The sequence below is a fragment of the Streptomyces sp. NPDC102278 genome (assembly GCF_044766345.1).
Classification (GTDB): Bacteria; Actinomycetota; Actinomycetes; order Streptomycetales; family Streptomycetaceae; genus Streptomyces.
In genome coordinates, this window is record NZ_JBIWLV010000007.1 from 227,381 (window position 1) to 283,685 (window position 56,305).

Below are 56,305 nucleotides of genomic sequence, written 5' to 3' on the forward strand. Positions count from 1 at the left end.
CGCGTGCGGATCGGAGTCGATCAGCAGCCGGCGCGCACCCAGGGCGACGGCCCGGCGCAGCACGTCCCGGTACAACAGGCGCCCGACGCCCCGACCGATGACCGCCGGATCCACGAAGAGCAGACCGAGCCGCGACGTGGGGCCGGCGGCATCCCCCTCCAGCGAGGCGAGCCCCCGCACCGTCCCGTCCGCGTCCTCGGCGACGACGATCCGCCGGGTCCCGACCTCGTCCGCCCGGACCCGCAGCTCCTCGGCGCAGCCGGCCAGGAACCCCTCGTCGTACCCCCAGTACGCCTTGGACCGCAGCACCAGCGCGGACAGCTCCCCGGCCTCGTCGGCCCGCGCCGCCCTGAGCTTTGCCACTTCCTGACCTCCCCATGGTCCGCCGCCGGGGCGTGCGATAGATTCGGCCACCCACACGGCGGGACACGCCCTCCCCTTCCTACCCACCCGGAGACAGGCTTCTCAATGAGCGACATCATCAATGGACTTGGTCGCACCAGTGCGTTCGGCGCCCTCGGCCTGGTCCTGCTGATCCTCGGCATCGTCCTGGTGGACGTGCTGACGCCCGGGAAGCTCCCCAAGCAGATCTGGGAGGAGCGCAACCGCAACGCCGCGCTCCTGCTCAGCTCCGCGCTCCTCGGCATCGGCGGGATCGTCTTCACCTCGATCTGGACGACGTACGACGACTTCGGCAAGGGCCTGCTGTCCACCGCCGCGTTCGGCGTGCTCGGACTGGTCCTGATGGCCGTGGCCTTCCTGGTGCTGGACCTGGTGACCCCGGGCAAGCTCGGCGCCATCGTCGTCGACCCGGAGCCGCACCCGGCCGTCTGGGTCACGGCCTCCTGCAACCTCGCCGTGGCGGCGATCGTCGCCGCCTCGATCGCCTGACGCGCACGCCCGCACGCTCGGCCCGGCCCGGCCCACGGCCGGGCCGTCCGTCCATCCGACGGCCGGAAGCACCTGCCGGCCCTCCCGCACCGTCACGGGGATGCCGCCCGCGGCCTTCGACAGTCGCGCCTCGATCCGGCAGAGCCTCCCGCTCGCCTCGCCGAGCGCCCGCCGGCTGTACGGGCTCAGGTGCAGACCGACCCGGCCCGGACCGGCGCCGGCGTCCGCCCGGTGCGCCGCCTCCACCAACAGGCGAACCCGCGCCAGGTCCGTGACGCACAACGCGACCCGGCCCGGGGGTGATCGGTGACACGCGTCGCGTAGACGTCCGCGAAGGCCCCCCGCCCCTGATCGCCGACCGCCCGCGCGAGGCGCAGACCCTCGGGGGTGTTGGCCGGGGTGCCCTCGACCGACGTCGGCGGGGCCTGCGGCTCGCGCCGCTCCGACGCGGGACAGCCCCTCGCGCCGACACCGGATCGTCCGGGAACATGACCGGTTCCCTCCGCCCGGCCCGACATGATCCGGAACCACCTAGGCCAGCCCCAGCGCGAACACCGCGAAGCCCGCCGCCAGCAGGCCCGCCGCGGTCCGCCGCACCGCGGTCGCCCCGGTCCACGGTTCCTCGAACCGCCGGGCGTACCGGGCGATCCCCACCAACAGCGCGGCGAAGACCGGCAACCACGACGCCCGGGCCAGGAGCCACCCCACACTGTCCGGGGCGGTCGTCAGTCCGCCCGCCCCGCCGAGGAGGGAACCGGGCACGGCCGCCGCCAGCATCGCCGTCTGGTGCCAGCACAGGACCGTCATCGCGCACAGGTTCACGACGACGACCGGCGCCCACAGCGCCGGCCGGGCGAGGACCCGCGCCAGCCGGTCCCGCAGCAGGATCGCCGCCCCCGACTGGGCCGCCGCCAGGGCGAGCACGAGCAGCGACGGCGGGTGCGAGTTGGTCCGTGCCTCACCCGGCACGCCCACCATCGACGCCGGGTAGTGGAACACCGTCAGCAGCGCCGCGAACACCGCGGACCCGCCGACGAGCAGCAGCCACGCCCCGCGCCGGTCGACGCGCCGCTCGCCCCAGGACACCCCCAACTGGTACGCGAACAGCCAGCCCGGCAGGATGTTCACCAGGGCCACCCAGGACGGCACCGAGTCCGCGAGCGGCCCGTAGCGCAGGAAGTCCACCACCGCCACCGACCCGAACAACGGGGCCGCCGCCCAGCCTCCGAGCCGGCGCGCCGCCCGCACGCAGTACGGGGTCAGCGCGGTGACCACCACGTACACGCCCACGAACCACAGCGGCTGGACCACCAACGTCGCCCCGGTCCGCAGCGTCGTCTCCGGCACCCCGGCCGCGTACGCCACCGGCGCGGCCAACGCCCACACCGCGGTGACCCCGAGCACCGGCCGCCCCAGCCTGACGATCCGCCCCCTCAGCCACGCCACGGTCGAGCCTTCGCGACGCCGGAACGACAGCACCGACGCGTACCCGCCCACCAGGAAGAAGACGCCGAGCATCTGCAGCACCCAACTGGCCGGGGCCAGGCCGCCGAACGTCGCCAGCGGACTCGCGTTGTGCAGCGCGCCCTCGCCGTCGAGGGTCAGACCGCCCAGCATCCAGTGCCCGATCGGCACGGCGAGCAGGGCCAGGGCGCGCAGCCCGTCGATCGCCCGATCCCGGTGGGCGGGGGTGCGCGCCTCGATCCGGTGCGCCGTCGCCCGCAGCGAGGTCGTCACGCTCATCGGGCCACCCCGTCCGCGATCGACGCGAAGGCCGCCAACGAGCGGGTGCCCGGGGCGAAGTACCCGGTGTGACCCCGTACGTCGCCGGCGGGGATCCGGCGGGCGCCGAACGCCGGGGACGTCGGGTCGGCGCCGTGTCCGATGCCGGCGACCTCCACGTTCGGTACGTCCGCGATCCAGTCGGAGGGGCCGCGCGCCGCCCAGACCCGCGCCGTCGTGCCCAGCCCGGCGGCCGTCCCCGCCCGCATCCCCGGGGAACCGAACACGACGACGTCGCTCGCGTCCGTGTGCCGGGCCGCGAGCCCGCACACCACCGAGCCGTAGCTGTGGCAGAACAGCACCGGGTCCGGCGCGCCCACCGCGTCCAACCCGGCGGTGAACCGGGCGAGCCGGACCGCCCCGACCTCCGCCAGCCGCCCGTCGGCCGCGTCCAGCCCCACCCCCACCGGGGTGGTGTACCCGGTCCACGCCACGACGGCCGTGTCCCCGGCCGCCGCCGCGCGCAGCGCCCGCGCCATCCCGGCGGGGCCGGTGTGCGGCGTGCGCCGCGCGTCGTACGCGGTCGCGTCGTTGTCGGAGCCCGGCACGATCACCGACACGTGCGCCGCGTGCTCCAGATCCCCGAACACCTCCGCGACCTGACCCCGGCCGCGCGGGTCGAAGGCCAGGATGCGGCGGCCGGGTCCCGCCAGGGAGGCGAACCGGGCGTCGCCCGTCGCGAGGACCGCCAGCCGGTTGGCCTCGTACCTCAGAGGGAGCGGAGCACCCTCCAGATTGCCCACCACCAGGGGGTGGCGGACCAAGAGCCGCCGCCGCCCGGCCTCGTCCAGCCCGGCGAAGAACGCCGCGACCTCCCGGGGCGGGGCGCCCGCCGGGTCGGGCAACCGCCGGCCGGACACGCTGTCGGCCCGCCAGGCGTCGGCGCCCGGCGGCGGGCCGGTGACCGCCCGCTGGCTGTCCGCCGAAGCCCATCCCGCGGTCCCCGCGACCACGGCCACCGCGACGGCGGCGGTGACCAGTGTCCTTCCGAAGCGGCGCATGCCCCTTCTCCTCTCCTCGTGACGAGGAGGAAGGTAGGAAGGAGGTACCGGCCGGCACGTCCGACCGTGGAGCCAACTCCGATGTCATACCCCGGTAGGGGGTGGAGGAGAGGCGTCGCCCGCGATCAGGCGCCGGCGCCGGGACGCACCAGCCCAGCCTCGTAGGCGAAGATCACGGCCTGGGCCCGGTCCCGGAGGTCCAGTTTGGACAGCACCTTGCCGATGTGCGTCTTCACCGTCTGCTCCGCCAGCACCAGATGCCCGGCGATCTCCTGGTTCGACAGCCCGCGCGCGATGAGCTCCAACACCTCGGTCTCACGCGGGGTCAGCCCGGTCAGCCGCAGCGCCGGATCCTTGCGCGGCGCCGGCCGCCGCCGGACGAAGTCGGCGATCAATCGCCGCGTCACCGACGGGGCCAGCAGCGCCTCGCCCGAGGCGACCACCCGGACCGCCGCGATCAGGTCGGCCGGCGGGGCGTCCTTCAGCAGGAACCCGGACGCGCCGGCGCGCAGCGCCTCGTAGACGTAGTCGTCGATGTCGAAGGTGGTCAGCATCAGCACCTTCGGGCGGTGCACCACGCCCCGCGGCGGATCGAGGAGCTCGCGGGCGGCCGTCAGCCCGTCCATCTCCGGCATCCGCACGTCCATCAGCACCACGTCGGGGTGCACCGTCCGCGAGACGCGCACACCCTCCCGGCCGTCGGGAGCCTCGCCCACCACATCGATGTCGGCCTGCGCGGAGAGCAGCGCGGCGAACCCCGCCCGCACCATGGCCTGGTCGTCGACGATGATCACGCGGATGGTCAACTCGGTTCCTCGGCTGTCTCGTTCAGGGGCAGGCGGGCGGCGACCCGAAAGCCACCGTCCGGGAGCGGGCCGGTGTCCAGCGTGCCGCCCGTCAACCGTACGCGCTCCCGCATCCCCACCAGGCCGTGCCCCGTCCCCGAGGTCTCCAGGGCCGGCCCGGCCCCGGGGGCGGGGCCGTTGACCACCAGGACGAGCAGCTCGTCCGTGTGGAGGGTCACCGAGACGTGGGCCCGCGCGCCCGGAGCGTGCCGCACCACATTGGCCAGGGCCTCCTGCACGATCCGGTACGCCGACAGGTCCACCGCCGGGGGCGCGGCCTCGGCGGCGCCCGCGGCCAGGGACAACCGCACCGGCTGCCCGGCCCGCACGGTCGCCTCCACCAACTGCTGGAGCCTGTCGATGCCGGGCTGCGGGGCCCGCTCCCCGCCCGGTCCGTCGCCGTTCCCGCGCAGCACCGTCAGCAGCCGGCGCATCTCGCCCAGCGACTCGCGGGCGCTCGCCGCGATCGCCTCGAACTCCTCACGCACCGGGTCCGCCATGCCGGGCAGCCGGTACGGCGCGGAGTCGGCCTGCACCGTGATCACCGACATGTGGTGGGCCACCACGTCGTGCAACTCCCTCGCGATGCGGGCCCGTTCCTCCAGCAGGGTGCGGCGGGCCCGTTCGGCCTCGCTGATGCCCTGCTGTTCGACGATGCGCTGTTGCGCGTCCCCGAGGCCGCGCAGCGCACCCGTCAGCGCCAGGACGGCGCCGGCGAGGATGAACAGGAGCGCGGTGGTGGTGGTCACCCCGTCGGGCCGGAGCAGCTCGAGGGCCCCTCCGACCGCGCCGGTCACCAGCCACACCGCGACCAGGTTCCGGACGGACTCGCGCAGTCCCAGGCAGACCATCGACACCAGATAGCCGACGATGACCATCGGCGGCCACGGCCAACCCTGCCCGGCCAGCCCGTCGGCGTGGGTCAGCACCACCGCACCCACGACGTCGGCGCTCAACACGATGCCCCAGGCGGGCAGCGGCCGGGTCACGGCGAGCAGCAGCGGCACGGTCTGTGCCACGCCGAGGGCGCCGGCCCAGCCGCCGCCGGCCCCGTAGACGTTGATCAACACGGCGATCGTCACCGGCATCAGCGACAGCACGAAGACGGCCACGACGACGTGGGGCAGTATCCGCTGCCAGGCCTTGGGCGCCCGCGCGAACAGCGGCTCGCCGGCGCGGGCGGGCGTCCGCAGCACCACCGCGAATCGGGGCGGCACCGCACGGCCGGACGGGGCGGGGACCGGTTCGGGGACCGTCGCCCCGGGCGTCGTCTCGCTCATGATCGCCCCACCCTACGGGCCCGGGGCCGCTCCGGCCGCGCAGCCCGGTTCCACGAGCGGCTCCTCCAGGGCGGCGAGGGCCGGACGCCAACGCCTGACCCGCGCTTCAGGGTCAAGCCCGCCGGCCGCGAGGGCGCCCCCTCAGCCCTGCCAGGTCGTGCGGCGCACCACCGTGTCCGAGCGGGAGACGGGCGTCGCGCCGGCGTGCGCGGACAGCGCGCGGCGCATGTCGGCCAGGGCGGGCTGTTCGGAGGTCAGCGGGTGTTGGAACTCGTACTGGAGGTCGGTGTGCAGGATCACCCACACCACCCGCCGCTGTCTGTCCCCGGACTTGCGCATGTCCTCCCAGTTCGTCACGTGGACGGTCACCGTTCCCACCACGATCTCGCGGATCTCCGGCCAGGACGCCCGGAACCGGCCGAAGCGAACCCCGTCGCCGTCCGCGCGGAAGGCCGGAACGAACGCGGCGCGCACGCTGAACAGCAGTCCCACGGCCCCGAACAGCAGGCACAGGACCGCCCAGCCCCAGAAGAAGACGGTGGCGAACAGGGACTCCTGCTCCCAGGGCGTCCAGGCCCAGAACGTCCCCACCCCCAACGCCCCGGCGAGGAGCGAGGCGAGGATCATGCTCCCCGGGCCGTCCTCATGGATCTCGTACGGTCGTCCCCCCGCGGGCACGGTCATGACCCACCCCCCTGTCGTGTGTAGCGCCATGATGCCCACGCCCCACCCCGGGCACACCGGTCGGTTCCGGCCCCTCGGGCGCCGCGGCCGCGCCGGGAAAACCGCTGCGGGTGCTGCTCGCCTTCGGCGGCGGGGATCCGGCGGTCCCCGGACGAAACTCGCGCGGGCCGTGACCGCCCCGCCGGCCACTCCGTTGGCGCCGGCCCGCACCGCCGGAATCGTCTTGAACCTGCTGACGGTGCGGGTGCCGGGGGTGGTGACGGAAGGGGCCGCGTTCGTCGGCGACAGCGCCTCCCCGGTCGCCCTGTTCGCCCTGGCCCTGCACCTCGGGGGAGCGGGGCCGACCCTCCGCGGCACCACCCGCGAGGAACTGCTGCAGACCGTCGCCTCGTGACCGCACGACACGCGGACGCCGTGCGCACACGTGCGCGCCGCTGCCCGGCTGATCCGGCGTCCCGCGCTCGTTCCCCCGGGCGGGTGCCGCTCGTTCACCCCGCATGGAGCCCCTGCCCCCCATCGCGGCGCCGGGCGTCGCCGAACGCGCCGACGCCGCGGCCGATGCCGCCTGCCACCTCTACGACGCCGTCGCGCCCTGGGGCGCCGGCCAACCGGGAGGATGGAGCCGGGCCGCCGCCGAGGACGCCGCCGAAGCCATCGAGACCACCGCGCACGCCCTGGCCTTCAGCCGGCCGGGCGCCGAGGTCGTCCTGGCACCGGTGCACACGGCCCTCGCCGAACTGCGCCGCCGGCTGGAACTGTCGCCCGCCGACGCGTTGACCGCCGAGGGGGTGCCGGCCACGCCGCGTACGGTCGGCAACCCGCGCCGGACCCGCTGGGTCCGGGTGCCTCACCCGACCCGGGAGCCGGCGACGGCGGTGTTGAACAAGGCCCTGACCTCCTTGCCGAAGTAGGAGCTGTACGAGACGTCGGGCGTGTCCCCGCCCGTCTTCCAGCCGCCGATCACCCCGATCACGTCCCCGGTCCTGCTCTTCGCGTCGTAACGCGCCAGGAACGGGCCGCCGCTGGTCCCACCGGGATAGCCGGTGCAGGCGATGCGCAGGAAGGAGCCGGGGATGCGCGCGTCACCGCTCGTGAACTTCGTGGTCCGGTTGACGCACACCCGGGGGCGGGCGGCCGACGACGGGTGGCCGATCAGGGTGACCCGGGGGTGCGCGAAGGGGCCGCCGGTGAGCAGCCGGTTCCCGCCGACCACGTCCTGGACGCGGCGCCCCTTGGGGCCGGGTCCGACCTGTGCGAAGGCCACGTCGAGGGTGGCCGCCCGGTTGGCGCCCTGGCTGCGGTAGCGCGGGTGGATCCACACCTTCGAGCGGCCCCTGGTGTCGCGCAGCACGGGGAACATGCCGTACGGCCGGGGGTTTCCGGCCGTGTAGCGCGGTACGAAGGCCACCTTGCGGGTGTCGGAGCCGAGCAGGCAGTGCGCCGCGCTGAGCACCAGGTTGCGGCCGGGCGAGGCGACCACGCTGGCCGTGCAGAAGTACGCGCCGGCGCCCTTCATGACGAACATCCTGCCGACGACCGGGATGCCGTCGAAGTTCGCGCCGGTGCCGGGGCCCGCCAGAGCGGCGCCGATGGTGTCCCCGGCCCGGTCGGACTCGGCGGACGGCGAGGGGACGGGGGCGGCCGGGCCCGCCGGCGCGGTCACCGGGGTGACGGTGGCGGAGTCGGCGTCGGTGGCCGGGGCCGGGGCGGGGGCCGGGCTCGGGGCGCCGGACGGTACGGCCGGGGCGGCCACGTCGGACGGTACGACCGCGTCGGCCGGAGCGCCGGCGCCGGACGGCGCGAGTGGCGCCGGCGTCGCGGAGGCCATCCGGTCGGCGGTCCAGAAGGACTGCGCCTCCCGGACCGACCACCGGCCGACGGCCCGCGCGGTGCCGGCCTCGGCGACCGGCAGCGGGCCGCCGAGCAGCGCCAACGCGGTCGCGGCCGCCGCCATGGTCAAGGTGCGTCGCATGCGGGGCTCCCTAGATCGCTTGGGGGAAGCGGAACAACCGGTTCGGGTCATGGGCGCGGCGGACCTCCTGGAGGCGGGCGAGGTTCGTCCCGTAGTAGGCCGTGCGCCAGTTCGCGAGTTTCGGGTCGACGTAGTTCTGGTACGCGCGGCCGCTCGCCCAGGGGCGCAGGTCCTGCCAGAGCCCGTCGAGCCAGCCCTGGTGCCGGGCCACCTCGTCGGGCGACGCGGACTCGGGCCAGTAGGCGAGGTACTGGGAGAGGAACGCGCTGTCGCGGTGCACGAAGGCGGTGTCGGAGGGCCCCGGCCGGTTCATGGCGCCCCCGCACTCCCCGAGGAACTGGACGACCCCCCGTCCGCCGGCCGGCGTCGCCCGCGCGTGGCCGCGCACGGCGGCCAACACCGCCCGGACGGCCGCCTCCGGCAGCCCGGCGCCGGTCCAGAAGTCCGAGCGGGCCGCGTACGAGGCCCGGCCGATCACCCCGCGCGGGTCGTGCCCGGGCAGGGCGCCCGGCAGCCGGCACCGGGCGGCGGCCCGCTCCTCACAGCCGGCCATGGCCCGCAGGGTGTCCCCGTACCCCCGTACGACGAGGTGACGCTCCCGGGGCTCGCGACCGACCAGGTCGGACAGCCGGGTCAACTGCCGTTCCAGTTCCCCCCGCCCGTCGAAGCACAGCACCTTGACGGACGGAACGGACTCCGCACCGGACTCGATCACGAACTCCACGTGGCTCCAGAACGGGTCCGCCAGCCCGCCCGTCCAGCGCTGCCAGCCGCTCAGCACCGCCGCGGACTCGGCGCCCGACCAGTGCAGTTCGGCGAAGGCCGCGTCCCCGACCGGGTGGGTGCGGAACCGGAGCTCCGTCACGACACCGAAGTTCCCGCCCCCGCCGCCGCGCAGCGCCCAGAAGAGATCGGGATCGTGTCCCGCGTCGACCTCGCGGACGATCCCGTCGGCGGTGACGACCCGGGCGCCGGTCAGCGCGTCCGAGGTGGTCCCGTGCACCCGTGAGGCGAGGCCCATGCCCCCGCCGAGCGCGAGTCCGGCGATCCCGACCGAGGGACACAGGCCGGTAGGGATGCCCCGACCGCGTGCGGCGAGCGTGTCGTTGACCTCGCCGAGGCGGGCGCCGGCCCCGATCCGCACCCCGTCCCCCTCGACCGAAACCTCGGCCATCCGTCCGACGTCGACCACGAGCCCGCCGTCGCCGCCGGACCAGCCCGCGTAGCCGTGGCCACCGCCGCGCGGCACCACCGGCACGGCCGAGCGGCGGGCGAAGTCCAGGCAGGCGGCCACGTCCGCGGCGTGCGCGGGGTACGCCACCGCGGCCGGCGCGAGGGTGTCGTACCGGGGCTGGAAGAGCCGGCGCGCCTCGGGATAGTCCCGGTCGCCCGGCATGACGATCCGCCCGTCCAGGGACCGGGCGAGCGCGGCGAAGTCGGGGCCGCGTACGGGACGTCGGGACGGACGGCGGACGGGGTCCGAGGGACCCCGCGCGGTCGCCCCGAGCGTGGCCAGGACTGCGGCGGCCGCGCTTGCGAGGACCAGACGGCGGTGCGGGCTCATCCCCCCTTCCTGCCATCGGCCGGCCGGTTCGGGGCGAAGGCGGGACCACAAACGCCGAGTTGCCCCCCGAACGGCCCAGGAACCCGATCCTCCGCGTTCCCCCCGCCCGGCCGGACGCCTCGGTTCACGCGGACGCGGGCGCGTCCGGACCGGGTTTGCGGGCCAGCAGGAAACCCTGGGGGGAACGTTCCCCGTCGTCCGGTGCGCGGACCAACCGGGCCACCTCGGTCAGGCCGGCCCCGGTCAGCAGCGCGGCCACGCGCTCCGGCGGGGTGCCGTACACGTCGAGGTCGACGGGGTGCCCGTACGCCCGCTCCAGCCGGGCCCGGTACTCCCCGGCCTTGAACGCGATCAGCAGGTGGCCGCCCGGCGCGAGCACCCGCGCGCACTCGGCGAACGTCGGCGGCAGCTCCTGCGGCGGGGTGTGCACGGTGGAGTACCAGAGCAGCACCCCGCCCAGGACCCCGTCGGCCACGTCCAGCGCCGCCATGGAACCCACCTCGAACCGCAGCCCCGGATGGGTGCGACGGGCCACCGCCACCATCGCCGGGGAGAGGTCGACACCGAAGGCCCGTACGCCGAGACCGGTCAGGTGCGCCGTGACCCGGCCCGGACCACAACCGAGGTCCGCGACGGCGCGGCCCGGGCCGCCGGCATCGCCCCGCACGCATTCGGCGAAGGCGGCCAGCATCGCGCGGTCCAGCGGCTTGCGGGCCAACTCCGACTCCAGGAGCCGGGCGTAGTCGACGGCGACGGCGTCATAGGACACCCGCACGGAATGCAGGTACGAGGAGGCGTTCATGCCCCTGGACAGTAGCCCGCGCGGGGGCCCGGCTCACCCCTCGGACAGCGGATGGGGAAGGTCCGCCCACTGGTCGCCCGGTGTGCCGGGACTGAGCCGCATCAGCGTGAGCGCCTTGACCGGCAACGGCCCGGACCGCAGGGCCTCGGTGTCGGCCGTGGCGGGGAGGTCCGCCAAACGCTCCAAGGCCTCGCCCAGGGCCGGGGCCGATCCCGCCGTGGCCGCGAGGGCCCCGGCCGCCAGCGAGCCGAACAGTTTGCGCCGCAGCACCGTCACGTCGGCGGTGATCAATCGTCCCGACACGGGCGGCACCGCGAGCCCGTGCCGGGCCAACCGGGCCGGACTGATCCGGATGTCGGCCAGGTCCCGGTAGACCAGCCGCAGTGGGGACCCGGTGGGGGAGAGGACGACCAGCAGATTCTGGCCGTGGGCCTCCAGGGCCACCCCGAGGTCCAGGACCTCCAGGCACACCGACAGGGCCAGCCGCGCGAAGTCGGCCCGCCAGGCCGGCGAGGCGGCGAGCGGGGTGCCCGCGAGGGCCGCCACCGGTACGACCCGCTCGCCGGGGCCCGCGTACGCCTCCGGGGGCTCGCGGAAGACGGCCGCCAGGTCCGGGCTGTGCGCGGTCGCGGCGGCCAGGGTGCGCGTGACGTGCAGGCGTCCGCCGAGCCGGTCGGACAGGGAGTGCGCGAAGGCGGACACGGCGGCGGCCGTCTCGATCGAATAGCCGGAGATGTCCCGCACCGAGGAGGTGAGCCGGGTGCTCAGGGAGGTCTTCACGTGGGGCCCGCCCCCGACCGGGGCGAGCGTGCGCAGGGACATCAGCGGATGAGCCGTCTGCGCGGGACCGCCGCCGCGCGCGCCGCCCTGCTTCAGGACGTGCTCCGCCTGCCACGGGTGCACCGGGATCAGGAGCCGGCCCCCGTCCCGCAGCTCGGCCGGCCAGTCCCCGGTGACCAGGCACTCCTCGGCCGGAACGGAGACCGCCCCGAGCGTCACGAGCGGCCGGTGCTCGGGCGCGTACGCCAACTGCTCCGCCACCGAGAAGCCGGGTCGGGAGCGACAGTTGGGGTGGTAGGGGTGGCCGTCGACCACCCGCTGTTCCCACTCCCAGCCCGTCCGCGGGGCCCCGTCGCGCGCGGGCTCGGGTTGCCCCGCCCGGGACAGCGCCAGCGAGGCCGTGCTGTCGTCCAGTTCGGCGGCGAACGCCGCCCCGTGCGCCACGCCGAGCGCGGCCACCAGACGCGCGGCCCGCCGGTACACCCGGCCGTCGAGGCGGACCTCGGTGACGTAGGACCGGGTGGCGTAGGGATCGGCGGGAGGCCCCTCCAGCCGTCCGCCCGCGGCGGTGAAGAGCACCAGCGAATCGGGCCCGGACTCCCGCCGCACCACCCAGGGCAGCGGCTCGAAGGCCAGCGCCCGCCAGAGCCGGGTCAGCACGGCCGCCCGCGCGCCTTCCAGCTCGGCGGCGTACGCGGCCACGAGGTCGGGCCGTACGTCGGCCAGCTCGGCGGCGACGGTCTCCTCGGCCGGGGGGACGGGGGCGTGCGTGCTGCGGTCCAGGGTCCTGGTCCTCTCTCATAATTGGTTCACCTGATGATCGGTGATGATCACCGAATGGATCGAATGGAACCAGTGGACCTCAACGCCGCAGCCGACGCCCTCGCAGCCGCCCCGCTGCTGAACTGCCTGCTGCGGGAAGCCGCGGATCCCACAGGTGAGACGGGTGTCCACCGGCTGCGCGGCAGCGGGAGGCTGTTGCGGGTGGCGGGCGGGCGCAGGCCGGAGCGGCCGGAACTGCTCATCGGGAACGGCCGGCATCCGCTCGGGCACGCGGAACTGGTCAAGCTCGTCTCGGACGAGCTGCGCCTGTACACGGGCGTGACCAACGACGAACTGCCGACGGAGGTCACCGACAGTCGGGACGCCGTCGCCGCGCTGCTGGCCGCCCGGGCCGGGGCCGAGCCCCCGCAGGACCCCTACGTCCGGTCCGAACAGGCGCTGGTGATGGGCCATCCGCACCACCCGGCCCCCAAATCGCGGGGCGGCGCGCCCGCCGCGAGCTGGCTGCCGTACGCGCCCGAGGCGCACGCCCGTTTCCCGCTGGTCCTGCTCGGCCTGCGGGAGGACCAAGCGGTCGAGGAGGGCGCGCCGGACGCCTCCGAGGCGATTGACTCGCTCGCGGAACTCCTCGACGGCCCGCGCCCGCCCGCCGGGTACCGGCTGCTGCCGGCGCACCCGTGGCAGCTGGACCTGGTCGGCGGCCTGCCCGAGGTGCGCGAGGCCTTCGCCGACGGGCGGCTGCTGCGGCTCGGTCCGACCCGGCGACCGGTCTGGCCGACCGCCTCGATCCGGACCGTGTACGCGCCCGACCCGAGCGCCGACCTGTTCGTCAAGTTCAGCCTCGACGTCCGCATCACCAACGACGTCCGCCGGCTGTGGCGCGGCGACCTGCTCAAGCTGAGGCGCGCCGACTCCGCCGTGGAGGCGGGGTTCGCGGAGCTGCGTCGCGCGGGCTCGCGCGCCGTCTGGCTGGCCGACCGGGGATACCGCACCGCGGGGTTCGCCTTCGAGGAACTGGCCGTCCTGGTCCGCGACGGACTGCGCGGACAGGGACTGCCGGGCGCCGATCCGCTGCTGGCCGCCGCGCTCGCGGAGGGCTTCCCGGGCAGCCCGTTGACGACCACGTCCGACCCGGCCGGATGGTGGCGGGCGTACCTGGGGCACGTCGTGCCCCCCGTGCTGGAGTTGTTCGCCCGGCGGGGGATCGTGCTGGAGGCCCATCTGCAGAACTGCCTGGTGGCGGTCGACGGACGGGGCACGCCGGTGCAGGCGTTCTTCCGCGACGCGGAGGGCGTGAAACTCCCGGGGGAGCTGTCGCGGGAGGCCGGTTGGCAGCGGCTCTTGTACTGCCTGGTGGTCAACCACCTGGCCGAGGTGGGCGGGGCGCTGGCCGAGGCGCACCCGTCCGTGGTCGGCCAGGTGTGGCCCGCCGTCCGGGAGGAGTTCCGCCGTTGCGGGGCGGCGACCGGGCTCGCGGAGATCGGGGAACTGCTGAGCGCCCGGTCGCTGCCGGCCAAGACGAACCTGCTGCTGAGGTGGACCCGGGCGGACGGCGCGGACGCGCGCTACCTGCCGCTGCCGAACCCGCTGAGGGGGTAGCGGGCGGGGCGTGGCATTCCGGCCAAGGTGGTGCCGGTCGTGCCCTCTTCTGGTGCTGAAAGGTATAGACCAATGCTACGTTGGTCGAGCAGACCGCGCAGTCCTTGACCACCCGTCAGAGGAGTAGCCATGCCCTCCCCTTCGCGGGGCGGCGCCCCGGCCGCCATGCCCAAGTATCAGCGGATCGCCGAAGCCCTACGGCAGGAACTCGACCGCACCGCGCACACCCCCGGTGCCAGACTGCCCTCCGAACGCAGCCTCGCCGCCCGCTACCAGGTCAACCGGCAGACCATTCGAGCCGCCCTCCAGCACCTGCGGGCGGACGGGCTGATCGTCACCGGCCGGCGCGGCACCCGGCCCGCCGCGGCGACCGCCCCCGCCCCGGCGGCGGACCCGGCCCCGGCCGCCGGTGTCGTGCCCGCCCGGTCCGGCGTCGTGCCCGCCCGGTGTTGGGTCACGTTCGTCAGCCTGGCACCGACCCACGCCGCGCTGCTCGGCATGAAGGGCGGTGAACACACCCTCGTGCACCACCGCCGCGAACGGGACCCGGCGGGGGAGACCCTCCAGCACGCGGTCACCTACCTCAGCCCGGTCGTGGTGGCCGCCACCCCCGAACTGTCCGCCCTGTGCCGGCGCACCGCCGTCCGCGACGAGGACCTCGGACCCCTGCACCGCTGGCTCGACCGCGCGACGGCGGCCGGTCGGGTCGCCGAGACCATCACGATGACCCGCACCAGCCACCCGTCGACCTCCGTCACCGTCAGCGGGCTGAGCGTCCGCCGCACCCTCCACGACGGCGCCGGCCGGCTGCTCGCCGTCACGGACCTGGCCTTCCCCACCTGGGACCGGCTGACCTTCCACCGGGACCGGGCCGCGGACGGATTCCGCGTCAGCTGACGGCGGCGCGCCACGCGCCCCGCCGGCCGGCCCCGCCGCCACGTCAGGTGCCGGTGTGGACGTCGCCGCTGGTCGTGGAGGTGATGACCTCACGCCGTCCGAGGTCGCCCGGCGGGATGCCCGGGTGGTGACCGGGCGGGCGGCTGCCCGGGGGAACCCCCAGGGCCAGTCGGGAGACGATCCGGTAGCGGTCGCCCCGGTAGACGGAGTGCACGTACTCCACGGGGCGACCGGTGGAGTCGGTGGTGAGCCGCTCGATGAGCAGGGCCGGCGAGAGCAACGGGACGTCCAACAGGCGGGCCTCGGCCTCGTTCACCACCGTCGGCTCGATCGACTGCCGTGCCTCGTGGACGAACACCCCGTGCCGGTCGCGCAGGTGCTCGTAGAGGTCCCCGGCCTCCAGTTCCGCCGGGGACAGGGCCGGCACCAGATCGGCCGGGATGTGCAGGTGCTCGATCGCCATGGGAGCGCCGTCCACCAGCCGCAGCCGGGCGATGTACAGCAGCTGCTCGCCGGGGGAGACCCGCAGCCGGCGGCCGGTGCGGGCGCCCGCCCGGACGGTGGCGTGCTCCAGGACCCTGCTCGACCAGTGGCCCGCCGCCCGGCCCACGGCGAACGCCGACTCGTCCGGGGTCAGCTCCTGGGTGATCTTGGCCGGGGCCACGAACATCCCGCGGCCGTGCTCCCGGACGAGCGCGCCCGTCGCCACGAGTTCGTCCACGGCCGCGCGCAGGGTGGGGCGCGACACCTCAAGGGCCGCGCACAGGGTGCGTTCCGAAGGGATCGCGTCCCCGGGGCGACGCGTGTCGATCAGCCCCAGCAGGTGCTCGCGGACCCGCTCCCGTTTGAGCACCGAGCGGGTGGCCGGCACCCGGGCCGCTGCCGAGGCAGAGGGTTTGCGCTCCATCACCCGGTCCCTTCCGCTGAGTCCATCTGGCCAACTGGTCATATGCATCTAAGCATTCGGTGGCCGGATCCGCGAGGGTCGGTCACCGGGTTCCCCGTGGCTCGGGGTTGACGAGCCGCAGGGGTCGTGTCACCTTCGAGCCACTCGGTTAACCAATTGGTCAGTTGGTCAACTCGACTGCGCTCAGGTCGAGTTCCAACACCGATCAGGTGAGGACTCCCACGCCGTGCCCGACCACCGCACCGACCTCGCGCTCGTCCCCCGCCCCGACTCCGTCGTCACGCTGCCCGGCCGCTTCGTCCTCGACCGGCACACCGGCCTGCGCGCCGGTCCCGGCGCCGAGGACGCCGCCGACCTGCTGCGCGAACTGCTCGCCCCCGCCACCGGACTCCCTCTCGCCCCGCGCCCCGACGGCCGCCTCACCCTGCGCCTCGACCCGGCCGCCGACGACGGGGACGAGGGCTACCGCCTCACCGTCACCACCGACGGCGTCCTGCTGGGCGCCGCCCGCCCCGAGGGGCTGCTGCGGGGGGTGCAGACCCTGCGACAACTGCTGCCTCCCGAAGCGCTGGGCGAGCCGGCCCGGCGGCGCACCGACTGGCCGCTGCCCTGCGTACGGATCACCGACCGGCCCCGCTTCGCCTGGCGCGGGGCCATGCTCGACGTCGCCCGCCACTTCCAGACCGTGTCGTACGTACGCCGCTTCGTGGACCTGCTGGCCCTGCACAAACTGAACGTCCTGCACCTCCACCTCACGGACGACCAGGGCTGGCGGCTGCCGGTCGCGGCCTACCCCCGACTCACCGCCGTCGGTGGACGGCGCGAGGAGAGCGCGGGGAACGGCACCCCGCACGAAGGCGCCTACGACCGCGACGAACTCACCGCCCTGGTCACCCACGCCGCCCGACGCGGGGTGACGATCGTCCCCGAGATCGAGATGCCCGGCCACGCCCGGGCCGCCCTCGCCGCCTACCCGCACCTGGGCAACCGGCCCGGCACCCCGCTCGCGCCGTGGACCCGCTGGGGCGTCTGCGAGAACGTGCTGGGCGTCCACGACGAGGTGCTCGACTTCTGCCGGACCGTCCTCGACGAGGTCGGCGAGATCTTCCCCGGGCCCTACGTCCACCTCGGCGGCGACGAGTGCCCGAGCGTCGAATGGCAACGGTCGGCCGCGGCCCGCGCCCGCGCCGCGACCGAGGGACTCCCCGGACCGGCCGCCCTGCACCGCTGGTTCATGCGCGCCGTCTCCACCCACCTCCTCTCCCTGGGCCGACGCCCCCTCGGCTGGACCGAGACCGGCACCGACCTCCCCACCCCCTTCACCGTCATGGCCTGGCTCGACCCGGAGCACGGCAGGGCCGCCGCGCTCCGCGGCCACGACGTGATCATGACCCCGTTCCGCTCCACCTACCTCGACCACCCTCAGAGCGCCGACCCCGCCGAACCCTGCGGCCAGGACGGGGTGGTCACCCTGCGCGACGTCTACGAGAACGACCCAACCCCCGCCCACTGGGAACCGGAGGCCGTCCGCCGAGTCCTGGGCACCCAGGCGCAACTGTGGACCGAGTACGCGCCCACCCCCGACCGGCTCGAATACCAGGCCTTCCCCCGCCTGTGCGCCCTGGCCGACACGGCCTGGTCCGGACACCGCGACTGGCACGACTTCCGGCGCCGGCTCGACCGGCACCAGACCCGCCTCGACGCCCACGGCGTACGCGGCCGATCCCCCCACCCCGAGAGGAACGCATCATGCGAACCACGAAGCGACGTACGGCCGTTGCCCTCGCCCTCGCACTGACCTCAGGCCTCGGCGCGGCGGCCCTGACCGCACTGCCCGCGAACGCCGCGGCCGGCTCGGTCAAGGTCGAGTACCGCACCAGCGCGAGCGGAGCCACCGCCGACCAGGTCGAGCCCTGGTTCAAGGTGATCAACAACGGCTCCGAGGCGGTCCCCCTCGACCAGGTGACCCTGCGCTACTACTTCAAGTCCGACGGGGCGAACACCCAGTACCGGTACGCCTGTTCATGGGCGGTCAAGGGGTGCGCGAACATCACCGGCACCTTCGGCACCCTGGCGACCCCCACCGCCGACGCCGACCGCTACCTGGAGATCACCTTCACCGCCGGCGCCGGATCCCTCGCCCCGGGCACCGACACCGGAGACATGCAGCTGCGCTTCCACCGCGCCGACTGGCAGACCCTCGACCAGGCCGACGACTACTCCTTCGGCGCCGGCCGCACCACCTACGGGGACTGGGCCAAGGTCACCGCCCGGCTCGGCGCCACCACGGTCTGGGGCACCGCGCCGGGAGGCAACACCCCGGACCCGCAACCGACCCCCACCCCCACGCCGAACCCGACCGACCCGGGGCCCGCCGGCGCCACCCTCTTCGACGACTTCGCCTACGCGTCCCACACCGACCCGGCGCTCTCCGCGCACGGCTGGAACGTGCGCTCCAACCCCGGCGGTCCCGGGGTCCCGGGCGCCGGCTGGGCGCCCGAGAACGTCACCTTCGGCATCGAGGGCGGCAACTCCCTGATGAACCTGGAGACCTCGACGGCCGGCACGGGCGAGAGCACCCGGCAGGCCGAGATCCTCACCAAGGCGACCAAGTTCAAGAACGGCACGTACGCGGCCCGGGTCAGGTTCGCCGACGTGCCCCGGTACGGGCCGGACGGCGATCACCTCGTCCAGACCTTCTTCACCATCAACGACCTCAAGGCCCCGATGGCCGACGACTACGCCGAGTACGACTTCGAGTACCTGCCCAACGGCGGCTGGGGCGAGCCCGCGAACATCCTCTACACCACGTCCTGGGAGACCTACCGCCCCGACCCGTGGGAGGCCGTGAACCAGCACACCGAGTCGCGCGCCGGTCACGCCGGCTGGCACGACCTGGTGCTGACCGTCGACGACCGGAAGATCGTGTACTACATCGACGGTCGGGAGTTCGGCACGCACGACGCCCGCTACCTGCCCGAGCGACCCATGTCGATCAACTTCAACCAGTGGCTGATCGACCTGAACGGGCAGACCGCAACCGCGCCGCGCGCGTACGACCAGAAGGTGGACTACGTCCTGCACGTCAAGGACCAGGTACTGAGCCCGGCCCAGGTGACGGCCCGGGTCAACACCTTCCGGGCGGCCGGCACCACCTACCGGGACACCGTCCCGAACGGCTGAGGGGCGGACGCGGCGGCGCCCCGGGGCGCCGCCGCGACCGCGTGTGACTCATCCCACCCCGGCCGCAGGTGGCGCGGCTTCGGCCGAAGAGCGCTCACTCGGCGCGCGAACGGTCCGCGGGAAGCCCTTCGGGGGCGGCGGCGGGGGCGGCGGTCGCGGCGGGGGCGCCGGTGAGGAGCGCGAGGAGACCGGCCACCTGTACGCCCGCCTCCGCGGGGTGCCGGAAGACGGCGCCCGCGGAGATCTCGTACCGATTGCGACGTCCGTCACGTACGCGCTGGAGATATCCGTCGGCCTCCAGGTCGGTGACGATCGTCTGCACGGTGCGCTCGGTGAGTCCGCAGGTGGCGGCCACGTCACGGAGGCGCACGGCGGGGTCCCGGGCGATGGTCACGAGCACGCGTGCGTGGTTCGTGAGGAAAGTCCAATTGTGTCGCTGAGACGCGGTCCCCATATGCTCATGATGCGTCACCTGATTCAGGTGATGCAATACGTGAAAGCGATTTCCTGTAATTCTTGACGTAAGAGCCGAAGAGGTCCAGCATCTACGGCAGTCAAGGTCACGCGCCGCAAGCCGACCAGCCCAAGGAGCGAACCCCCATGCCGGTCCCTGCCCCGTCCTCCCATGTCGCCGACACCGACACCGACACCGACATCGCCGCCGTCCCCCGGCCCCGCCGGAGCACCGCCGCAGGTCTGCCGCGGATCGACGACCCCCGGGAGATGGCCCCCGCGGACGCCCGCGAACTGTCGCGGGTCTTCTTCAAGCGCCTCCGCGAGCTCTCCGAGGGCACCCCGGAGTACCAGTACGTCCGCAACACGCTGATCGAGATGAACGCCTCACTCGTCCAGTACGCCGTCCGCCGCTTCCGCACCCGCGGCGAGGGCGGCGACATGGAGGACATCGTCCAGGTCGGCACCATCGGCCTGATCAAGGCCATCGACCGGTTCGACCCGAGCCGCGAGAACGAGTTCTCCACCCTCGCCATGCCGTACATCACCGGCGAGATCAAGCGGCACTTCCGTGACACGAGCTGGGCCGTCCACGTGCCGCGCCGGCTCCAGGAGCTGCGCATCGACATCGCGAAGGCCAAGGAGGAGCTGACCGTCCGCCTGGACCGCTCCCCGACCGTCGCCGACCTGGCCGAGCACCTCGACCTCAGCGCCGACGAGGTCGTCGAGGGCCTGGTGGCCGCCAACGGCCATACCTCCGGCTCGCTCGACGCCCCGCACACCGAGCACAGCGACGGCCCGACCGAGGGCCACACCCTCGCCGACGTCATGGGCGAGGACGAGCCGGCCATGGAACTCGTCGAGGACATCCAGACCCTGGCCCCGCTCCTCGAACAGCTCACGGACCGTGAGCGCCGGATGCTCCAGATGCGCTTCGGCGAGGAGCTGACCCAGGCCCAGATCGGCGCCGCGCTCGGCATCTCCCAGATGCAGGTCTCGCGCCTGCTGACGCGACTCCTGGCCCACCTGCGTGCCTCCATGCTCGCCGAGCCGGAGCACGCCGAGGGCTCGGCCGCGCACGCCGCCTGACCTTCGGCCCGGCGCACCACCCGACCCCCCGGCCCGGCCCGCGTCGCGCGGCCAGGGCCGCCTCACCCGGCCGCACCCCCCTCGCTCTCGGGGTGCCGCCGGGTGAAGCGGTGCCACCAGTGCGTACGCCGCGGATGCACGACCTCGCCCTCGGGGTGCCGCCGGGTGAAGCGGTGCCACCAGTGCGTACGCCGCGGATGCACGGCCCGTCCGAGCCGTCGCCCCAGCAGCAGGTAGCCGAGCAGGGCGCCCGTCGTGTTCAGGATCACGTCGTCCACGTCGAAGGCCCGCCCCGTGACCAGGGCCCCCTGGACGAGTTCGACGAGGGTCATCACGACCGTCGTGCACAGTACGACCCGCGCGAGCCCGCGGACCTGCGGCACCAGCACCGGCAGCAGAATCCCGAACGGCACCCCCAGCAACAGGTTCCCGCCGATCTGACGCGCGGCCTCCCGCGCCGTGCCGTTGTCCAGATAGGCACGGATCGACTGGCCCGGGTGGATGTTGCTGTACGTCAGGGCCTCCGACGCGGGGGAAGGCTCCAACGTCAGCCGGGCGAGCACCACGCTGAAGGCCACCGTCGCCCCCAGCGCGGCCACCATCGCGACCGCCCGCAACGCCGGGTGCGCTCCCGTCCCGGGTACCGGATTCCTGTGCCGTATCGGATTCATGGGCACCGTATGCCCAGCCGTTTCGGCCCGACCCCTGGTAACCCCGACCGTTCGTCGACCGCCTCGCGGAGCCGGGAGACGGCCGACGCGCGTGAGGTGGATCACCTTGGCGTTTGCGGTGGTCGGGGGAGGGCACCCGGGCTCCTGGAACGGAACCTTCCGCTTGCCGCGACGCGGCGCGCGCGAGGGCGGGCGGATCCCGCATCGCTCCACGGCCGCCGGCCCCATCGGCGCGCCGTACCCGTCACGACCCGCGAGGTGTATGTGTCCACGCTCCAAGCCGAGCACGTCTACAAGGTGTTCGGCAGACACCCCGATGGAGCCGCCGACGCCGTCCGCGCCCTCGAACGGGGCGCCGACCGCGACGAGCTGCGCGCCGACGGAACGACGGCCGCCGTGATCGACGCCTCCTTCAGCGTCGAACCCGGCCAGATCTTCGTCGTCATGGGGCTGTCCGGATCCGGCAAGTCCACCCTGCTGCGCATGCTGAACGGACTGCTGGAACCCACCTCGGGACGCATCCTCTTCGACGGCGAGGACCTCACCGCGCTCACCGCGCGCGAGCTGCGCCGCGTCCGCTCCACCAAGATCAGCATGGTGTTCCAGCACTTCGCGCTGTTCCCCCACCGCGACGTCCTGGCGAACGCCGCGTACGGACTGGAGGTCCAGGGCGTCCCCCGGGCCGAGCGCGAACGGCGCGCCGCGGAGGCGCTGGAGCTGTGCGGGCTCGGCGGTTGGGAGAACTCCTGGCCCGACGAGCTGTCCGGCGGCATGCAGCAGCGCGTGGGCCTCGCCCGCGCCCTGGCCACCGACGCCGACCTGCTGCTGATGGACGAGTCCTTCAGCGCCCTCGACCCGCTGATCCGCCGCGACATGCAGGACCAGCTGCTCGAACTCCAGCGGCGCCTGAAGAAGACCATCGTCTTCATCACCCACGACCTCAACGAGGCGATGCGCCTCGGCGACGGCATCGCCGTCATGCGCGACGGCCGGATCGTCCAGCTGGGCACCGCCGAGGACATCCTGATGCGACCGGCCGACGACTACGTGGCCTCCTTCATCCAGGACGTCGACCGCTCGCGCGTCCTGACGGCCGACGCCGTCATGGACGTGCCGCTCGCGGACGTCGACGTCTGCGCCTGCCCGACGGTCGACACCGACACCCCGCTCGCCGAACTGTGCGCCGTCAGCGCCCGGGTCCCGCACCCGGTCGCCGTCACCGACAAGGAGGGCGCCGTGGTCGGCTCCGTGCCGCAAGACCGTCTCATCGCCTTCATAGGCGACGAACAACGGCCCCCCATGCGGTGCGCGGAGGTGGCGGCCTGATGCCCCGCCTGCACCTCGGCGCCTGGGTCGACAGCGGTGTCGACTTCCTCCAGCGCCACCTGTCCTGGTTGTTCGACGCCATCAGCACGGTGGTCACCGGGCTCTACGACGGCATCGACACCGTCCTGAACGCCCCCGCGCCCCTGCTGTTCGCCGGCATCCTCGCCGTCGCCGCCTGGTGGCTGCGCGGCCTGCTCGCCGCGCTCCTGGCCTTCGTGGGCTTCGCGCTGGTCGACTCCGTCGGCCTGTGGTCCGAAGCCATGTCCACGCTCTCCCTCGTGCTGGTGGCCACCCTGGTCACCCTGGTCTTCGCGGTCCCGCTGGGCATCTGGGCCTCCCGCTCCGACCGGGTCAGCGCCGTCCTGCGGCCCGTCCTTGACTTCATGCAGACCATGCCGGCCATGGTCTACCTGATCCCCGGCATCATCTTCTTCGGCGTGGGCGTGGTCCCCGGCATCATCGCCACGATCATCTTCTCGCTGCCGCCCGGCGTCAGGATGACCGAACTCGGCATCCGACAGGTCGACGGCGAACTGGTCGAGGCCGCCGACGCCTTCGGGACCACCCCGCGCGACACCCTCGTACGGGTCCAGCTCCCGCTGGCCCTGCCCACCATCATGGCCGGCATCAACCAGGTCATCATGCTCGGCCTGTCCATGGTCGTCATCGCCGGCATGGTCGGCGGCGGCGGACTCGGCGGAGCCGTCTACCGCGCCATCGGCAACGTCGACATCGGCCTCGGCTTCGAGGCCGGCATCTCCATCGTCATCCTCGCCATGTACCTGGACCGGATGACCGGCGCCCTCGGCCGCCAGGTCTCCCCGCTCGGCCGGCGCGCCCTGGCCAAGACCCAGGCCGCCGCACGCGGCGCCGCCAAGCTGTGGAACCACCGGCCCCAGCCCGCGTACGCGGTCACCGGGGCCGTGGTCCTCGCCCTCGTCGCGGGTGGCCTCGGCGCCTTCGGCGGATCCGACCAGCCGAAGACCACGGCGAGCGGCGCCGAGAACGTCGGCAAGGGTCGCAAGATCAACCTCGGCTACATCCCGTGGGACGAGGGCATCGCCTCCACCTTCCTGTGGAAGGAACTGCTGGAGCGGCGCGGATTCGAGGTCGACACCCGCCAGCTGGAGGCCGGCGCGCTCTACACCGGCCTGGCCGGTGGGCAGATCGACTTCCAGACCGACTCCTGGCTGCCCGTCACCCACGCGAAGTACTGGGAGAAGTACGGGAACAAGCTGGAGGACCTCGGCTCCTGGTACGGCCCGACCTCGCTGGAGCTGGCCGTCCCCTCGTACATGAAGGACGTGCGCTCGCTCGCCGACCTCAAGGGCAAGTCCGGACAGTTCAAGGGCCGGATCATCGGCATCGAGCCGAGCGCCGGCGAGATGTCGATCCTCAAGGACAAGGTCCTCGGGGAGTACGGCCTCGACGGTGAGTACAAGGTCGTCGACGGCTCCACCCCGGGCATGCTCGCCGAGCTGAAGCGGGCCTACGAGAAGAAGGAGCCCGTCGCGGTCGTCCTGTGGTCCCCGCACTGGGCCTACTCCTCGTACGAGCTCACCAAGCTGGAGGACCCCAAGGGGGCCTGGGGCAAGGGCGACGGCATCCACACCCTGGCCCGCAAGGGCTTCGGCTCGGACGAGCCCGAGGTCGCCAAGTGGCTGCGCTCCTTCAAGCTCACCGAGGAGCAGCTGACCGGCCTGGAGGCCAAGATCCAGGGGGCCGGCAAGGGCAAGGAACAGCAGGCGGTCCGCACCTGGCTGGCCGATCACCCGGAGATCGACAAACTGGCCTGAGCACCGCGAGGCGCCGGCGCGCGCAGGAGACCGTACGTTCCTCCGCGCGCCGGCGCCTTCGCGTGTCCGGCCAGGGTTCGGTCGGGCCGACCCGGTGGTTCGGCTTTCAGCCGACCCGGCTCCGCGGTTCGTTCGACCCGACCCGTCGTTCAGCCGGCGCCGGCGCCGGCGCCGGTTCGGCCCGGACCGCCGCTCCGCGCGGCCGCAGCGGCCACCAGATGCTCCGCCCCAGCAGCGCCGCCAGCGCCGGGACCAGCGCGATCGACAGGATGAAAGCCGAGAGCAGGATCCCGAGCGCCGTCGCGAAACCGATCTGCCGGGTCGCCGACCCGGGGCCGACGGCCAGGCTGCCGAACGAGGCGGCCAGTACCAGGCCCGCCGTCGCGATCGCCGGAGCCGTGTGCCGCACCGCCCGGGCCACCGCCGCGCGGGCCGGACCGGGGCGCTCCATCTCCTCCCGGATCCGGTCGGCGATCAGGATGTTGTAGTCGGTCCCCAGCGCGACCACGAACAGGAACAGCACCAGCGGCAGCGTGAAGTCCACCCCGGTGCGGCCCAGACCGTGTTGGAAGACCAACGCCGAGGCGCCCAGGGTGGCGGCGAAGCCCAACCCCACGGAGAGCATCAGGACGGCCGGGGCGAGCAGGCTCCGCAGCAACACCAGCAGGATCAGCGCGATCAGCGCCGCCGCCACCGGGAAGACCACCCTCAGGTCCTCGTCCACGGCCTCGGAGATGTCCGCGAACACCGCCGCGGTCCCGCCGACGTGCGCCTCGGTACCGGCCGGTCGGTGCGCGGCCACCGTGTCCCGGATCGGCCCGGAGACCAGGTCGCGGACCTCCGGCCGACGCGGATCGGCGGTGGGGAACAGGTCCACCCGAGCCGCCTTCCGGTCCTCGCTCAGCACGATCGGGGCCACCTGGCCCACTCCGTCGACCGCGCGGAGGGCCTCGACGAGCCCACCGAGCCGCTCCGGGCTCAACACGCCCCCGTCGGAGGCGGTGACGTACACGCCGGTGGGGTCGGACACCCCGGCCGGCAGCGCGCCGGCGATCTCCGCGGCCGTTTCCGTCGCGGCCGTGCGCTCCCCGTCGCCGCCGCCCTGCCCGTAGTCCATCCGCATCCCCGCCAGCCCCGCGGTCAGCGCCCCCAACAGGGCCACCGAGGCGAACACCACCCTCAGGGGCCGCCCGGCCACCAGGTCACCCATCCGCGCGGCCGCACCCTCGCGGGGCCGGCCCTTCAGCCCCCGGGAGGGCCAGAACATCCTGCGGCCGGTGACGGCGAGGATCGCCGGCATCAGGGTCAGGCTGCCGACCAGCATCACCAGCACGGCCACGGCGATCGCCGGCCCCAGAACCCGGAACTGGCCGAACGTGGCCACCCCGAGCGTGGAGAACGCCGCCACGATGGTCAGCGCCGCCGAGGTGATCGCCGTGCCCACCCGGCCCGCGACCTCCCGCGCCGCGACCCGACCGGACTGCTCCGGCCGGTCGCGCAACTGCTCGCGGAAGCGGAACAGCAGGAAGAGGAAGTAGTCGATGCCGATGCCCACCAGGACCACGTTGATCAGTTGGGGTGTGGACGGGTCGAGGTCGATGCCGGCCAGCACGGCCGAGCCGACCACTGCGCCCGCCGCCGCGCCCCCGATCACGCTCACCGCGAGCAGCGGGAGCAGCGCGGCGAGGAAGCTGCGGAAGACCAGGACGTGCAGCAGCACGATCACCAGGAGCATCACGATGCCCACGACGGTCGTCCGGGTCTTGCCCGCGTCCGCGGAGTCCACGGTGTCGGCCAGTCCGCCGGTGAACCCGGTCCGCAGCCCCGCCTCCGCGAACTCGGCCCGTGCCTGCTCCCGGAAGGCGCGGTACAGGTCCTGCATCCCGGGATCCGTGGGGTTGCCGGTCAACTCCACGGACAGCAGTCGAAAGCCGCGATCGGGCGCCGTCATCGCCGCTCCGACCACGGGCCGTTGGGAGTGGTCCCGCGCGAACGGCAACGCGTCCTCGGACCGGGGCATCACGACCGGGCGCCGGGTCAGCTTCGCCGCCCCGGCGTCGATGTGCCGCTCGTCGTCGGCGGTCAGCGGTTCCCCGTCGGAGCGGGCCACCAACACGGTCGAGGGGTTGGCGTCGGGCCTGGCCCCGAAGTGCCGCTCGGCGACCCGCAACGCGGCGGCCGAGTCGTACCCGGCCGGCAGGAAGGCGCCCGACGAGGCCTGGGTGGCGCGGAAGACGAGCGCCTGCCCCAGCAGGGTCAGGGCGATGCCCAGCACCGCCCACAGCGCGATCACCTTCCATGGACTTCGGGTGGCGTAGCCGGTCAGGGCGCGGATCACTTGGTCCTCCGTAACGGGAGCCGACACCGGGGTTCCCCGGCTGCTTCCAGCCCATCACCGGACGGGGCCCGAAACGTCGGTGCGCGGGATGAGCCCGCACCCGGGACCGGGGTCCGCGGCCGGCGCCCGGACCAGGACCGGGGTCCCGGTCGGGGATCCACCTCCGGGCCCGGGCCCCCGCGGTTGGCCCGATGGGAGAATGGATCACGCACGTCACCCGGGGCGCACCGGTACGGACCGGCGCGATCGGCGACGAGGGGGGACCGGTCGGCATGCGCACGCGTCGAAGGGGCGGCCCGCGCGATCCAGACGGCCCGCGCGATCCGTACGATCCGCACGATCCAGACGGCCCGCGTGATCCGTACGATCCGCGCGATCCAGACGGCCCGCGTGAGGCGGCCGATCCGGGCGGCCCGCGGGTCCCGGCCCTCGTCGGGGGATTCACCTGGACCCGCAATGACGCCCTGGTGGCCATCGGGTCCGGCGCGGTGGACCTGACCGGCTACTCGATCGGGACCATGGACGCCGGACTGACCCTCAGCGTCCCCGCGTTCGGTCTGCTGGTGCTCGCCTCGCTGGCCCTGTCGGCCAGGCGCCGGCGCCCGGTGGCCGTGTTCGCGGCGGCGCTCGTCCTCGCCGCGGTCTTCAACCTGGTCAGCCCGCTCTCCCCGGGGTTCACGGCCAACCTCGCCGTCGCCCTGTACTCGGTCACCGTGGCGCGCGGCCCCGCCGTGGTCACGGCCGCCGCCCTGGCCGTCCTGCCGATCCCGCTGATCGGCCGGAACGGACGGTGGATCGAGTCGGGTTGGGGCGTGTTCGGCAACCTCGTCGCGGCGGGCATCGTCGTCGCCTCCGGTGTCGCGGTCCGCCGCCGGCAGCGCGAGCTCGCGGCGAACCGCAGGCTGCTCGCCGACCGCGCCGTGGCGGAGGAGCGCCGCCGCATCGCCCGTGAACTGCACGACATCGTGGCCCACCACATCACCACCATGCAGCTGATGGCCGGCGGGGCCCGGGCCAACCTCGCCCACGATCCGCAGGCCGCCCGCGAGGCCCTGGTCACCCTGGAGGGCTCGGGGCGGATGGCGCTGCGCGAGATGCGGCAATTGCTCGACGTGCTGCGGGCCGGGGAGGAACCCGAACGGACCCCGCCCGCCCCGCAACCCGGCGCCGGCGACCTGGGCCGGATCATCACCGAGTCCCGACTGGCCGGGATGGAAACCCGGTTCACCGTCCACGGCCGGGCCCGGCCCCTGCCGCCGACGGTCGGCCTGACGGTGTTCCGGATCGTGCAGGAGGCCCTGACCAACGCCCGCAAGCACGCGGGACCCGCGCGGGCCGACGTACGCCTGACGTACGGCCGGGACGAGATCGCGGTGGAGGTCAGCGACGACGGAGCGGGCCCGCCCCCGCCCCGCGGACTGCCTTCGAGGTCGGAGTCCGGCTCCGGGTACGGTCTGATGGGAATGCGTGAACGAGTCGCCCTGCAGGGCGGCACCCTGGAGGCCGCGCCGATCGCCGGCGGCGGCTTCCGGGTGGCGGCCCGCATGCCGGTGACACCGGGCGCGGCAGAGGGAGAGGGACCACACCGATGATCCGTGTGCTCATCGCCGACGACCAGCCGTTGGTGCGGCGGGGCCTGGCGCTGATCCTGGCCCCCGATCCGGACGTCGAGGTCGTGGGGGAGGCCGGGGACGGCGCCGAGGCCGTGGACCTCGCCGGGCGCCTGCGCCCCGACGTCGTCGTCATGGACATCCGGATGCCCGTCCTCGACGGGGTGCGGGCCACCGCGGAACTGACCCGGGTGTGTCCCGAATCCCGCGTACTGGCCCTCAGCACCTTCGACATGGACGAGTACGTGGTGGCCGCGCTGCGGGCCGGCGCGCACGGGTTCCTGCCCAAGGACGTCTCCCCCGAGGAGCTGATGGCGGCGGTCCGCACCGTGCACACCGGCGAGGCCGTCGTGGCGCCCCGACTGCTGACCCGCCTGATCTCCACCTACGTACGGGCTCCCGACCCCCGTTCGCGGTCCGCCGACACCACGGCGGCCCTGCCCGACGGGCTCACCCCGCGCGAGCTGGAGATCTGGCGACTGTTGGCCCGGGGCCTGGACAACGCCGGGATCGCCCGGGACCTGGACATCAGCGTCTCGACGGTCAAGAACCACATCACGGGCATCTTCGGCAAGTTGGGCGTACGCGATCGCGCGCAGGCGGTGATCGCGGCGTACGAACGAGGCCTGGTCGAGGCCGAACGGAGGATCACTTGATCACCAAGTGCCCGCAGAGGCCCGGAATCGACCTGGTGACCCTACCTCTGACCAGCCGGAACACTGGATGATCCGCCCGTGCGTACGAGGCGTCGCGCATGGCACAGTGCCAGCAGCACAACCGCCGGACCAGGGAGCCTCCATGCGTGACACGCACTCGATTCCGCCGACACTCGTGGCCGGGCCCGAGTGTCCGGAGCGACCGGGCCCGTTGCCCGTCTGCGCGGTCTGCGCGGTGACTCCGGAACGGATCTCCTGGCGCCAGCGCCCGGGTGAGCCCGTCGTACTGGTCTTTGATCCCTGCGGTCACCGCCACACGTCCCCGGCGCCGCCCCTGCTGGTCGTGACCCCGCCGATCCCGGTCAGGGCGTGAGGAAGGAGCCGATCCGCTCGGCGAACGCCTCCTCGCCCAGGATCTCGATCCCGGCCGCCTCCGCCTTGGCGACCTTGCCGCCCGCCTTCTCGCCCGCCACCAGCAGCGTGGTCTTCCCCGATATGCCGCTCGCGGACTTCCCGCCCGCCCGCTCGATCAGCTCCCGCACCTTGTCGCGGGTGTCGTACGCCGCGAGGGCGCCCGTCATCTTCCCCGTCACCACCACGCACTGACCCGCCAACGGCCCCTCCTCGGCCCCCGGCACGACCGCCGGGAGCGGTTCGGTGAGGTTGACGCCGGCGGCCGCCAGCTTGTCGATGACCGGACCCAGCGCCGCGACGCGGGCCACGATCGCGGCCGCCTTGGTCTCACCCACCAGTTCCACGGCCGTCATCGCACGCGCGTCAGCCGCCCGGATCGCGTCCATCGTCACGAAGTGTCGGGCGATACGCCGGGACATGCCCCGCCCGGTGCCGATCACCCCGAGGGCGCAGAACACCCGCGAGAGCGGTCTGCCCTTCGCCGCCTCGATCTGCTCCAGCAGCTTCACGGCCCGCCGTTCGCTGCCGGCCGCCTCCGCGAGCGCCGCGTGGTCGAGCGTGAACAGGTCCGCGACGTCGCGGACCCGACCGGAGTCCACCAGCGCCCGCACGTACGTCTGGCCCAAGCCGTCCATGTCCAACTGGTCGCGCCCCGCCGCGTACAGGACGGCGGCGATCCGCCCGCAGTCGGCGGGCTGCGCGCAGCGCCACCGCTCCTGCGAGCGGTCGATCTCCCCCTGGCAGCCGGGGCACACCTCGGGCAGCTCGATCTCCCGCTCCGCGCCGGTGCGCAGCTCCACCACCGGCGCCTCGATGCGCGGGATGATGTCGCCCGCCTTGTAGACGGTGACGGTGTCGCCCAGCCGCAGGCCGCGCCGCAGGATGTCGGCGGGGTTGTGCAGCGTCGCGTGCCGCACCACCGAGCCGTCGATCTCGACCGGCTCCAGGACGGCGGTCGGCGCCAGTACGCCGGTCCGTCCCACGGCCCAGGTGACCTCCAGCAGGCGGGTGCGCCGCTCGACGGCCGCCAGCTTGTAGGCGGTCGCCCAGTGCGGATGGCGTGATCCCGTCCCGGCCGCCGCCTGTTCGGCCGGCGAGTCCAGCTTTACCACCACCCCGTCGATGCCGAAGGGCAGGACGGCGCGGAGCGCGGAGATCCGCCCCACCTGCTCCTGGACCTCGGCGATCGTGTCCACCACCGTCATGCCCGCCTCGGTGGCCGCGGCCGTCCACACGCCCGTCCCGGCCACGTACGCCATCACCTCGGAGTGCCGGCCCCCGGGCAGTGCCCCGGCGCCGTCGAGGGCGACCGCGCCGAACGCCCAGAAGGTCATCTCCACCGTGTACGGGCGCCCCTTGGCCCGCAGCGTGCCGGCCGCGCCGTTGCGCGGATTGGAGAACGGCGCGGCGCCGTGCTCGGCGCGTATCTCGTTGGCCCGCTCGAACTGGGCGGTGGTCAGCAGGACCTCGCCGCGGACCTCGAAGGAGGCGTTCGTGGTCAGCTCGCGGGGCAATCCCACGATGGTCCCGATCGCGTGCGAGACGTCCTCGCCGCTGCTTCCGTTGCCCCGGGTGACCAGCCGCGTCAGCCGTCCCCGGTGGTAGCGCGCGGCGAGCGACGCGCCGTCCAGCTTCGGCTCGACCACGTATCCGCCCGTGACGGGTCCGCCCAGGCGTCGCGCCAGCGACGCCTCCCAGTCGACGAGGTCCTGCGGGCCGAAGGCGTTGGCCAGGGAGAGCATCGGTTCCGTGTGGGCCACCTCCCCGGCCGGCACGGCGCCGCCCGCCACCTTCCCGGTCGGGGAGGCGGGGTCCAGGTGCTCCGGGTACGCGGCCTCGTACGCCTGGATAAGCGAGACCAGGAGGTCGAAGGAGGCGTCGTCGAGCGGCGAATCGCCGGAACCGTAATAGGCGGCGGAGGCCTTGATGGCCGTGCCGATCGCGTCGGCGTACTCGTCGCGGCCGGCCAGGGCTGAAGGGGCGGTGATCGTCATGTCCCGATGGTGGACGAGGGGTCTGACAATGGCCGGTCCTCGCGGCCCGATCCCTGACGCGTGCTCAAAGCTGCTCGATATCAGCCGGCTTCAAGCAACTTCCTTCAAACGGGGGCCATCGGCCGCTATGTTGCCGAGAGCATGCCAAGCCGGTGTGTCCGAGACCCGGACCGCACGAGGAGCTGCCCATGACACTGACACGCTTCAGCAGGAATCCACGGCGACGGTGCGCGGCGGCACTGCTCGCCGCCGCCCTGGCCGTCGCCGGACTGGCCGCGGCCGGACCGATGGCCCGCCCCGCCGCGGCGGCGTCCGCGGTGGCCGCCGACACCGCGGGCGACGTCACCGGAATCAGCCGGTCCGGGAACACCTACACCGTCACCACGACCAGCGGCGCCAAGGCCCGCGTGGTCGTCGCCCGCGCCGACGTCTTCCGGCTCTGGCTCGCCCCCGACGGGACCTTCACCGACGACCCGGCCGGCTCGGACCTCGCGCCCACCACCGACTTCGGCCCCGTCGACTCCACCACCACGGACGCCGGCGCGTACCACCGGATCGCCACGGGAGCCCTCTCCATCCGGGTGTACAAGGCCCCTCTGCGGTTCTCCGTCCACCGGGCCGACGACACCACGCTCGTCTGGGAGGAGAGCCGGCCGACCTCCTGGTCCGGCGGCCGGACCACCCAGTACCTCGCGCGCGGAGCCGACGAACAGTTCTACGGAACGGGCCTGCGCCTGGGGGAGTGGGCGCTGCGCGGGAAGACCGTGCCCATCGCCGTCGACAACAAGTGGCGCGAGAACACCAACGCCAGCCCCGCCCCCTTCTACATGTCCACCCACAACTACGGCGTCATGCGCAACACGTGGGCCCCGGGGTCCTACGGCTTCAACGAGCCCACCACCCTCACCCACGACGAGAACCGCTTCGACGCGTGGTACTTCGCCGGGGACTCGCTCAAGGGCGTGCTCGACGCCTACACCGACGTCAGCGGCAAACCCTTCATGGCGCCGATGTGGGGCTTCGAACTCGGCAACGCCGACTGCTTCAACGCCTCCAACCCCGACTACCAGGGCGACCACAACCGCGCCCGCCACCAGACCACGCCCGACGTGGTCGGGTACGCGGGCGACGCCCGCGCCGCCGACATGCCCTCGGGCTGGTTCCTGCCCAACGACGGGTACGGCTGCGGCTACACCGCACCCCTGAAGTCCACCGTGGACGCCCTGAAGGCCAAGGGCTTCCAGACGGGCCTGTGGACCTCCACCGGTCTCGGCTCCATCGCCGACGAGGTCGCCGCGGCCGGCAGCCGGGGCGTGAAGACCGACGTGGCCTGGATCGGCAGTGGCTACAAGTACGCCTTCGACGGAGTCCAACAGGCCGTGGACGGCATCGAGAAGAACTCCGACGCTCGCCGCTACGTCTGGACCGTCGACGGCTGGGCCGGCACCCAGCGCAACGCCGTCGTCTGGACCGGCGACACCAACGGCACCTGGGACGACATGCGTTGGCACGTACCGGCCATCACCGGCGCCGGCCTGTCCGCCCTCAACTACGCCTCCGGGGACGTCGACGGCATCTTCGGCGGCAGCCCCCGGACCTACGTCCGAGACCTCCAGTGGAAGGCCTTCACCCCCGCCTTCATGACCATGTCCGGTTGGGGCGCCACCGGCCCGCAGGCCGGCTACCAGGACAAGCAGCCCTGGCGGTTCGCCGAGCCCTACCTGTCCGTCAACCGCAAGTACCTCCAGCTCAAGATGCGGCTGATGCCCTACCTGTACACGATGAGCCGGGTCGCCCACGAGAGCGGAGTCCCCAGCACCCGCGCCATGGTCCTGGAGTACCCCGACGACCCGGTGGCCCGGGGCAACCAGACCAGCGGACAGTTCATGGCGGGCGATTCCTTCCTCGTCGCCCCCGTCGTCTCCGACACCACCGTCCGCGACGGCATCCACCTGCCCGCCGGCACCTGGACCGACTACTGGACCGGCAAGACCTATCGGGGCCCCGGCCGGCTCGACGGCTACCGCGCCCCGCTCGACACCCTCCCGCTGTTCGTCAAGGGCGGCGCCATCGTGCCGATGTGGCCGCAGATGAACCACACGGGCGAGAAGCCCGTCTCCACCCTGACCTACGACATCCACCCGCGCGGGGCCTCCTCCTTCAGCCTCTACGAGGACGACGGCCGCACCCGCGCCCACCAGTCCGGCGCCTTCGCCCGCCAGCGGGTGGACGTCACCGCGCCCACCGGCGGCGTCGGCGACGTCACCGTCAAGGTCGGCGCGCCCACCGGGGACTACGCCGGCAAGCCGACCTCGCGCGGGTACGAACTCACCCTGCACGTGTCCTGCGCCCCCACGGCCCTCACCGCGGACGGCTCCGCCCTGACCCGGCTCACCACCAAGAGCGCCTACGACTCCGCCGCCACCGGCTGGTTCTTCGACCCGGCCGACCGTTCCGGCGTCCTGTGGGTCAAGACGGGCACCAAGTCCGGTGCCTTCGCCGTCTCGGCCACCGGCGCCGGCATTCCCCCGGCCGAACCCGTCCCCGCCGGCTCCGCCCCCATCCCCCAGGCGGCCTGGAGCCTGCTCTCCGCCGACAGCCAGGAGACGGCGGGCGAGAACGGTGCGGCCCGCAACGCCTTCGACGGCGACCCGTCAACGATCTGGCACACCGCCTGGTCCGCCGGCACGCCGGCGGCGCTCCCGCACGAGATCCGCGTCGACCTGGGCGCCCGCTACACGCCGGACTCCCTCGGCTACCTGCCCCGGCAGGACGGGGGAGCCAACGGCCGGATCGGCCGCTACGAGGTGTACGTGTCCGACAGCCCCATCGACTGGGGTCCGCCCGTCGCCACCGGCACCCTCGCCGACACCCCGGGAGCCAAGACGATCCCGCTGTCCGCCGGCGCCGGCCGTTACCTCCGCGTGCGGGCCCTCACCGAGGCGGGCGCCCGGGGCCCCTGGACCAGTGCCGCCGAACTCACCCTCACCGGGCGGGCGTCACCGCTCCCGGGCAACGCCACCCTCGTCAACGCGGCCTCCGCGAGCTGCGTCGACCTGCCGCACGGCGCCACCACACCGGGCACCGAACCCACCCTGTACACCTGCCACGGCGGCCCCAACCAACGCTGGACCCTCCAGCCCGACGGACACCTCGCCGGCCTCGGGGGCGTCTGCCTCGACGCGACGAACGCCGACCGCGTCACCGTACGGGCGTGCGGCGCGGCCACCGCCCAGATCTGGGGGCCCGGCCCCGACGGCAGTCTGCGGACCGCCGGTCAATGCCTCACCCCGGCGGGTTCGGCGACCGCCGACGGCACCCCGCTCACCCGCGCCGTCTGCACCGGAGCCCCCGCCCAACGCTGGACCCTGACCCCCTGACCCCCGCCGCCGCCTCGCCCGGATCGACCGGGTGGGGCGGCGACCCCACGCGGGGAGCGGTGGCACGGGCGGCGAATCGGGACCTGCTGCATGATTGGGGCATGCCAACCGACTCGGACACGATCGAACTGAGCGAAGACGAACTGCGTGAGATCACGGGTTACGCGGCAGCGTGTGCCCGCAGGGCGCTGCCGCTCTTCGAGCAGGACCTTTCCGCCGACCCGCGCCCCCGCGCCGCCATCGACGCGGCGGACGAGTTCGCCGGGGGCGGCCGGCGCACGACCGCTCTGCGGCAGCGCGCGTGGGCGGCGTACAAGGCGGCGGCCGACGCCGGTTCACCCGCGGCCGCGGCCGCGGCGCGAGCGGCGAGCCACGCGGCGGCGGCCGCGTTCCTCCATCCCAAGGCCAGCGCCCACCAGGTGAAACACATCCTCGGTGCGGCGGCCCACGCGGCGCGGGCGGAGGAACTGGCGAGCGGGGAGGACGAGCGGGTCACCGCGGAAACCCTCGAATGGGCGCGACAGCACGCGCCGGCCGCCGTCGGTGCGGTACTCGGCCGGCTGCCCGCGGCGCCTCCCGGCGGGGGGCGCGTGGGAGAGCACATCCGCGATCTCGACGCAGCGCTCCGCGCCTGAGACGGGCGCTCACCCCGCGAGCGGGGGAGCGGCGGTCAGGCCCGTCGGCGCGGGCCCCAGCGTGGTGGTGCCCGGGCAGGCGCGGTGGCCCAGGCCCGTCCGGTACGCGTCGAGTGCGGCCTCGATCCGGCCCGTCCGGCGCAGCAGGTCGCCCAACAGCCGGCACAGGTCGGCCAGGTCCCCGGTCGCCCCGCTGCGTTCCAGCAGCGCCAGGGCCTGTACGTAGTGTTCCTCCGCGGACTCGCTCTCCCCCCGCTCCTCCGCGATCAGCCCGAGCAGCCGGTGCGCGCCGCCCGCGTGGACCGCGCCGTGACGGTCGCCCAGCTCCAGCACCGCCGAGAGCAGTCCGGCGGCCTCGTCGTGGCGGCCGAGCCGGCGCAGTACATCGGCCAGCTCCACCTCGACCTGGGCGGTGTACAGGGCGGCGCGCTTGGCCGAGAGCATGTCCCGGGCCGTGCGCAACTCGACCTCCGCCGCCTGCAGTTCGCCGTTCTGTGCCTGTACGTAGCCGCGCATCCAATGGCAGTGCGCCAGGTCGGTGCGCAGCCGCAGCTGGCGGTAGACCGCCTGGGCCTTGGCCAGTGACTCGTCGGCGTCGGCCACCCGCCCCTCCGCGAGGAAGGTACGGGCGACCTGGCGGTGCATGCCCGCGACGAGCGCCGGGTCCTGGACGTGCGGGGCCAGGGCCAGGGCGAGTTCGGCGGCGCGGGCGGCGCGCGCGTGGGCGCCCATGTCGATGTACGGGCCGATCACCGCCGCGTACAGCAGCACCAGCGCTTCGGGGTCACCCAGGCCGCCGGCGTTCAGTTCGTCGATCGTCGATTCCAGGAGGTAGCACGCGTACCGCAGTTCACCCGCCAGCAGGTGCGCGACCGCCCGGCCGCGGATCGCCCGGGCCCGGCGGGGCGGCGGCTCGTCCGCGAGGAGCAGCTCGGCCGCCTCGAAATGGGCGGTCGCCAGGGGTAGTTCACCTGCTTCCAGGGCGCAGTCACCGAGCCCGAGAAGGGCTTCGGCCCGCTCCGGCGCGAGGTCCAGGAGTTCCGCGTCGGTGAGCAGCCGCCGGTAGTGGACGGCCGCCTCGTCCGCGGCGCCCGTGGCCAGCGCGCGCTGTGCGTCGGTCAGGGCCAGCCGCAGTTCCGTGGCCAGGTGCGGCGGGCGGCCCGTCGCCAGTTCCTCGTAGGAGGTGCCGAGGCGCTCCGCGAGGAAGCGCAGCGCGGCCTCGGAAGGGCGGACCCGGCCCGATTCCAGGGTGGAGATGTAGGCCGCGGTGTAGGCGGGCTCAGCCAACCGGCGTTGCGTCAATCCGCGTTCGATGCGCAGGCGATGAACCCGGCTGCCGATCAAGGCCTGTTCGTCCATGTCTTCCCCCTGTCCACGTGAACTCTGCGGCATCCGGCCGGAGTAGTCCATTGCGCACGTCCTTCGCGCGCCCCTAGGTTAAGCAACCGATTAAGTCTGATTATCAACGCACTGAACTCCGAGGGGGACTCCTTGAACTCAACCGTCCGGTTGGTCGTCGCCGCGGCCGGGGCGACCGCGGTGCTGTTCGCCGCCGTACCCGCCGTACCCGCGGGAGCCGCCGCGCCGGCGCCCGTCGCGGTGCCCGCCGCGGGCACCGGCGTGGAGGTCGAGATACCCGGCCCGCAAGAGGGCCGGATCGCCGGGTCGGGCCACGTACGGGTACCGGTCGCCGGTCGTGCCAAGGCCGCGCCCCGGCTCTCCGCCGCCGAGCGGGAAGCCGACGGAGAGGTCACCGCGCTCGTCGACAACGGCCCCACCGCGGACCGTCTCGACGTGGTCGTCGTCGGCGACGGCTACACCACAGCCGAACTCGACCGGTTCCACGAGGACGCCGGCCGCAAGTGGGAGGAGATCGCGGCCGTCGAGCCGTACACGACGTACCGGGGCCTCTTCAACGTCTGGACCGTCGACGCCGTGTCCCGCCAGTCCGGGGTGTCGGGCGACCCCGACCCGGCCACCGTCCGCGACACCGCGCTCGGGTCCTACTTCTGGTGCGAGGACATCGAACGGCTGCTCTGCGTGGACCAGCCCAAGGTGGACGCCTACGTGGCGAAGGCGCCCGCCGCCGACCTGGTGCTCGTCCTCGCCAACAGCTCCAAGTACGGCGGGGCGGGCTACAACGAACCCAGCGCCACCCTCGGCTACGAGGGCATATCCACCGCCTCGGCCGGAAACGCCAAGTCGGGCCAGGTCGCCATCCACGAGACGGGGCACTCCCTCGGCAAACTCGCCGACGAGTACTTCTACCCGGGCTCCCCGGACTACGAGAAGTACACCGGCCCCGAGCCCTCGGACCCCAACAGCTCCACGCTGAGCGCCGACCGGATGGCCCGCACCCGTGCCAAGTGGCACCGATGGCTCGGCGAGGAGTCCCCCGACGGCGGCAGGGTGGGGGCCTACGAGGGCGGCGGCTACTACGTCACCGGCCTGAATCGACCCACCGACAACTCCCTCATGCGGGTCCTGGACAAACCCTTCAACCTCCCCGGCGTCGAGTCGATGATCGCCGGTTTCCACCGCCACGCGAACACCGTCACCCCGCTCACCCCCACCGACCGCACGCTCCGTTCGCGCGACACGGCGAAGGCCGCGGTGCCCCGGCTGGCGGCGCCGGACGGACGGCAGCTCGTGGTGCGTTGGTACCTGGACGGTCGTGAGCTGAGGCGGTTCGCGGGCCGGACCGAGGTGCGCGTCTCGGATCTGTTCCTCTTCGGCCCGCGCACCCGGACCCTGTCCGTCACCGTCGAGGACCGCACCCCCTCGGTCCGCGACCCGAAGATCGCCCGCACCCTGCGCACCACGGTCGACTGGCACGTCCGCCGCTGACCCGAATCCGCCCCGGCCCGCGTCGGCCCCGACGAGAACGCGAGGGGGCGGCGGTCGGCGTCGCTCAGTCCCGGTCCCCGCCCGCGTACGTCCAGAACGCGCGCATCAGCGGGGGCGGGGTCGGCCCGCTCAGTTCGAGCTGGGTCAGCAGTACGGACACGGTGCCGGTCGCGGGCACGACGTGGGCGGCGGTCCCGGTGCCGCCGACCCAGCCGTAGCGGCCCGGCACGTTCCACGCTTCGATCGCGGCGACGTCGACCGAACCGCCGAACCCCCAACCCTGGCCCTCCAGGAAGAGAGCGCCGTCCGCGCGCTGTTGCGGGGTCAGGTGGTCCGCGGTCATCTCCCGCACCGAAGCGGCGGACAGCAGGCGGCTCCCGGCGGGGGTCGCGCCGCCCGCGAGCAGCATCCGGCCGAAGGCGTACAGGTCGTCCGCGGTGGACACCAGCCCGCCGGCTCCGGAGGGGAAGGCGGGCATCCGGCTCCACTGTCCGCCGGGCGGACGTCGCGCCGCCCGCGCAGCCGCTTACCCGCGTCGTTCCAGCAGACCCCGGACGAACGCGGCCTGACCGGCGTGCTGGAGGTCGTCGGAAAGCACGCTGACGAGCCGCACGGCGAGGGTGACCGGGGGATCCCAACCCTCGTCGACGACCCGGTCCAGCTCGGCGGCCGACAGGGCGTGCACGAACCCCAGGGTCCGCTCGTGCACCGCGTCGAAGTACCCCAACAGGACGTCGCCGGAAGCGACACGGACCTTGCCCACCTGGCTCGGGCTCTGCCCGTAACCGGTGGCGTCGGCGGGCAGCGGCAGGTCGAACCGGTCGGCCCAGCCGCCCGTGTGCCACACCTGTTCCCCGCCCGCCGCGTCCGCCACGTGGTCGTCCTGCACCCGGGTCAGGTGCCAGACCAGCCACGCGACGGAGTTCGCGGCCGGGTCCACCCGCGCGTTCAGCTCATCGGCCGAGAGCCCGTCCACCACCTCGTGGACCACCTCCCGGACGCGCCCGAACCCTTCCGCCAGGACATCGGTTCCCTTCACGGAGCGTCCCGCCCCCTAGCGCAGGTCCATGCCGGGGTCGTCCATCCGACCCTCCATCTCGCTCTGCTCCTGGAGCCGTCGCGCCTTGTCCTGGAGGCGCGTGCGCTCCTGGGGGTCGGTCGACTTCTCGGCCGCCGCCTTCATCTCCTGGGCCTTGTCCCGCAACTGCCGGGACCTGCCGGACTCACCTGCAACGCTCATGATCGCTCCTTGACTCTGTGGGAGAGAGCGGGCGCAACCAGGCAATCAGCAGTCCGGCGCGCACGCATCTCGAAGGGTCGCGGCGCCGTTCTACTCGCCCGCGATACCCGTGATCACGGGATCGCCCAAGGGCGCCGTCTCCTGGTTCAGGCCGACTCCGCGCAGCGCCGACGAGGCGAGTTCCCGAGCCGCGGCCTGGGCCTCCTTGGTCGTGGCGGCCTCGACCTCCAGGTGCAGGCTGAAGGCGGACGAACCCGAGTAGAAGGACAGGATGTCCAGATCCTCCTTGACGCCGAGATCGGTGCCGCGCGGATCCGCCGGTCGAAGCGCGCGCACCAGTTGCGTGCGGGCCTCGGGGGACAGCTCCGTGAGCAGGGTGCCGGGAATGGTGACGACGTAGACGGTCATGTCACAGCGCTTGCCCGCGACTCGCCGGGGGAACCGTCAGCGGCGCGCCGGCCCCCCGTTTGCCCGCCCCGAATGGCGCAGTGCGCCGAAGTGCCGCTGAATGTAACAAAGCGTGCGCATCCCATGACGCACGATGACCGGTGCGCGATGTGTAGACCCGCGTGTCGGCGAACGGAGCTTTCCATGAACGACCCCATAACCCTCGCGGCCACCGACCACGAAGACCGCCGTGAGATCCCCGAGACCCAGGGCCGCGTCGACGATTCGAGCGACCCCGGACACCCCCCACCCGCCCCGCCCGCCCCCGCCGCGGAGCCGCCCGCGGAACCCGTACGGACCCTGCTGGAGGCGGCGGCGACGTGCAGGCCCGTGGAGGAGGTCACCGCGCTGGTGAGCCTCCTGAAGCGGGCCGGGCGGCAACCCGACGTCGGACACGCTGCGCTGCGGGCGGCGGCGGTCGCCCGCCCGGTCGACGAGGTCGGCCGGATGGTCGCCCTGCTCGGCGAGCCCCCGTACGGCGAGATCGAGGCCGACGTCACGCTGCGCGCCGCCGCCGTCGGTCGGTCCATCGAGGACGTGGCCCTGCTGGCCGGCTACCTCGACACCGACCGGGCCGAGACCGCGGCCGGGCCCCCGCCCGCCGGCCCCCCGGCCGACCACCACGCGGCGCCGCACCGGGAAGGGCCGCCGGTGACCAGGCCGGAGCCCCGTCCCCCCGCCCCGCAGGGCGCGCTGCGCCACGTGCTGCGCTGGCCGGTGGCCGCCGCACTGCTCCTGTGCGGCGTGCTGCACCTGCCGGGCGACCCGGCCGCCCTGTCCGTCCTCGGACTCGGCGACGTCCCGCCCCTCGCGGTGGCCTTCCTCTGCCTCGTGGCGGGGGGACTGCTGGCGCTGCGTGACACCCCGGCGGTGTGGCGGATCGGGGCCGTCACGGCGCTCGCGGTGGTGGCGCTGCACGTGATCGCGGGGATAGCGCTCGTCGACCCCCTGGAGGGTTCGCTGGGTGGCTCGCACGCGTGGGCGGGCGTCACCGCGGTGCTCTGCGCGGGCGCCGGCGCGGTGCTCGCGGGTGTGGCACTGACGTACCGGCCCAAGCGGGTCGATCGCGTCTGACCCGAGGAAACGGGGCCCCGGCGGACCACCGCCGGGGCCCCGCCGCGTGCGCACCACCTCTGCGGGCCGTGCGCACGGCTCGTCCGGGGGCTCCGGTGCCGCCGCGCGCCGGGTCGGGCCCGGCTCACGCCAGCAGGTTCACCCCGCGGGTGAACACCCAGGGCAGGCGGGCGGCCACCGGCACGATCCTGCGGGCCAGTGCCGGCCGCGCCCGGGCCCACAACAGGGAGCCGGTCAGCGCGCGATAGCCGCGCGTCAGCTCCCGCCAGGCCCGCTCGTACTCCTGCGGCCGGCCGGCGGACACGCACCGTACGAGTTCCCCCGCCGCCGTCACCGCCAGCGTGAGCCCCTCCCCGGTGAGCGCGTCCACGTACCCGGCGGCGTCCCCGACGAAGAGCACCCGTCCGGCCACCCGGGTGACGGCGCCCTGCCGCAACGGTCCCGCCCCCCGGACCGGCGCCTCGGGCGCCTGCGGCAACCGCGCCGACAGCAGGGGGAACCGGGCCAGTTGGACGTCGAACGGCGCCTGCTCCGAGGTCAGCACCGCCACGCCCACCCGATCGGGCCCGAGCGGGGTCACGTACGCCTCGGACCGGGCCGACCAGTGCACCTCCACCAGGTCGCTCCACGGCTCCACCGCGTAGTGGCGTCGCAGCCCGTACCGTACCGGCCGGCCGGGCACGACCGGCGCGGACAGGCCCAGCCCGCGCCGGACGGGCGAGTGCAGGCCGTCGGCGGCCACCAGGTAGCGGGCGGTCAGCCCCGCCGCGCTGACCCGGTGTTCGTCCTGGCGCACCTCGGTCACCCGCCGGGCCAGCACCCGCACGCCCAGGGCTGCGGCCCGTTCGGCGAGGGCCGCCTGGAGGTCGGTGCGCCGGGCCCCGCGCCCGGGACCGGCACGGAACAGCCCCTCCGCGCGCAACCCGCCGGCGGCGTCCACGTACCGGATCCCCCGAAACGGCCGGCCCGCCACCGGTACACCCAGCTCCTCCAACCGCCGCACCGCGGTGGGCATCAGCCCCTCCCCGCACGCCTTGTCGATCGGGGTGGGCCGGGGCTCCAGCACCACCACCTCCAGCCCGGCCAGCGCCCCGTGGATGGCGGTGGCCAGCCCCGCCGGACCGCCGCCCGCGACGAGCAGGTCGATCACGAGGCGGTGCCCAGGAGCGGGGTCGTCGTACGGGCCCGGGTGAGCGCCGTGTCCTCGCAGCGGATCCGCACCCGCAGCAGGAGCGCGTTGAGCACGGTGAAACCGGCCGCGGTCAGCCACGCGGAGTGCACCAGCGGCAGCGCGAGCCCCTCGACGACCACGGCCACGTAATTGGGGTGGCTCAGCACCCGGTAGGGCCCCGCCGCGACCAGGGGCAGACCGGGCACGACGAGCACCCGGGTGTTCCAGCGCGGGCCGAGCGTGGTGATGCACCACCAGCGCAACCCCTGCGCGGCCACCGCCAGCGCGAGCGCCGGCCAGCCCGGCGCCGGCAGGAACGGCCGGTCCGCCGCCCAGGGTTCGACCGCGCACCCCACCAGCAGCGCGGTATGCAGGGCGACCATGGCCGGATAGTGGCCCCGGCCGTACTCCCGGGCGCCGCGCGCCAGGCTCCAGGCGGCGTTGCGCCGGGCCACGAGCAGCTCGGCGAGCCGCTCGACGGCGACCAGGGCGAGGAACGACAGGTACAGGTTCATCGACATGAGGGGATCACCAGCGCAGGAGGACGAGTTCGGAGGCGAAGCCCGGGCCGAAGGCGATCATGAGCCCGGTGGACCCCGGCGGGGGCGGCCCGGCGGCCTGGATCCCGCCGAGGATGTGCAGGACGGAGGCGGAGGAGAGGTTGCCCGCCTCGGCCAGGGACCCGCGGCTCGCCGCGAGGGCGGCGTCCGGCAGACCTAGCGTCTCGGCGAGGACGTCGAGGATCTTCGGACCTCCCGGGTGGCAGATCCAGGCGTCGACGTCGGACGGCTTCAGGTCGTGGCCGGCGAGGAAGGTCTCGACCTCCTCCACCACGTGCAGCCGGACCAATTCGGGGAGTTCCCGACCCAGCACCATGCGAAAGCCCCAGTGGCCGATGTCCCAGCCCAGCAGGTCCTCGGTCCCCGGATACAGCCGGCTGCGGGAGGCCACCACCGTGGGCCCGGCGCCGGTCTCGTACAGCGGATGGTCGCGGCCCACCGCCAGCAACGCCCCGGCGCCGTCCCCGAACAGAGCCCCGGCCACGAGGTTCGCCATCGAGGTGTCGGCGGGCTGGAGGGTGAGGGAGCACAACTCGGTCGACAACAGGACGGCCGCGTCTTCGGGCCGGCCGGTCAGCTGGTCGTGCAGATGGCCGAGGCCGGCCGCGCCCGCCGCACACCCCAGGCCGAACAACGGCATCCGTTTCACGTCGGGGCGCAGCCCGCTCCGGCCGGCGATCCGGGCCTCCAGTGAGGGCGTCGCCAACCCGGTCACCGTCGTGGACATCACCAGGTCGAGCTCCCCGGCCGGCAGGCCACCCTCGGCGAGGGCGAGTTCGAGGGCGCGCGTGCCGAGTTCGAGCGCGACGGCGACGAAGGCGGCGTTCGTGGTGCCGAAGTCGTTCGCCGGCCCGTAGCGCTCCAAGGGGAGCGCGAGGTGGCGGCTGTCCACCCGGACCGACTCGTGGACGCGGCGCAGCAGCGCCGTGTCCGCACCCGACGGAAGGAAGCGGGCCAGGGCCTCGGTGATCTCCGACTGCCGGTAGCGGTGGGGCGGGAACACGCTGCTCACTGCCAGGACACGTGTCATTGACCCAACATAGGGAACAACTGACACTTCATGAGGAATCAGGCGAACCGGGCGTGCCGCCGCCGCATAGCGTGGCGTCGTGCCCGTCACCCGACAGACCCCGCCCTCCGTACATGCCCCCGTGCGGCCGCGCGCCGGATCCCGGGCGGCCGGCCTCCTGGCGGCCTGCCACCCCCTGCCCGCCGCCGCCGTCACCCTCTTCACCGCCGCGCTCGCCCTCGCCGCCGGGCGGGGGCCCGCCGGCTGCGCCGTCGCCGCGGCGGCGGTCGCGGCGGGCCAACTCTCCGTGGGGTGGAGCAACGACCGTGCCGACCTGCGCCGCGACCTGACCACCGGGCGGCGGGACAAGCCGCTCGTCGCGGGCGCCGTACGGCCCGCCTCGGTGACCGTCGCCGCGCTCGTCTCGCTGCTGGCCTGCGTTCCGCTGTCCCTGGCCTCGGGCCCGCTCGCCGGCGTCGTGCACTTGGGCGCGGTCGCGGCCGCCTGGGGCTACAACCTGCGGCTCAAGAGCACGGTCGTGTCCTGGGCGCCGTACGCCCTCGCCTTCGGCCTGCTCCCGGCCTTCGTCACGCTCGGCCTGCCGGGATCACCGTGGCCGCCGGCCTGGCTCACCGGCGCCGCCGCCCTGCTCGGCGCCGGGGCGCACTTCGCGAACGTACTGCCCGACATCGCCGACGATCTCGCCACCAGCGTCATCGGACTGCCCCAGCGGCTCGGCGCCCGCCGGTCGGCCGCGGTCGCCGGCCTGCTGCTGCTCGGCTCGACCGCGGCCCTGATCGCCGGCCCGCCGGGACCGGTGAGCGGGTACGGCCGGGGGCTGCTCGCGCTCACCGGCCTGCTGGTGGCCGGAACCTGCCGGGCCGGCGGCCGCGTGCCGTTCCTCGGCGCGCTGGCCGTCGCCGCCGCGGACGTGGTGCTGCTGCTGGCGCGCGGCGCGGGCCTGGACTGAACCGCTCGGCGCCGAACCGCTCAGCCCTTGGCCCGCAGCGACGCCGTGTGCTCGCGGACCTGCTCGGGGGAGAGGTAGGCGTCGGTGTGCTCGAAGTCCTTCAGGGTGGCGGCCCGCTGGTCCAGGAAGCCGGTGCGCACGAAGTCGTCCCCGGCGACCGCGTTGATCAGCCAGTTCGTCATCACCCGGGTCTTGGCCACGTTGGTCCGCAACGCCGACCAGTGGTAACCGCGCGCCACCGCCTGCGCGGGCAGGCCGTGGAGTTCGATGCCGAGCGGCTTGGAGACCCCGTCCCGGCCGCCGAGGTCCACCACCAGCCCCAGGTCCTTGTGCACGTAGGGGCGCAGCGGCTGGTTGCGCAGCGTGGCGATGACACTGTCCGCGACGGCCTTGCCCTGGCGCATGGCGTGCTGGGCGGTCGGCGGGCACAGCGCGTCGCCGCCCTTCGTCACGTCCGGTACGGCCGCCGAGTCCCCGAGGGCGAACACGCCGTCGGCGCCGGGCACCGTCAGCTCCGGGCGCACGACCAGTCGGCCCTTGAGCGTCTCCGCGCCCAGGGTGGCGACGAGCGGGCTGGCCGCGACCCCGGCCGTCCAGATGAGGGTCCGACTGGGCAGCACCCGGCCGTCGGTGAGCGTCACCTTCTCGGCGTTCACCTCGCTCACCGACACGCCGAGGGAAACCTCGATCCCGCGCCGGCGCAGGATGTCCAGGGCGACGGTCCCGAGCTTGTCGCCGAGTTCCGGCATCAGCTTCGGGGCGAGGTCCACCAGGTGCCACTTGATCTGCCGGGGGTCCAGCCGCGGGTAGCGGGTCGCCGCGTGCCGGGTGAGACGGTTCAGGCAGGCGGCCGTCTCCGTGCCCGCGTACCCGCCGCCCACCACCACGAACTGGAGCCGGGAGGCGCGTTCGTCCTCGTCCTGGCTGGCGTCCGCCAGGTCGAGCTGGGCGATCACGTGGTCGCGCAGGTACACGGCCTCCGCGAGGGTCTTCATGCCCCGGGCGTGTTCCACCAGTCCGGGGATGTCGAAGGTGCGGGTGATGCTGCCGGGCGCCAGCACGAGGAGGTCGTAGGGCTGGTCCACGGTCTCACCCGTGATCTTGCGGACGACGCAGACCTTGGCCTTGGTGTCCACGCCGATCGCCCCGCCGGGGATGATCCGCGTCCGGTGCTTGTTGCTGCGCCGCAGGGAGACGGCGACCGACTGCGGGGTCAGCACGCCGGCGGCGACCTGGGGGAGCAGGGGCAGGTACAGCTGGTAGGAGGCGGGCGTGACCAGTGAGATCTCCGCCTCGGCCGGGGACAGACGGCGCTCCAGCCGCCGTACGCACGCGACCCCGGCGAAGCCGGCGCCCACAACGAGGATCCTCGATCGCGACACGGTGTACGTCCCTTCGCAGTGCGGTGGTTCCGTGCCCGCTCGTCTGCCCCGCGGGGGCGGTCCATGCACATCCGTTTCGCAACGGTGCGGTCGCGGCGCCGTGGTGCGAGGTCAGGTCGGTGCGGGTGGTCGGCGGGTACGGGTCCACTCCAGCAGGCCTTGCGCGCTCCAGGTGTTCACGACACGCTCGGTCGCCACCCCGCACTCCACGGCCCGCTCACAGCCGGTCGTCTGCCAGTCCAGCTGGCCCGGGGCGTGCGCGTCCGTGTCGATCGCGAACAGCGTTCCGCTCTCCACCGCCAGCCGCAGCAACCGGCGCGGCGGATCCAGCCGCTCGGGCCTGCTGTTGATCTCCACCGCCGTTCCGGACTCGGCGCAGGCGGCGAAGACGGCGGCGGCGTCGAACTCCGACTCCGGGCGGGTGCGGCCGGTCACCAGCCGCCCGGTGCAGTGCCCCAGCACGTCCATCGACGGATTGCGCACGGCCGCCAACAGGCGACGCGTCATCGCCGGGGACTCCATCCGCAGCTTCGAGTGGACGGAACCCACCACCAGGTCGACGCGGTCCAACAACTCCTGCTCCTGGTCGAGCGAACCGTCCGGCAGGATGTCGCATTCGATGCCCGTGAGCAGCCGGAACGGCTTCCAGGCCGCGTTCAGCTCCGCCACCACCGCCAGTTGCTCGCGCAGCCGCTCCGGCGACAACCCGCGGGCCACCTTCAGGCTCGGCGAATGGTCCGTCAGCACCGCCCACTCGTGACCCAGCTCCGCCGCGGCCCGCCCCATCGCCTCGATCGGACTGCCGCCATCGGACCACTCGGAGTGCAGATGGCAGTCCCCGCGCAGGGCCGCCCGCAGCGCGCGGGCCCCCGCACTGGCCGACGGGCCGTCCGGGTGCGCCGCGACCTCGTCCTCCAGCTTGCGCAGGTACTCGGGGATCTCCCCGCCGAGCGCCTCCCGCACGACCGTCGCGGTCTTCGGCCCGAGGCCCTTCACCGACTCCAGCGAGCCGGCGGCGACCCGCTCGGCCACCTCGGGGCCGCCCATCTGCTCCACCGCGGCGGCCGCCGTGCGGAACGCCCGTACGCGGTAGGTCGGTGCCTGACCGCGCTCCAGCAGGAAGGCGATCCGGTTCAACGCGGCGACCGGGTCCATCGGGCACCTCCTGAGCCCAGTGTGGCAAGGGACGGCCCGGCGGGCACATCGGACGATCAGGGCGCGCCCGTCGGCAGGAGGGAGGTGGTCAGGGTGAACAGGGCGCCGTCCGGGTCGCGGAGCGCCACCCACCGCTCCCGGGTGTTCGACATGACGTCCGAGAGGACCCGCCCGCCCAGTCCGACGGCCGCCTCGATCGCGGGTTCCAGCCGCGGCACCCGGAAGTGGACGTGCCAGCGGGGCCGGGCGTGCGGGCTGTACGAGGCCATCTCCACCGGACCGCTGTTCAGCCGGGCGACGGCCTCCCCGCCGTGGCGCAGCACGACCTGGTCCTCCTCGTACGAGACCTCGCAGCAGCCGGGCCTGCCCGTGGCCCACTCCAGCACCCCGCCGTAGAAGATCGCGGCGTCGAACGCGTTGCGGGTCCGCAGTTCGAGCCAGGCCGGGGCCCGCCCCTCGTCCGACCGCCAGTCGGTGGAGACGACCCCCTCCCAGATCCCGAACACCGCACCGTCCAGGTCGGCCGCCAGCGCGGCCCTGCCGCCGTTCGGGAAGGACACCGGGCCGACCGCGATCGTGCCGCTGCGCTCCCGGATCCGGCTCACCGCCACGTCCACGTCGTCCACGGCGAAGTACGGGGTCCACGCCACCGGTACCGCCAGATCCGCCGCGAGGGCCCCGATGCCCGCCACCGGCACACCGTCCAGCCGGGCCACCGAGAAGCCGTCGCCGAGCCGGGCCGGCCGGAAGGTCCAGCCCACGACCGCCTCGTAGAAACGCTGGGAGGCCACCAGGTCCCGGGCCATCAGACTCACCCAGCAGGGTGCTCCGAACACGTCCCTCGTCGAGATCTTCACCGCTCGCTCCGCCCTTCACCGCCACCGTGATCGCGCCGTCCGACCTCAAGAAGTAGCGCCCCGGCACCCCCGGCGACGCGCAGGCGCGCCACCGGCGCGATCACCACCAGTAGGCGGGGTACCTGGGAGCCGTGCGCCGGATCCTGGATCCGGCGTACCCGGTGAGGACGAGGAGCACGGTCGAGGCGAACAGCAACGGCACGAACCGGGCGGGATCCGGGCTCTGGAGCACCACCACGACGGCCGTGGCACAGGCGGGGGAGTGCGGGGTCCGCGCGGTGATCAGGAGGGCCAGGGTGATGCCCGCCGCCACGGCGGCGGCCCAAGCGCTGCCGCCCACCGCCGCGAGGACGCCGTACCCCACGGCGGCGCCCAGCAGATGGCCGAGGAGCACCCCGCGCGGTTGGGCCAGCGGCAGCGTGGGCGCGCTGTGCACCAGGGCGGCGCTCGCGGCCAGCGGCGGGATCAGCACCGGTTCGTGGAGCATCGCGCCGATCCCCACCAGGCCCAGGAGCACGGTCGTCGCCGCGCTGACGCTGTGGAGGGCCGCCGCCGCGCTCGGGCGGGCCGGGGCCCTGCCGGTGATGAGCCGCGGCGTGCGCGGCGCGGGGGCGGGATCGGCGACGGCGGTCGAGGGCGCGCCGGGGTACGGCGCGGTGTCTGTGGTCATGTGCGGCAGGGTGTTTCCGGTGCGGGCGGCCGGCAGGGGCCGTGGGGCGGCGGGGCGGCGGTCGCCGACGTGAGCAGGGGCAGGGTGCCCACGAGTTTAATCGGTCGCCGGTACGACAACCTGCGCGGGGCCGGGCAAAGGGTCCATCGGGACCGGGTCGCCCCGGCGGATCGTGTATGACTGCCATGGCACCGGCGCGCTCCCGCCGAGGACGCGGGGGAAGGACGAGAGCGCTCGGAAGGCCGAGGACGCAGGGAAGGACGAGCATGACGACCCACTCGCACCTCACCGAGGTGCCCACCGACCTCGACGCGGTGATCGCCGGAGCGCCCGCGGACGCCACCGGGGCGCTGTGGCGCCTGACCGGCGCCACCCGCGGACTCGACTCCAACCTGGTGCGCCTGCTCCCCGGCGGGGTCATCGCGGAGCACGCCGAACCCGTCCTCGACGTGCTGCTGGTCGTCGTCGCGGGCGCCGGCCGGCTCGACACCGGGGGCGGCGCGCACGACCTGCGCCCCCACGTGGCCGTCCTGTTGCCGAGGAACAGCCGTCGCTCGCTCACCGCGGGCCCGGACGGGATGACGTACCTGACCGTCCACACCCGCCGCCCCGGCCTGGGCATCGGCGCGGGTCCCGCCGCCGGCGGCGTCCCGGCCGCCCCGGATCCCGCCGACGGCGGTGAAACGGCCTGCCTGCTCCACCGGGTCTGCCCCGACTGCGGCCGGCTCGCCGCCGAACGGGACGCCCGGTACTGCTCCCGGTGCGCGGGCCCCCTCCCGCAGTGACGCCACGCCTCGCGGTCCCGGGCCGATCGCTCGGACGGCTCAGGTCGTCTCTTTCGGATCGTGTCGGTCGGGGTCGCGGTGTCCGGTGCCGTGCCTGGCAAGGCGGAGGGGCACCCGTGTACTGGACGTACTCGGGTGCCCCGACAACGCCGCCAGGGGCGGTACCGGGCGCCGCGGCCCCGGCAAGATCCGAAAGAGACGGCCTAGTCTGAAGGCATGACGATCATGGGCCCGCACGACCTCGACCACGCAGTCTCGGACGCCGTGCGGGCCCTGCGGGGCGTCGCGCACCTCGACTGGTCCGTCCCGGCGGCGGACCTGGAGTGGAGCTGCCACGACACCGCCGTCCACCTGGCCGGGGACCTGACCGGATTCGCCGCGCAACTCGCCGGCCGGGTCGCCGGCTCCTGGCTGCCCCTGCGGGTCACGGCCGCCCCCGACACCTCCCCCGGCGGGGTCGTCGACCTCGTGGAGGCGAGCGGACGGCTGCTCGTGGCCGCCGTCCACGCGGCCGGGCCGGACGCCCGCGCCTGGCATCCGGCCGGGTCCGCGGGCCCCGACGGCTTCGCCGCGATGGGCGCCGCAGAAACCCTGCTGCACACCCACGACATCCTGAACGGCCTCGGGGCCACGCACTGGCGGGGCGACGAGCGGACGGCCGCCCTCGTCCTCGAACGGCTCTTCCCGCACGCGCCGCTGTCCACCACCGGCGCCCCCTGGGACTCGCTGCTCGCGGCCACGGGCCGGGCCGACCTCCCCGACCTCGCCCCCCAGGACGACTGGCGCTGGTACAACGACCCGATCCGGGGGGTCGGCGTGATCCTGTGCGAGATCGGCCCGGCCGCCGCCGCCGACCTGCACGCCGGCGGCACCGGAGGCTTCGCCTGGACCGAGGACGGGCCGGCCGAGGGCACCCGGATCGGCGCCGGGATGGTGGGTCTCGCCGACGAGGTGGGCGAGTACCGGCCGGGCTGGGGCCCCTACGCCATCGTCCGGGCCCGCGACCACCGCGCGATCGGCGGGATCGGCTTCCACGGTGCCCCCGACCCCGACGGCCACGCCGAGATCGGCTACGACCTCGTCGCCTCGGCCCGCCGCCGGGGCCACGCCACCGAGGCGCTCCGCGCCCTGGCCGGGTGGGCGTTCGAGCAACCCGGCCTGACCGAGTTGCACGCCAGGGTCGACGAGGACAACGCCGCCTCCCACGCCGTGGTCCGGCGGGCCGGATTCCGGGAATCCGGTTCCGACGACGGCGTGGTCCGGTACCGCCTCGGCCCGCTGTAGCCGCGGACGGACCGCGGGCCCCCGGGCTGTCGAAGCCCGGGGGACCCGACGGAGAACGGCCGGCGAAGCACCGCAGGACCGCTCCAAGGCTGCTCAGAAGCCGCAGTTGGTCACCCACTTGTGCGAGGAGATCCGGTCGTTCCACTCCCACGGGATGTTGCCCGCGGAACCGTTCGGGGCGCAGGTCGAGGCCCCCGTGTAGCCGATGTTCTCGTAGACGCGAACATCGCCCAGGGAACCGGCGTAGCCGTTGTTCCACCAGGACGAGGCCCGGTCGTTCATGTTGTAGCTGCCGCTGCTGCCACAGGTGCGCCAGTCGGAGTCGTTGCCGCTCCAGCCACAGGACGGGCCGCCGCGATTGGTGTCCGCCCAGACCCAGTAGTTGCCGTCGGCCGCCACACCCGCGCTGTCGGCGGGAGCCGCCGCCGCCGGGGTCAGCGCCGCGGGGACGGCGAACAACGGCGCCGCGAGGGCGCAGGCCAGCATCATCGTGCGGAACTTACGCATGGGAATCTCCTTCTCGATGGGTGTGTCGTGCCACGACGCGCTCCGCCTTCGGCAGCGCGTCGTTCTGGAACCGTCGCCTCAGGTCGATCTCGGCCTGGTGCTGTGCCCGGACTTCCTCGCCGTGGGCGCGGTCCAGAGTTCGTGAGACCCGGGCCAGCGAAGTGCCGGTCGCGCAGGTCGCCTCGGTGACCGCCAGCGCGGTCTCGGTCTCGTCGGCCCGTTCGGGCGGGACGCCGGCGGTCGCCTCGACCGCGGCCCGCCGGGAGTCGGCCGGGGTGGCGTACGGTCGGCCCGCCGCCCGCATGCAGGCGGACCACTGCCCGACGGCTTCCGTCCAGCGCGCGTCCTCGCGCACCCGCGCCTCCCGGACCGGCCGCAGGTTCATCGTCACGACCTTCACGCGGAACCAGCCCGGCAGATCCCCGTACAGGGCGCGCTGCGCGTCCGCCATGCATCCCTCGGAGCCGGCGGTGAGGGTCATCCCGGTGGGGGTGGTCGCCGTGAGCCCCACGGGCGAGGCGCCCATGAGCGCGGTGCGCGCCGCCGCCCGCCGGGGGGCCGGGAGCCGCGCGAAGTACCGCTGGTTCGGGTCGGCCCGCCGGGCCTCGGCGGCGGCCCGCTCGTCACGACCGCCGTAACCGTGGGCCCGCGCCCAGTCCACGTCGTCCACCCCGTACGGGAAGGTGCGTTGCGCCTCCCCCTCCCGCACGGGCTCCGTGACGGCGTACACGAACCCGCGCCCGGCCATGCACTCGCTGATCAGGATCTGCTCGGCCCGTTCCAACAGCCGGGACTGCGCGGCGCTCGGCTCCCGCGCCGGCCCCGACTCCCGCTGCGGGACGGTCGATCCGCAACCGCCCGCGGTCAAGGCCGCCGACACGGCCACCGCCATCGCCGTCGCCCGTGCTCGGTTCATCCGCGGGGTGCCCCCTTTCCGGGTGTTCACGGCGGGTTCGCCGTGGTGCCGGAATCAGGTCTAGCCGCCCTCCGTTGTTCGGCGTCGGCGCCCTGGCAGTGAACAAACAATTGCTGAACAATCCACCCCAGAGGGCAGGAATGCACCTACGTGGAAGGGACCGTGCATGGCACGCAAGGAACGTCCGCTGGAAGGTGGGGACGGGCCTCTGCCGGCCTTCGCCACCGCCCTGCGCCGCCTGCGGCACGAGGCCGGGTCACCGCCCTACCGGGACCTCGCCGCACGCGCCCACTACTCCGTCGCCACCCTCTCCGGAGCCGCCGCCGGCCGTCGGCTGCCCAGCCTGGACGTGACCTTGTCCTACGTGCGGGCCTGCGGCGGCGACCCGGGGGAGTGGGAGCGCCGCTGGCGCGCCGTCGCCGTCGAACTGGCCGTCGACACACCGGACCTGCGCGCCGGGGAGGAGGGCTGTCACGAGCCGCCGTACGTGGGGCTCGCCGCCTTCCGCGCCGAGGACGCCGAACTCTTCTTCGGGCGGGAACGACTCGTCGAGGACCTCCTCGCCACCCTCGCCCGGCACCGCGTCCTCGCCCTCGTCGGCGCCTCCGGAGCCGGCAAGTCCTCCCTGCTGCGCGCCGGACTGCTGCCCAGGTTGCGCGCGGACGCCCCGCACCGCGCCGTGCGCGTCCTCACCCCCGGCCCGGACCCGACCCGGACCCTCGGGCGGGCCCTGACCGGACAGGAGGGCGCCGACGCGGAGGAACTCGTACTGATCGTCGACCAGTTCGAGGAGGTATTCACGGTGTGCGCCGACCCCGAGGAGCGGGCCCGGTTCATCGGCACGCTCGACGAGGCCGCGCGGCGGCCCGACTCCCGCTGCCGCGTCGTCCTGTGCCTGCGCGCCGACTTCTACGCGCACTGCACCCGCCACACCGAACTCGTCGACGTCCTGCGCGACGCCCAGGTCCTCGTCGGACCGATGAGCGCCGCCGAACTGCGCCGGGCCGTCGTCGAACCCGCCCGCCGCGCCGGACTCACCGTCGAGGGCGCCCTCCAGGCCACCCTCGTCGCCCACGCGCACGGCCGCGTCGGCGTACTGCCCCTGCTCTCCCACGCCCTGCTGGAGACCTGGCGCCGCCGCCGGGGCGCCGCCCTCACCCTGGACGGATTCCGCGCCGCCGGCGGCTTCGAAGGCGCCCTCGCCCAGTCCGCCGAAGCCCTGTACGCCTCACTCACCGACCGTCAGCAACACCTGGCCCGGCAGGTCTTCGTCCACCTCATCGCCCTCGGGGAAGGCACCGAGGACACCAAACGGCCCGTCTCCCGCGAGGAACTAGACCAGGACGCCGACACCGACGCCGTGCTCGCCGGCGCCGCCCGACTGAGGCTCCTGACCCTCGGCCAGGGCCGGGTCGAACTCACCCACGAGGCCCTGATCCGCGCCTGGCCCCGACTGCGGGGCTGGCTCACCGAGGACCGGGAACTGCTGCGCCGACACCGGCAGCTCACCGACGCCGCCCGGGCCTGGCAGGGCGTGGGGCGCGACCCCGGCTCCCTGCTGCGGGGCACCCGGCTCGCCCTCGTCCGCGACCTCCTCGACACCCCCGGCCCGGCCGGGCTGAGCGCCGCCGAACGGGAGTTCCTCGACGCCTCCGCCGCCGCGGAGGCCGCGGCGGGCGACTCGGCGCGCCGCCGCACCCGCCGGCTGCGGATCCTCGTCGCCTCGCTCGGCGCCCTCGTGGTGGTCGCCGCCGTCGCCACCGGCAACGCGGTACGGGCCGAGGAGGAGGTCACCCGGCAGCGCAACGACGCCGTCGCGCAGAACCTCGCCGAGACCGCGGGCGGCCTCACCAACACCGAGCCGGGCCTGGCCGTCCAGCTGGGCCTGACCGCGTACCGGCTCTCGCCCACCACCCGCACCCGCGACAGCCTCCTCAGCACCCTGATGACCTCGTTCCCCGCCCACGCCAAGGAGGTCGTCGCCCTCGCCTACCGCCCCGACGGCCGCCAACTCGCCACCGCCAGCGGGGACCGCACCGCCCGGCTCTGGACCGTCCGCGGCACCGACCGGCCCGTCGCCGTCGCCACCCTCGGCGGTCACCGGGACGCCCTGCGGGCCGTCGCCTACCGGCCGGACGGGCGGATCCTCGCCACCGCGTCCGCCGACGGGAACGTACGGCTCTGGGACGTCGCGGAGCCCGCCCACCCGACCCTCGCGGCCGAACCCGTCGTCCGGGGCGCCGACGTGCGCGCCCTCGCCTACAGCCCCGACGGGCGCACCCTCGCCACCACCGGCCCCGGGGGCGACGTACGGCTCTGGGACGTGGCCGACCCCGCCCGCCCCACCGAGTCGGCGCTCCTGACCGGGCACCGCGACGCCCTGCGCGCCGTCGCGTTCAGCCCGGACGGCCGCACCCTCGCCACGGCGAGCGAGGACCGCACCGTACGGCTGACCGACATCGCCGACCGCGAGCACCCCGCGCCGCTGGCGACCGTCGGGGGCCATGACACCGCCGTCTTCTCCGTCGCCTTCAGCCCCGACGGCCGCACCCTCGCCACCGCCAGCGGCGGCCACACCTCGGTACGGCTGTGGAACGTCACCCAGCCGCGCCGGCCCGCCCTCCTCGCCACCCTCAGGGGCCACACCGACGTGGTCGGCGCGGTGGTCTTCGGCCCGGACGGCCGCACCCTCGCCACCGCCGGCGACGACCGCACCGTACGGGTGTGGGACGTGGCCAGGCCCGCCCATCCGGCACTGTCGACCACCCTCACCGGGCACGTCACCGCCGTCGGTTCCGTCGCGTTCAGCCCCGACGGGAGCGTCCTGGCCTCCGGGGGCTACGACGACACCCTCCGGCTGGCGGGCACCGACCGGGACCGGGCCACCGCGGGTGCCTGCGCGCACACCGGACAGCGGATCAGCCGCGAGCAGTGGACCACCTACATGCCCTACCTGGACTACGCGCCGCCGTGCAGCGGCCTGGAGCGCCGGTGATCCACCGTCGCCGGTCTGCTACTCGAGGAGGAGGCGTGCCCCTCCGCGGTCGGACGGGCCGCTCCTCCCGAGAGCTGATGATCCGTCACGACGCGCTGCGTAACTTCGGGTGCATGAACCGTCGCCGCACCGTCACCGTCGCAGCGCTGTGCGCGCTGCTGCTTCCCCTCCCGCTCGTCGCCGCGGGGACCTCCGTCGCCGCCGGGACGCCGGCCGCGTCCGACACGCTCCGGGCGCTGCCCGAACTGCCCCGTCCCACCGGACGGTTCGCCGTCGGACAGGACACCCTGCACCTGGTGGACCGAAGCCGCACCGACCCGTGGGCGGGCTCGGGGCCGCGCGAGCTGATGGTCACCATGCGCTACCCGGCCCGGCCGGGCAGCGGCGGACCCGTGCGCTACCTCACCGACGAGGAGGCCCGGCTGTTCCTGGTCGATCGCGGGCTGGACCGGCAGATCCCGGTCAAGACCCTCTCCGGTACGAAGTCCTTCGCCCGCTCCGGCGCCCGGCCGGTCGAGGGCCGCCACCCGCTGATCGTCCTGTCGCCCGGCTTCACCGTGCCGCGCGCCACCCTGACCGCCCTCGCCGAGGACCTCGCCTCGCGCGGCTACGTGGTCGCCGCGGTGGACCACGCCTACGAGAGTTCGGGCACCGCCTTCCCCGGCGGACGCGTGACGACCTGCCTGGCCTGCGAGAAGGTGGGCGACGAGGCGGGCTACAAGCGCGTCAGCGACAACCGCGCCCGCGACGTGTCCTTCCTGCTCGACCGCCTCACCGGCCGTCATCCGGCCTGGAACCGTTCGGGCCTGATCGACCGGGACCGGGTCGCGATGGCGGGCCACTCCATCGGCGGGGCCTCGGCCGCCGCCGCGATGGTGGCCGATCCCCGGGTCAAGGCGGGCGTCGACATGGACGGCACGCTGTTCACCCCCGTCCCCGAGACCGGTCTCGGCGGGCGTCCGTTCCTGCTGCTGGGAGCCCAGGACCACGGCCCCGGCACGGACACCGGCTGGGATCGCGACTGGCATCGCCTCGACGGCTGGAAGCGCTGGATCAGCTTCGCCGGCTCCGGTCACTTCACCTTCACCGACGTGCCCGCCATCG

The 56,305-nt window shown here is 74.2% G+C and carries 49 protein-coding genes and 1 pseudogene (2 of these 50 cut by a window edge); 21 read left to right on the forward strand and 29 right to left on the reverse strand.

Going from position 1 to position 56,305, the window contains the following annotated elements:
• A protein-coding gene (locus ACIRO3_RS19530; protein ID WP_404138224.1) for a GNAT family N-acetyltransferase crosses the window boundary here: on the reverse strand, positions 1-363 show its beginning. 1,515 nt of this gene lie to the left of the window's left edge; the window shows 363 of its 1,878 coding nt (coding positions 1-363); it begins with the start codon at positions 361-363; the stop codon falls past the left edge of the window.
• 105 nt (positions 364-468) lie between these two features.
• Between ACIRO3_RS19530 and ACIRO3_RS19535 the strand changes: the two genes are divergently transcribed.
• A complete protein-coding gene (locus ACIRO3_RS19535) occupies positions 469-891 on the forward strand; it encodes a DUF350 domain-containing protein (RefSeq protein WP_328929280.1) in 423 nt (140 codons plus the stop codon).
• A 531-nt stretch (positions 892-1,422) separates the two neighbouring features.
• Here ACIRO3_RS19535 and ACIRO3_RS19540 read toward each other — a convergent pair.
• The 5 genes from ACIRO3_RS19540 to ACIRO3_RS19560 form a co-directional block, all read right to left on the reverse strand.
• Positions 1,423-2,634 (reverse strand): acyltransferase, encoded by a 1,212-nt coding sequence (locus tag ACIRO3_RS19540; RefSeq protein WP_404138227.1) that lies wholly within the window; start codon positions 2,632-2,634, stop codon positions 1,423-1,425.
• Positions 2,631-3,674 (reverse strand): alpha/beta hydrolase, encoded by a 1,044-nt coding sequence (locus ACIRO3_RS19545; protein ID WP_404138229.1) that lies wholly within the window; start codon positions 3,672-3,674, stop codon positions 2,631-2,633. The genes ACIRO3_RS19540 and ACIRO3_RS19545 overlap by 4 nt, the downstream gene beginning before the upstream one ends.
• A 125-nt stretch (positions 3,675-3,799) precedes the next feature.
• Positions 3,800-4,480, reverse strand: coding sequence for a response regulator transcription factor (locus ACIRO3_RS19550; RefSeq protein WP_361775940.1), 681 nt, complete (start codon positions 4,478-4,480; stop codon positions 3,800-3,802).
• Positions 4,477-5,799 carry a sensor histidine kinase gene (locus tag ACIRO3_RS19555; RefSeq protein WP_404138232.1) on the reverse strand — a complete coding sequence of 441 codons (1,323 nt, stop codon included), beginning with the start codon at positions 5,797-5,799 and terminating at the stop codon, positions 4,477-4,479. Before ACIRO3_RS19555 ends, ACIRO3_RS19550 begins: the two co-directional genes overlap by 4 nt.
• Positions 5,800-5,940: 141 nt before the next feature.
• A complete protein-coding gene (locus ACIRO3_RS19560; protein WP_365999790.1) occupies positions 5,941-6,483 on the reverse strand; it encodes a hypothetical protein in 543 nt (180 codons plus the stop codon).
• A 169-nt stretch (positions 6,484-6,652) separates the two neighbouring features.
• Here ACIRO3_RS19560 and ACIRO3_RS19565 point away from each other — a divergent pair, with 169 nt between their 5' ends.
• Both ACIRO3_RS19565 and ACIRO3_RS19570 read left to right on the forward strand, forming a co-directional pair.
• Positions 6,653-6,877: a hypothetical protein gene (locus tag ACIRO3_RS19565; RefSeq protein ID WP_404138236.1), complete on the forward strand. Its 225-nt coding sequence runs from the start codon at positions 6,653-6,655 to the stop codon at positions 6,875-6,877.
• A gap of 103 nt (positions 6,878-6,980) precedes the next feature.
• Positions 6,981-7,394: a hypothetical protein gene (locus tag ACIRO3_RS19570; protein ID WP_404138239.1), complete on the forward strand. Its 414-nt coding sequence runs from the start codon at positions 6,981-6,983 to the stop codon at positions 7,392-7,394.
• On the opposite strand, the gene ACIRO3_RS19575 is transcribed toward ACIRO3_RS19570, so the two are convergent.
• The 4 genes from ACIRO3_RS19575 to ACIRO3_RS19590 all read right to left on the reverse strand — a co-directional run bounded on the left by ACIRO3_RS19575 (position 7,331) and on the right by ACIRO3_RS19590 (position 12,384).
• Positions 7,331-8,455: a hypothetical protein gene (locus ACIRO3_RS19575; protein WP_404138242.1), complete on the reverse strand. Its 1,125-nt coding sequence runs from the start codon at positions 8,453-8,455 to the stop codon at positions 7,331-7,333. The genes ACIRO3_RS19570 and ACIRO3_RS19575 overlap by 64 nt on opposite strands.
• Before the next feature lie 10 nt (positions 8,456-8,465).
• Complete coding sequence (locus ACIRO3_RS19580; protein ID WP_404138245.1) at positions 8,466-10,019, reverse strand: FAD-binding oxidoreductase; 1,554 nt, start codon at positions 10,017-10,019, stop codon at positions 8,466-8,468.
• A gap of 124 nt (positions 10,020-10,143) precedes the next feature.
• Positions 10,144-10,821 (reverse strand): class I SAM-dependent DNA methyltransferase, encoded by a 678-nt coding sequence (locus tag ACIRO3_RS19585; RefSeq protein ID WP_404138247.1) that lies wholly within the window; start codon positions 10,819-10,821, stop codon positions 10,144-10,146.
• Between the two features lie 33 nt (positions 10,822-10,854).
• The gene (locus tag ACIRO3_RS19590) at positions 10,855-12,384 is read right to left on the reverse strand and encodes an IucA/IucC family protein (RefSeq protein ID WP_404138508.1); all 1,530 of its coding nucleotides are present in this window, start codon (positions 12,382-12,384) and stop codon (positions 10,855-10,857) included.
• Between the two features lie 54 nt (positions 12,385-12,438).
• Between ACIRO3_RS19590 and ACIRO3_RS19595 the strand changes: the two genes are divergently transcribed.
• Both ACIRO3_RS19595 and ACIRO3_RS19600 read left to right on the forward strand, forming a co-directional pair.
• Positions 12,439-13,983, forward strand: coding sequence for an IucA/IucC family protein (locus ACIRO3_RS19595; protein WP_404138250.1), 1,545 nt, complete (start codon positions 12,439-12,441; stop codon positions 13,981-13,983).
• 129 nt (positions 13,984-14,112) lie between these two features.
• Positions 14,113-14,880, forward strand: coding sequence for a GntR family transcriptional regulator (locus tag ACIRO3_RS19600; protein ID WP_365999785.1), 768 nt, complete (start codon positions 14,113-14,115; stop codon positions 14,878-14,880).
• Between the two features lie 43 nt (positions 14,881-14,923).
• Here ACIRO3_RS19600 and ACIRO3_RS19605 read toward each other — a convergent pair whose 3' ends face one another.
• Positions 14,924-15,787 carry a GntR family transcriptional regulator gene (locus ACIRO3_RS19605; protein WP_365999784.1) on the reverse strand — a complete coding sequence of 288 codons (864 nt, stop codon included), beginning with the start codon at positions 15,785-15,787 and terminating at the stop codon, positions 14,924-14,926.
• Between the two features lie 226 nt (positions 15,788-16,013).
• Here ACIRO3_RS19605 and ACIRO3_RS19610 point away from each other — a divergent pair, with 226 nt between their 5' ends.
• Both ACIRO3_RS19610 and ACIRO3_RS19615 read left to right on the forward strand, forming a co-directional pair.
• The gene (locus ACIRO3_RS19610) at positions 16,014-17,585 is read left to right on the forward strand and encodes a beta-N-acetylhexosaminidase (protein ID WP_404138254.1); all 1,572 of its coding nucleotides are present in this window, start codon (positions 16,014-16,016) and stop codon (positions 17,583-17,585) included.
• On the forward strand, positions 17,537-18,970 hold the full coding sequence (locus ACIRO3_RS19615) for a cellulose binding domain-containing protein (RefSeq protein WP_404138257.1): 1,434 nt from the start codon (positions 17,537-17,539) through the stop codon (positions 18,968-18,970). The genes ACIRO3_RS19610 and ACIRO3_RS19615 overlap by 49 nt, the downstream gene beginning before the upstream one ends.
• Positions 18,971-19,064: 94 nt before the next feature.
• Here ACIRO3_RS19615 and ACIRO3_RS19620 read toward each other — a convergent pair whose 3' ends face one another.
• A complete protein-coding gene (locus ACIRO3_RS19620) occupies positions 19,065-19,424 on the reverse strand; it encodes a helix-turn-helix domain-containing protein (protein ID WP_361786606.1) in 360 nt (119 codons plus the stop codon).
• Positions 19,425-19,570: 146 nt separating this feature from the next.
• Between ACIRO3_RS19620 and ACIRO3_RS19625 the strand changes: the two genes are divergently transcribed.
• A complete protein-coding gene (locus ACIRO3_RS19625) occupies positions 19,571-20,512 on the forward strand; it encodes a SigB/SigF/SigG family RNA polymerase sigma factor (protein ID WP_404138260.1) in 942 nt (313 codons plus the stop codon).
• Between the two features lie 62 nt (positions 20,513-20,574).
• Here the strand turns inward: ACIRO3_RS19625 and ACIRO3_RS19630 are convergent, their stop codons facing one another.
• Positions 20,575-21,183 (reverse strand): VanZ family protein, encoded by a 609-nt coding sequence (locus tag ACIRO3_RS19630; RefSeq protein ID WP_404138263.1) that lies wholly within the window; start codon positions 21,181-21,183, stop codon positions 20,575-20,577.
• 264 nt (positions 21,184-21,447) lie between these two features.
• On the opposite strand from ACIRO3_RS19630, the gene ACIRO3_RS19635 reads away from it, so the two are divergent.
• Both ACIRO3_RS19635 and ACIRO3_RS19640 read left to right on the forward strand, forming a co-directional pair.
• Positions 21,448-22,509 carry a glycine betaine/L-proline ABC transporter ATP-binding protein gene (locus ACIRO3_RS19635; RefSeq protein WP_361786598.1) on the forward strand — a complete coding sequence of 354 codons (1,062 nt, stop codon included), beginning with the start codon at positions 21,448-21,450 and terminating at the stop codon, positions 22,507-22,509.
• The gene (locus ACIRO3_RS19640) at positions 22,509-24,305 is read left to right on the forward strand and encodes an ABC transporter permease/substrate binding protein (RefSeq protein ID WP_404138266.1); all 1,797 of its coding nucleotides are present in this window, start codon (positions 22,509-22,511) and stop codon (positions 24,303-24,305) included. The genes ACIRO3_RS19635 and ACIRO3_RS19640 overlap by 1 nt, the downstream gene beginning before the upstream one ends.
• Positions 24,306-24,411: 106 nt before the next feature.
• Here the strand turns inward: ACIRO3_RS19640 and ACIRO3_RS19645 are convergent, their stop codons facing one another.
• Entirely contained in the window at positions 24,412-26,643 is a 2,232-nt protein-coding gene (locus ACIRO3_RS19645) for an MMPL family transporter (RefSeq protein WP_404138269.1), read from the reverse strand.
• Positions 26,644-27,110: 467 nt separating this feature from the next.
• On the opposite strand from ACIRO3_RS19645, the gene ACIRO3_RS19650 reads away from it, so the two are divergent.
• Positions 27,111-28,235, forward strand: coding sequence for a sensor histidine kinase (locus ACIRO3_RS19650; protein WP_404138272.1), 1,125 nt, complete (start codon positions 27,111-27,113; stop codon positions 28,233-28,235).
• Positions 28,232-28,909 carry a response regulator gene (locus tag ACIRO3_RS19655; RefSeq protein WP_404138275.1) on the forward strand — a complete coding sequence of 226 codons (678 nt, stop codon included), beginning with the start codon at positions 28,232-28,234 and terminating at the stop codon, positions 28,907-28,909. Before ACIRO3_RS19650 ends, ACIRO3_RS19655 begins: the two co-directional genes overlap by 4 nt.
• A 362-nt stretch (positions 28,910-29,271) precedes the next feature.
• Here ACIRO3_RS19655 and ligA read toward each other — a convergent pair whose 3' ends face one another.
• The gene (gene ligA / locus ACIRO3_RS19660) at positions 29,272-31,317 is read right to left on the reverse strand and encodes an NAD-dependent DNA ligase LigA (protein WP_404138278.1); all 2,046 of its coding nucleotides are present in this window, start codon (positions 31,315-31,317) and stop codon (positions 29,272-29,274) included.
• Between the two features lie 188 nt (positions 31,318-31,505).
• On the opposite strand from ligA, the gene ACIRO3_RS19665 reads away from it, so the two are divergent.
• Both ACIRO3_RS19665 and ACIRO3_RS19670 read left to right on the forward strand, forming a co-directional pair.
• Positions 31,506-34,697 (forward strand): TIM-barrel domain-containing protein, encoded by a 3,192-nt coding sequence (locus ACIRO3_RS19665; protein WP_404138281.1) that lies wholly within the window; start codon positions 31,506-31,508, stop codon positions 34,695-34,697.
• A 101-nt stretch (positions 34,698-34,798) separates the two neighbouring features.
• Complete coding sequence (locus tag ACIRO3_RS19670; protein ID WP_404138284.1) at positions 34,799-35,332, forward strand: putative immunity protein; 534 nt, start codon at positions 34,799-34,801, stop codon at positions 35,330-35,332.
• 9 nt (positions 35,333-35,341) lie between these two features.
• Here ACIRO3_RS19670 and ACIRO3_RS19675 read toward each other — a convergent pair whose 3' ends face one another.
• Positions 35,342-36,691, reverse strand: coding sequence for a tetratricopeptide repeat protein (locus tag ACIRO3_RS19675; RefSeq protein WP_404138287.1), 1,350 nt, complete (start codon positions 36,689-36,691; stop codon positions 35,342-35,344).
• Between the two features lie 132 nt (positions 36,692-36,823).
• Here ACIRO3_RS19675 and ACIRO3_RS19680 point away from each other — a divergent pair, with 132 nt between their 5' ends.
• Entirely contained in the window at positions 36,824-38,179 is a 1,356-nt protein-coding gene (locus ACIRO3_RS19680; protein WP_404138290.1) for a M64 family metallopeptidase, read from the forward strand.
• A 64-nt stretch (positions 38,180-38,243) separates the two neighbouring features.
• Here ACIRO3_RS19680 and ACIRO3_RS19685 read toward each other — a convergent pair.
• The 4 genes and pseudogenes from ACIRO3_RS19685 to ACIRO3_RS19700 all read right to left on the reverse strand — a co-directional run.
• Positions 38,244-38,678: pseudogene (locus ACIRO3_RS19685) on the reverse strand (serine hydrolase); the annotation flags it as partial.
• A 27-nt stretch (positions 38,679-38,705) separates the two neighbouring features.
• Complete coding sequence (locus ACIRO3_RS19690; protein WP_404138293.1) at positions 38,706-39,218, reverse strand: DUF664 domain-containing protein; 513 nt, start codon at positions 39,216-39,218, stop codon at positions 38,706-38,708.
• 15 nt (positions 39,219-39,233) lie between these two features.
• Positions 39,234-39,419, reverse strand: a complete 186-nt coding sequence (locus ACIRO3_RS19695) for a DUF6381 family protein (RefSeq protein ID WP_361786557.1) — start codon at positions 39,417-39,419, stop codon at positions 39,234-39,236.
• A 90-nt stretch (positions 39,420-39,509) separates the two neighbouring features.
• Positions 39,510-39,827, reverse strand: a complete 318-nt coding sequence (locus ACIRO3_RS19700; RefSeq protein WP_366001374.1) for a hypothetical protein — start codon at positions 39,825-39,827, stop codon at positions 39,510-39,512.
• Positions 39,828-40,010: 183 nt separating this feature from the next.
• On the opposite strand from ACIRO3_RS19700, the gene ACIRO3_RS19705 reads away from it, so the two are divergent.
• On the forward strand, positions 40,011-40,940 hold the full coding sequence (locus ACIRO3_RS19705; RefSeq protein WP_404138297.1) for a hypothetical protein: 930 nt from the start codon (positions 40,011-40,013) through the stop codon (positions 40,938-40,940).
• A 124-nt stretch (positions 40,941-41,064) separates the two neighbouring features.
• Here the strand turns inward: ACIRO3_RS19705 and ACIRO3_RS19710 are convergent, their stop codons facing one another.
• The 3 genes from ACIRO3_RS19710 to ACIRO3_RS19720 are packed head-to-tail and all read right to left on the reverse strand — an operon-like array spanning position 41,065 to position 43,701.
• Entirely contained in the window at positions 41,065-42,090 is a 1,026-nt protein-coding gene (locus ACIRO3_RS19710; RefSeq protein WP_404138300.1) for an NAD(P)/FAD-dependent oxidoreductase, read from the reverse strand.
• Positions 42,087-42,626, reverse strand: coding sequence for an isoprenylcysteine carboxyl methyltransferase family protein (locus tag ACIRO3_RS19715; protein WP_404138511.1), 540 nt, complete (start codon positions 42,624-42,626; stop codon positions 42,087-42,089). The genes ACIRO3_RS19710 and ACIRO3_RS19715 overlap by 4 nt, the downstream gene beginning before the upstream one ends.
• A gap of 13 nt (positions 42,627-42,639) precedes the next feature.
• The gene (locus ACIRO3_RS19720; RefSeq protein WP_404138303.1) at positions 42,640-43,701 is read right to left on the reverse strand and encodes a type III polyketide synthase; all 1,062 of its coding nucleotides are present in this window, start codon (positions 43,699-43,701) and stop codon (positions 42,640-42,642) included.
• Between the two features lie 79 nt (positions 43,702-43,780).
• Here ACIRO3_RS19720 and ACIRO3_RS19725 point away from each other — a divergent pair, with 79 nt between their 5' ends.
• On the forward strand, positions 43,781-44,650 hold the full coding sequence (locus ACIRO3_RS19725; RefSeq protein ID WP_404138305.1) for a UbiA family prenyltransferase: 870 nt from the start codon (positions 43,781-43,783) through the stop codon (positions 44,648-44,650).
• 20 nt (positions 44,651-44,670) lie between these two features.
• On the opposite strand, the gene ACIRO3_RS19730 is transcribed toward ACIRO3_RS19725, so the two are convergent.
• The 4 genes from ACIRO3_RS19730 to ACIRO3_RS19745 all read right to left on the reverse strand — a co-directional run bounded on the left by ACIRO3_RS19730 (position 44,671) and on the right by ACIRO3_RS19745 (position 48,714).
• Positions 44,671-46,032, reverse strand: a complete 1,362-nt coding sequence (locus tag ACIRO3_RS19730) for an NAD(P)/FAD-dependent oxidoreductase (RefSeq protein WP_404138307.1) — start codon at positions 46,030-46,032, stop codon at positions 44,671-44,673.
• 111 nt (positions 46,033-46,143) lie between these two features.
• Positions 46,144-47,187, reverse strand: coding sequence for a PHP domain-containing protein (locus ACIRO3_RS19735; RefSeq protein ID WP_404138309.1), 1,044 nt, complete (start codon positions 47,185-47,187; stop codon positions 46,144-46,146).
• Positions 47,188-47,243: 56 nt separating this feature from the next.
• On the reverse strand, positions 47,244-47,993 hold the full coding sequence (locus ACIRO3_RS19740; protein ID WP_361785766.1) for a VOC family protein: 750 nt from the start codon (positions 47,991-47,993) through the stop codon (positions 47,244-47,246).
• A gap of 151 nt (positions 47,994-48,144) precedes the next feature.
• Positions 48,145-48,714 carry an HPP family protein gene (locus ACIRO3_RS19745; RefSeq protein ID WP_404138312.1) on the reverse strand — a complete coding sequence of 190 codons (570 nt, stop codon included), beginning with the start codon at positions 48,712-48,714 and terminating at the stop codon, positions 48,145-48,147.
• A 266-nt stretch (positions 48,715-48,980) separates the two neighbouring features.
• Between ACIRO3_RS19745 and ACIRO3_RS19750 the strand changes: the two genes are divergently transcribed.
• Both ACIRO3_RS19750 and ACIRO3_RS19755 read left to right on the forward strand, forming a co-directional pair.
• On the forward strand, positions 48,981-49,499 hold the full coding sequence (locus ACIRO3_RS19750; RefSeq protein WP_404138315.1) for a hypothetical protein: 519 nt from the start codon (positions 48,981-48,983) through the stop codon (positions 49,497-49,499).
• Positions 49,500-49,715: 216 nt separating this feature from the next.
• A complete protein-coding gene (locus tag ACIRO3_RS19755) occupies positions 49,716-50,783 on the forward strand; it encodes a GNAT family N-acetyltransferase (protein ID WP_404138318.1) in 1,068 nt (355 codons plus the stop codon).
• A gap of 93 nt (positions 50,784-50,876) precedes the next feature.
• Here ACIRO3_RS19755 and ACIRO3_RS19760 read toward each other — a convergent pair whose 3' ends face one another.
• Positions 50,877-51,290 (reverse strand): peptidase inhibitor family I36 protein, encoded by a 414-nt coding sequence (locus ACIRO3_RS19760; protein ID WP_404138321.1) that lies wholly within the window; start codon positions 51,288-51,290, stop codon positions 50,877-50,879.
• Positions 51,283-52,206 (reverse strand): hypothetical protein, encoded by a 924-nt coding sequence (locus ACIRO3_RS19765; protein ID WP_404138323.1) that lies wholly within the window; start codon positions 52,204-52,206, stop codon positions 51,283-51,285. The genes ACIRO3_RS19760 and ACIRO3_RS19765 overlap by 8 nt, the downstream gene beginning before the upstream one ends.
• Positions 52,207-52,372: 166 nt before the next feature.
• On the opposite strand from ACIRO3_RS19765, the gene ACIRO3_RS19770 reads away from it, so the two are divergent.
• On the forward strand, positions 52,373-55,201 hold the full coding sequence (locus ACIRO3_RS19770) for an XRE family transcriptional regulator (RefSeq protein ID WP_404138326.1): 2,829 nt from the start codon (positions 52,373-52,375) through the stop codon (positions 55,199-55,201).
• A gap of 113 nt (positions 55,202-55,314) precedes the next feature.
• A protein-coding gene (locus ACIRO3_RS19775) for an alpha/beta hydrolase family protein (RefSeq protein ID WP_404138329.1) crosses the window boundary here: on the forward strand, positions 55,315-56,305 show its 5' portion. It continues 173 nt past the right edge of the window; 991 of the gene's 1,164 nt are visible here — the first part of the coding sequence; its start codon is at positions 55,315-55,317; its stop codon lies off the right edge, out of view.

Bases quoted from the DNA above. Each gene is read 5' to 3' on its own strand.
- ACIRO3_RS19665 (WP_404138281.1), top strand. From the start codon at position 31,506: ATGACACTGACACGCTTCAGCAGGAATCCACGGCGACGGTGCGCGGCG.
- ACIRO3_RS19750 (WP_404138315.1), top strand. From the start codon at position 48,981: ATGACGACCCACTCGCACCTCACCGAGGTGCCCACCGACCTCGACGCG.
- ACIRO3_RS19620 (WP_361786606.1), bottom strand. From the start codon at position 19,424: ATGGGGACCGCGTCTCAGCGACACAATTGGACTTTCCTCACGAACCAC.
- ACIRO3_RS19655 (WP_404138275.1), top strand. From the start codon at position 28,232: ATGATCCGTGTGCTCATCGCCGACGACCAGCCGTTGGTGCGGCGGGGC.
- ACIRO3_RS19760 (WP_404138321.1), bottom strand. From the start codon at position 51,290: ATGCGTAAGTTCCGCACGATGATGCTGGCCTGCGCCCTCGCGGCGCCG.
- ACIRO3_RS19580 (WP_404138245.1), bottom strand. From the start codon at position 10,019: ATGAGCCCGCACCGCCGTCTGGTCCTCGCAAGCGCGGCCGCCGCAGTC.
- ACIRO3_RS19675 (WP_404138287.1), bottom strand. From the start codon at position 36,691: ATGGACGAACAGGCCTTGATCGGCAGCCGGGTTCATCGCCTGCGCATC.
- ACIRO3_RS19630 (WP_404138263.1), bottom strand. From the start codon at position 21,183: ATGAATCCGATACGGCACAGGAATCCGGTACCCGGGACGGGAGCGCAC.
- ACIRO3_RS19600 (WP_365999785.1), top strand. From the start codon at position 14,113: ATGCCCTCCCCTTCGCGGGGCGGCGCCCCGGCCGCCATGCCCAAGTAT.
- ACIRO3_RS19745 (WP_404138312.1), bottom strand. From the start codon at position 48,714: ATGACCACAGACACCGCGCCGTACCCCGGCGCGCCCTCGACCGCCGTC.
- ACIRO3_RS19545 (WP_404138229.1), bottom strand. From the start codon at position 3,674: ATGCGCCGCTTCGGAAGGACACTGGTCACCGCCGCCGTCGCGGTGGCC.
- ACIRO3_RS19570 (WP_404138239.1), top strand. From the start codon at position 6,981: ATGGAGCCCCTGCCCCCCATCGCGGCGCCGGGCGTCGCCGAACGCGCC.
- ligA (WP_404138278.1), bottom strand. From the start codon at position 31,317: ATGACGATCACCGCCCCTTCAGCCCTGGCCGGCCGCGACGAGTACGCC.
- ACIRO3_RS19670 (WP_404138284.1), top strand. From the start codon at position 34,799: ATGCCAACCGACTCGGACACGATCGAACTGAGCGAAGACGAACTGCGT.
- ACIRO3_RS19765 (WP_404138323.1), bottom strand. From the start codon at position 52,206: ATGAACCGAGCACGGGCGACGGCGATGGCGGTGGCCGTGTCGGCGGCC.
- ACIRO3_RS19755 (WP_404138318.1), top strand. From the start codon at position 49,716: ATGACGATCATGGGCCCGCACGACCTCGACCACGCAGTCTCGGACGCC.
- ACIRO3_RS19560 (WP_365999790.1), bottom strand. From the start codon at position 6,483: ATGACCGTGCCCGCGGGGGGACGACCGTACGAGATCCATGAGGACGGC.
- ACIRO3_RS19640 (WP_404138266.1), top strand. From the start codon at position 22,509: ATGCCCCGCCTGCACCTCGGCGCCTGGGTCGACAGCGGTGTCGACTTC.
- ACIRO3_RS19740 (WP_361785766.1), bottom strand. From the start codon at position 47,993: ATGGCCCGGGACCTGGTGGCCTCCCAGCGTTTCTACGAGGCGGTCGTG.
- ACIRO3_RS19705 (WP_404138297.1), top strand. From the start codon at position 40,011: ATGAACGACCCCATAACCCTCGCGGCCACCGACCACGAAGACCGCCGT.
- ACIRO3_RS19720 (WP_404138303.1), bottom strand. From the start codon at position 43,701: ATGACACGTGTCCTGGCAGTGAGCAGCGTGTTCCCGCCCCACCGCTAC.
- ACIRO3_RS19605 (WP_365999784.1), bottom strand. From the start codon at position 15,787: ATGGAGCGCAAACCCTCTGCCTCGGCAGCGGCCCGGGTGCCGGCCACC.
- ACIRO3_RS19575 (WP_404138242.1), bottom strand. From the start codon at position 8,455: ATGCGACGCACCTTGACCATGGCGGCGGCCGCGACCGCGTTGGCGCTG.
- ACIRO3_RS19735 (WP_404138309.1), bottom strand. From the start codon at position 47,187: ATGGACCCGGTCGCCGCGTTGAACCGGATCGCCTTCCTGCTGGAGCGC.
- ACIRO3_RS19700 (WP_366001374.1), bottom strand. From the start codon at position 39,827: ATGACCGTCTACGTCGTCACCATTCCCGGCACCCTGCTCACGGAGCTG.
- ACIRO3_RS19595 (WP_404138250.1), top strand. From the start codon at position 12,439: ATGGATCGAATGGAACCAGTGGACCTCAACGCCGCAGCCGACGCCCTC.
- ACIRO3_RS19540 (WP_404138227.1), bottom strand. From the start codon at position 2,634: ATGAGCGTGACGACCTCGCTGCGGGCGACGGCGCACCGGATCGAGGCG.
- ACIRO3_RS19615 (WP_404138257.1), top strand. From the start codon at position 17,537: ATGCGAACCACGAAGCGACGTACGGCCGTTGCCCTCGCCCTCGCACTG.
- ACIRO3_RS19555 (WP_404138232.1), bottom strand. From the start codon at position 5,799: ATGAGCGAGACGACGCCCGGGGCGACGGTCCCCGAACCGGTCCCCGCC.
- ACIRO3_RS19715 (WP_404138511.1), bottom strand. From the start codon at position 42,626: ATGAACCTGTACCTGTCGTTCCTCGCCCTGGTCGCCGTCGAGCGGCTC.
- ACIRO3_RS19585 (WP_404138247.1), bottom strand. From the start codon at position 10,821: ATGAACGCCTCCTCGTACCTGCATTCCGTGCGGGTGTCCTATGACGCC.
- ACIRO3_RS19535 (WP_328929280.1), top strand. From the start codon at position 469: ATGAGCGACATCATCAATGGACTTGGTCGCACCAGTGCGTTCGGCGCC.
- ACIRO3_RS19695 (WP_361786557.1), bottom strand. From the start codon at position 39,419: ATGAGCGTTGCAGGTGAGTCCGGCAGGTCCCGGCAGTTGCGGGACAAG.
- ACIRO3_RS19625 (WP_404138260.1), top strand. From the start codon at position 19,571: ATGCCGGTCCCTGCCCCGTCCTCCCATGTCGCCGACACCGACACCGAC.
- ACIRO3_RS19770 (WP_404138326.1), top strand. From the start codon at position 52,373: ATGGCACGCAAGGAACGTCCGCTGGAAGGTGGGGACGGGCCTCTGCCG.